The sequence below is a fragment of the Accumulibacter sp. genome, assembly GCF_031732815.1.
Lineage (GTDB): Bacteria > Pseudomonadota > Gammaproteobacteria > Burkholderiales > Rhodocyclaceae > Accumulibacter.
On record NZ_JAVMKF010000017.1, the window covers coordinates 1 to 51590 of the forward strand.

Sequence of the window (51590 nt, forward strand, 5' to 3'; positions counted from 1 at the left end):
TGGAGCGGGTGAAGGGAATCGAACCCTCGTATGCAGCTTGGGAAGCTGCCGTTCTGCCATTGAACTACACCCGCGGCGGCGCTGTGCCTGCGCCGATTGTACGATGATTGGACTCTTCGCGACAACGCTTGTCGTTTGCGGTGTCGGTGGATTGTTGCGCGACAGGCTGACAGCAGGGGGCGAGCGTGTCTATAATTCGCCGATGGATATCGTGACTGGTCTGTTGCATACGATTCTTGGCGGCATCGTCGAGGCGGTGCTTGATCCACCTGAAGCGCCGCCGCCGGTGCTGGTCGCTCCAGCGGCGCTGCGCGCGCTGCCGGCCGAGGCGAAGAAGGGTCGGATGTTGCCGCTGGCAGGCGACGGATTCGTCACCATCGGTCGGCAGGTGTGGCCGCTCGCCCCGGGTTTGCAGATTCGCAGCGAGCAAAACCTGATCATCATGCCAATGCAGGTGCGGCAAGCCGTTGACGTGGCCTACGTGATCGACAGTCTGGGCGCGGTCGATCGCGTCTGGCTGTTGGCTCCCGGCGAAGGCGCGGCGCTCGAGGCGCGCTGAGACCTTGTCGGGATGGCGGCGACAGCGCGATTGCTCGAGCGAGCTGCGCGTTCCGCAGGCCTTCCCCGCCTTTTCCTTTCCTGACCAACAGCGAGCCGACCGATGACCAAGAAGCTGTTCATCCGCACCTTTGGTTGCCAGATGAACGAGTACGACTCGGACAAGATGGCCGATGTGCTCGCCGCCGACGAAGATGTGGTGAGGACGGAGACGCCGGAAGACGCCGACATCATTCTGTTCAACACGTGTTCGGTACGCGAGAAGGCGCAGGAGCGCGTTTTTCACGACCTCGGGCGAGTCAGGCGGCTGAAACAGGCCCGACCTGATCTGGTAATCGGCGTTGGCGGTTGCGTGGCAAGCCAGGAAGGGGCGGCCATCGTCGCCCGTGCGCCCTACGTCGATGTCGTGTTCGGGCCGCAGACGCTGCATCGTCTGCCGGAACTGATCGCTCAGCGGCGTCGGCAGGGGCGACCGCAGGTCGACGTTTCGTTTCCGGAAATTGAAAAATTCGACCATCTGCCGCCGGCACGGGTCGACGGCGCCGCTGCCTTCGTTTCGATCATGGAGGGTTGCAGCAAGTTCTGCTCGTTCTGCATCGTTCCCTATACGCGCGGGGCAGAGGTGTCGCGCCCGTTCGACGACGTGCTTACCGAAGTCGCCGGGCTGGCTGCACAGGGCGTCAAGGAAGTGACCTTGCTCGGCCAGAACGTGAATGCCTACCGCGGCTCGCTGGGCAGCGATGGTGATTCAGGTGCGAGCGGCGAGACGGCCGATCTCGCCCTGCTGATCGAGTACGTCGCCGAGATTCCGGGAATCGAAAGGATCCGGTACACGACCTCGCATCCGCGCGAGGTGTCGCAGCGGCTGATCGAGGTCTATGCGCGCACGGCGAAGCTGGTCTCGCATCTGCACTTGCCGGTACAGTCGGGTTCCGACCGCGTGCTGGCCGCGATGAAGCGCGGGTACACGGTGCTGGAATACAAGAGCCTGGTTCGTCGTTTGCGCAGCGCGCGTGCGGACCTGTCGCTCTCGTCGGATTTCATCGTCGGCTTCCCGGGGGAGACGGAAGACGACTTTGCGAAGACGATGCGGCTGATCGACGAGGTAGGTTTCGATACTTCGTTCTCGTTCCTCTACAGCGCGCGTCCGGGGACGCCGGCGGCCGAGCTGGCCGACACGACGCCCCGGTCGGTCAAGCAGGAGAGGCTGTTGCGTCTGCAGAAGCGGATCGACGAGCAGGCGCAAGCCATTTCGGCGGCGATGGTCGGCAGCGTGCAACGCGTCCTCGTCGAGGGCGTGTCGCGCAAGGACGCGAGCGAACTCGCCGGACGGACGGACAACAACCGGGTGGTCAATTTTGCCGTTGACCGCGCCGTTGCCCAGGAGTGGCTGAATCGTTTCGTCGATGTCCGCATTACTGCTGCGTTGCCGCACTCGCTGCGCGGCGAACCGACAGGCTGTGCAAGATGACGGTGAAGAGCGCCGGTGTTCCCCGGCAGGCGATCGAGTTGCTGCTCTCGCCGGTCAACAACAGGCAACTGGCCAATCTCTGCGGTGCGCTCGACGAGAATCTGCGCCAGATCGAGACGGCGCTCGACGTGGCGATTGCTCGCCGTGGCGAGCGCTTCACGCTGCGCGGCGAGGCGGCGCAGACGGCGCTCGCCGCGGAGGCGCTGCAACGCTTCTACGCGCAGGCGAAGAACGCGCTGTCGATCGACGAGATTCAACTGGGTCTGATCGAGTTGCTCAACCGGCCGGTGCGCAGCATCAGCGCGAGCGGCGGCGCTGCGCCGGCGCTGCTCACGCGCAAGAGCGAACTGCACGGGCGCACGCCGCGTCAGGTCGAGTACCTGAAGCATATTCAGGAGTACGACATCACCTTTGGCACCGGTCCGGCCGGCACCGGCAAGACCTATCTGGCGGTGGCTTCGGCAGTCGATGCCTTCGAACGCGAGCTCGTGCAACGCATCGTTCTCACCCGGCCGGCCGTCGAGGCGGGCGAACGGCTGGGGTTTCTGCCTGGCGACCTGGCGCAAAAGGTCGATCCGTATCTGCGGCCGCTGTACGACGCGCTCTACGATCTGATGGGTTTCGAGCGCGTCGGCAAGCTGTTCGAGCGCGGAGCGATCGAGATTGCTCCGCTCGCCTATATGCGCGGGCGCACGCTCAATCATGCGTTCATCATTCTCGACGAAGCGCAGAATACGACGCCCGAGCAGATGAAGATGTTTCTGACGCGCATTGGCATCGGCGCCAAGGCGGTGGTGACCGGCGACGTGACGCAGATCGACCTGCAGCGCGGCCAGAAGAGCGGCCTGATCGAGGCCCGCGTGATTCTGCGCGAGGTGCGTGGGATCGCCTTCACCGAGTTCCAGAAGGAGGATGTCGTCCGCCACCCGCTGGTGGCGCGTATCGTTTCGGCCTACGAAGCGCACAGTGCGGCGCTCGCCGCGATGGACAGCGCAGGACAGCATGCGGAAAGCCGCTGAGCGTCGCCGGATCGGCGTGCGCTACGCCTGGCGCAACGAGGCCGTGCCGCGCAAAGCGCTGGTCAGGGATTGGCTGCTGGCCGCCTTGCGTAGCGAAGGTCGGCGGCCGGGAGCGATTGGCGTATGCTTTGTTGACCGCGCGGAGGGCGCTCGCCTGAACCGCGACTACCGGGGCAAGGACGACGCAACCAACGTCCTCTCTTTTCCTTACGCGCGCAAGCCGCTGGTGGAGGGCGACCTGGTTCTCTGCCCGGCGATCGTCGAAGTGGAGGCGGCCGAGCAGGGCAAGCCGCTGCTTGCGCATTATGCTCACCTGATCATCCATGGGTTGCTCCATCTGCTCGGCTACGACCACATCGGCGGCAAACGCGAGGCGGCGCGCATGCGCAGGCGGGAGCGGCAGATCCTGGCCGGGCTCGGTTTTCCCGATCCCTATCGCAAGCCAGGGTGATTGCTCGGCAAGCGGGCCCGCCCGCCCGGCTGGCGGTCGTGCGAGTGACGCCGAAGCCGGATTGCCGGGAACAAGGACCACGACATATTCATGGACATAACGACGCGAAACGCAGGTTTTTTTGAACGTCTTTCGGCGCTGTTGGTGCGCGAGCCGGAGGATCGCGAGCAGTTGATCAAGCTGCTGCGCTCGGCGCACCAGCGCAATCTGCTCGCCGCCGATGCGCTGGGTATTATCGAAGGTGCGCTCGCGGCTTCCGAGATGAGCGTGCGCGAGGTGATGGTGCCGCGCTTGCAGATGGAAGTGGTCGACATCGACGATTCGCTGAGCGAAATCGTCGCGCGTGTGAACACGACGGCGCATTCGCGCTTTCCGGTGATCGATGGCGACCGCGACAATGTGCTTGGCATCCTGCTCGCCAAGGATCTGCTGCGCGTCGAGCAAGCGGATCGCTTCAATGTGCGTGACTGGCTACGACCGGCGGTGTTCATTCCCGAGTTCAAACGCCTCGACGTACTGCTGCGCGAGTTTCGCGTTTCGCGTAACCACATGGCGATCGTCATCGACGAGTACGCCGGCATTGCCGGCCTGATCACCATCGAGGACGTGCTCGAACAGATCGTCGGGGACATCGAAGACGAATACGATTTCGACGAGACCGACGAAAACATCCAGGTGGACCACGCCGGAGGCCATCGCGTCAAGGCGCAGACGACGGTTGGCGAGTTCAACGAGGCGTTCGCGACCACTTTCAGCGACGACAAGTGTCAGACAGTTGGCGGTCTGGTGCTTCGCCATCTGGGGCGCGTGCCGCGCCACAACGAGACGGTAGACATCGAGGGGATCAGCTTCCAGGTACTGCGCGTCGACAGCCGGCGGATCTACACGCTGCTCGTCCATCAGCCGCCAGTCGCAGCGTGAGGAAAGCGCAGCGCTCAGTGCGGGAAAGGCGCTTTGTCCGCCCGGCGGCAGCCAGTTGGCGCAGCGGTGAGGCGGCTCGCGGCGCGCCTGGCGAAAGCCATTGCCCGGCGTGCGCGGCTTGATGCGCTTCAGGCAGGCGGCCTGGCGCCGCGTCGCTGCCTGCCTGCTCGGGGCTGGCGGAGTGCTTGCCTTTGCGCCTTGCGGCTGGTTCGCGCTCAACTGGCTGACGCTCGCCGGCCTTTTCGGCCTGCTCAGTGCGGAAGCTGACGGCGAGCGGCGAATGCGTGACGGCGCCTGGTTGACGGCAGCCTATTGTTTTGGGCTGTTTCTCGTTGGCGTGTCGTGGGTTTTCGTCAGCCTGAGCGTCTTCGGCGGTCTGCCGATCCCGCTTGCCGGATTGGCGACACTTCTCTTCTGCGCCTTGCTGGCGCTCTTCGGCGCGCCGATCGGCGCGCTTTTCGTCCGCCTGGCGCCGCTCGGCCGGCTGCGCCGTGGTTTGCTCTTCGCCGGTCTGTGGGCGCTTGCCGAGTGGCTGCGCGGCTGGCTGCTCACCGGCTTCCCATGGCTGGCCGCCGGCTATTCGCAGGTTCCGCCCAGCCCGCTTGCCGGTTACGCGCCGCTGCTCGGCGTTTTCGGCGTTTCTCTGGTGTCGGCTTTGAGTGGCGCGCTGATCCATGAAGTTGGCCGGCGCTGGCTGAACGCGGACCAGTGCAGCACGCGCGCCGTGTTGCGCTGGTGCCCGGCGCTGCCGCTGATCACCCTGGCGGTGCTGTTTGGTGCTGGCGAGTATCTGAGCGGGGTGCGCTGGACACAGCCGGTCGGCGACAAGCTGTCGGTTGCCTTGCTGCAGGGGAACGTCGCGCAGGAGATGAAATGGCGGCCGGAACGTCTGCTCGAGTCGCTGCAAACCTATTATCGTCTGGCCGAGGAGAATCCGGCGCGCCTGACCGTGATGCCCGAAACGGCTTTGCCGGCGTTCCTCGACCAGATCCCGCTCACCTATCTCGCGGCCTTGCGCGAACTGGCTTTGCGCCGGGACGGTGACGTCCTGTTCGGCGCCGTGGTCGCCGACGGCCGGCGCTATGCCAACTCGGCGCTCAGCCTGGGGGCGGCCGGCGAGCAACGTTACGACAAGGTCCACCTGGTTCCCTTCGGCGAGTTCGTGCCGCCGGGCTTCGCCTGGTTCATGGCGCTGGTCGACATTCCGCTGGCCGACTTCACGCCGGGCGCGCGGCAGCAGCCGCCACTGCTGCTTGCTGGCCAGCGCGTCGGCGTCAACATCTGCTACGAGGACGCTTTTGGCGAGGAGATCATCGACGCCTTGCCGATGGCCACACTGTTGGTTAATCTGTCGAACGTCGCCTGGTTCGGCGATTCGCTGGCGCCGGCGCAGCATCTGCAGATTGCCCAAATGCGCGCACTGGAGACCGGCCGCGTGATGCTGCGCGCGACGAACACCGGAATGACCGCCATTGTCGACGCCGACGGTCGGCGACAATCGGTTCTGCCGCCGTTCACGCGCGCCGCGCTGGTCGGCGAGGTACAGCCCTACGCTGGAGCAACGCCCTTCGTGCGCTGGGGAAACTGGCCGCTGGTCGCGCTGGCCGCCATTTTCGTGGGTCTTGCCGCGGGTCGCCGCCGGGTGCCTTAGCGCGGCGACGAATCTGCCGTTGGTGGCGGCTGGGCGAGGGCTTGCAGCGGCACGAGACGCCGCCCGTTCTGGAGGATACTGCTTTGCCAACCGAGTTGCTGTTTCGTGAAGACGCTTACCTGCGGCAGGCGAGCGCGCGCGTCAGCGCGGTGCACGCGGGGGGAATCGAGCTTGACCAGACGATCTTCTATCCGCTTGGCGGCGGGCAGCTTGGCGACACCGGCTGGCTGTTGCGCGCCAATGGCGAGCGCATCGCCATTGCCGATACGCGCAAGGAGCACGCGCGCGACGTCGTAGTGCACCTGCCGGCAGCCGGTCAGGCCGTGCCCGAGCCGGGCGAGACGTTGAGGCTGGAAATCGACTGGGCGCGCCGCTATCGTCTGATGCGCCTGCACACCGCCTTGCATGTGATGTCCTGCGTCGTCGTGGCGCCGGTGACCGGCGGCAACATCGCGCCCGACAAGGCTCGCCTGGACTTCAAGATCGAGATGAGCCAGCTCGACGGCGCACGCATCGAAAGCGAAATGAATGCGCTGATCGCGCGTGGCGTGGCGACCGAAACGGTGTGGATCAGCGACGAGGATCTGGCGGCGCGACCCGAACTCGTCAAGACGATGAGCGTGCAACCGCCCAGCGGCTGCGGACAGGTCCGCCTGCTGCGCATCGCCGGAATTGATCTGCAACCCTGCGGCGGCACGCACGTAGCGAACACCGCCGAAATCGGCGCCATCCGGGTGGTCAGAATCCGCAACGAGGGCAAACAGAACCGGCGGGTAGAGATCGTCCTCGCCGATTGAGCCGTGCTGGCGGCTAGCGCCGGGCGCGCGCGGCAAATCGAGCGCGAAGACTTACTGGCGTTCGCTGACGCCTGCCGCGGCGAAACTTGCCATTTCGCTGAGGAAGGCGGCAGCCGCGCGGACGAGTGGCCAGGCGAGCGCGGCGCCGGTTCCCTCGCCCAGGCGCAAGCCGAGATCCAGCAGCGGTTCGGCGCGCAGTGCGCGCAGTTGCGCGAGATGACCCGGCTCGGCCGATCTGTGGCTGAATATGCAGTAGTCGACGATCGCCGGTGCCATGCGCGCGGCGACGAGCAAGGCGGCGGTGACAATGAAGCCGTCGATCAGCAGAAGCATGCGCTGTTCGGCGGCGGCGAGCATGGCGCCGCTCAGCATGGCGATCTCCAGCCCGCCGAACTCGGCGAGGACGCTGGCCGCGTCGGCGGTCGATGACAGGCGCGCACGCTGCAGCGCGCGGGCCAGCAGTTCGCGTTTGCGCGCCAGCCCGGCGTCGTCGAGTCCGGTCCCACGGCCGACGCAATCGGCCAGCGGCGAACCGGTGAGCAGATGCGTGAGCAGCGCCGCCGAGGCGCTATTGCCGATCCCCATTTCGCCGAAAGCGACAACCCGGCAGCCTGCCTCGGCCAGGCTGCGCACGATGGCCGCGCCGCGCGCCAGGGCAGCGTCGCGCTGGTCGGCGCTCATCGCCGCTTCTTCGAGGTAGTTGCGCGTGCCAAAAGCGATCTTGGCGTCGAGCAGGTTCGGGCGTACGCCGAAATCGTGCGCGACGCCGGCGTCGACGACCAGCAACTGGAGATCGTTGTGGCGCGCGAAGACGTTGATCGCAGCACCACCGGCGAGGAAGTTCTCGACCATTTGCCACGTGACTTCCTGCGGGAAGGCGGAAACTCCGGCGCGTGCAGCACCATGGTCGCCGGCGAAAACCAGTACGCAGGGTCTACCGAGTTGCGGCTGCACGGTCTGCTGAACCTGGCCGATCTGGCGGGCAAGGCGCTCGAGTTCGCCGAGCGCGCCGAGCGGCTTGGTCTTGCCGTCGATCGCGGCCTGCAAGCCGGGAAGTTCTGCCGTAGGCGGAATGAAGAAGTGCATGACTGTCCTTGGCGAGCTGGGGTGTCGATTATACGCAGGCCTTCCCGCTGGCGACGAGGCGTGCGAAAAAGGCGCGGCGGTCGGCCTTTCCCGCAGCGCACCGGCGCCCGGCGGGCCGGCGGGGGATCGGCCGCTGCGGGTGTTCCCGGCCGGGCTGATCGGTGCTATGGTGCGGCTTGTCTGGGCATTTTGCGCAACGAGGAGTCGAACGAGATGTACAAACGAATCATGGTGGCCGTCGACGAGAGCTTCATGACCAGTCAGGTTCTGGGCGATGCGGTTGCGCTGGCAAAAGCGACCGGCGCCCGCCTGGCAATCTGCCATGCGATCGACGAAACGATTCTGTCGCATCGGGAAGTAGCAATGATGCTGCCGAACAGTGTCGGCAAGACGGAAGCCCGCCTGCGCATGGGCGCCCAGGGCTTCCTTGAACGGCTCGCTGGCGAGGCGCGTGCCGGTGGTGTAGATGCTGAAATCCGGCTGGTCGAATCGGAGGAGAAGCATGTTTCGGACATGCTGATCGCGGCGGCGGCGGATTGGCAGGCGGACTTGCTGGTGGTCGGCACACACGGCCGGCGCGGTATTGAGCGCTTCTTCGTCGGTAGCGTCGCCGAGCGGCTGGTGCGCAAGGGACAGACCTCGCTGCTGCTGGTGCGCGGCGACGATCCGGACGAGTAAGCGCAGCGGGGAGTGGCGGCCCGAGCGAGCGCCGGCGCAAAGCGACGGTCGGAGTGCTTGCCCGCTGCCGTTTGGCTCGGCTGGCCGACGAGCTGAGCGGCGCTTGCCGTGAGCTGCGCGCGCGTCAGCGCCGACGATCGCCTGCGCCGAGCAGCGCCAGCCGCGGCACGCCTGTTCCTTGCGCTGTGGCCGGATGAGGGCGAGCGTGCGGCGCTCGCTGCGTGGTGCGCACGCACGCAATGGCCGCCAACATGTTCGCCCGTGCGTAGCGAGCGGCTGCACCTGACCTTGCACTTCATCGGCGCGCTCGAACGCTCTCGCCTGAGCGAGCTGAGCGAGGCGCTCGAGGTAGCGTTCAGCCCCTTTCGTGTCGGCTTTTCAGGTGCCGAGCTCTGGCCGCGTGGCCTGCTCGTTCTTCCGGCGCGCGAGCTGCCGATCGAACTGGCGCGCTTGCATTCGTTCCTCGCCGATGCGCTGCGCCGTCTTGGCCTGCCGGTCGAGAAGCGGCGCTTTCGTCCGCACGTCACGCTCGCCCGGCACGCGCCGGCGGCGATCGCGGCGAAGCAGCCGGCGCCTGCCGACTGGCTGATCAACGACTATGTGCTGGTCGAGTCGCTGCTCGGCGGGGCCGGCGGCTACCAGATCGTTCGCCGTTACGCGGCGCGCCTGGCGAGGGCCGAGCAAGGCTGACGCGGGCTCGGTCTCAGCGCGGGTACAGGCATGCGGCGATTCCGGTCGCGATGGCGTCCGCCATGCGGGCCTGCTGCTCGGGGTCGCGCAGACGCAATTCTTCGCCGCGGTGCTTGATCACGCCAGCCTCGAAAAGCAATGCCGGCAGCGTGCTGCGATAAAGGACGACAAGGTTGTCGTAGTAATGCACGGCGTTCGTTTCATCGGCGGCCGGCCGCGCTGGTCCGGCGAGTGGCCGGGCATGATGCGTCGCGGCGGCAAAGCCCATGCGGCGCAGGCGCGCGCCAATCGCCGAAGCGCAGCGCAGGCTCAGTGCCAGACCGGCATTGCGGCGCGAAACGAAAAGGGCAAAGCCGCTGTGCAGGTCGCTGTAGGTGTGCGTCGCTCCCTGCCAATCCCATTCCTGCAGCAGGTCGGCATGCACCGAGTCGTGGTGAATCGAGATCAGCAAGTCGGCGCCGGTTGCCTCTTCGGCGCGCGCCGCGAGGCTGCCGATGCGGCCGTCGAAGTTGATCGGCCGGGTGAGCAGCCGGCGCCCCTGCAACTCGCCGACCAGACGCTCGGCAAGGACCCGATTGAAGTCGAATTCGCTGCGTCCGCGTGCGCTCGTCGCACCGCCTTCGCTCAGCGTATGGCCGACGTCGACCGCGACTTCGGGTGTAGCCAGCGCGGTGCCAGCGGCAAATGCGCCGGCTGCGGCCAGCGCACCAACCCGGCGGCGACGTGCTTCAGTCAGAAATCCTTGGCTGCCTGCCAAAGGATGAAGCCCTCGCGCTCGCGCGTCCATTCGAGCAGCTCGATCAGCGGGTGGGCGCGCTGCGCCAGGCCGACATGCTGGCCTTCAGCCGCTTCGTCATCATCCGCCGGGGCACTGGCGGCCGCTTCTGCCGCCGGGGGAGCGGCGGCCTCGCGTACCGCCTGGCGCAGGCGACGGATGGCCTCGGGCAACTGCTCGGTGGTGATCACGCCACGCGCGGAGCACTCCTTGCCGAGGATTTCGAGGAGTTGGCGGGCGATCGGGGCAAACATCATGATTTCCCCGGAGGTGCTCGAAGTAAAGGTGACCAGCATGGCAAGTGCCTCACGGACTCGTGGCGGAACTGCCATTGTCTTCCTTGCATCGGCGCGCGGCAAGCATTGCCGGTGGATGTCCTGTCCTTGGCCGGCGATCAGCCGTAAACTGTCGCCTTTGGCTTAGGCGGGTGACTGGTCATGACCCTTACCGAGTTGCGCTATATCGTCGCGTTGGCGCATGAGAGGCACTTCGGGCGCGCGGCTGAACGTTGCCATGTCACGCAGCCGACGCTCTCGGTGGCGCTGAAGAAGGTCGAGCAGCGTGACGGTGTGGTTCTTTTCGAACGTTCGTCGGCTGATGTGCGCCTGACGGCGATTGGCGAACGAATTGCCGAGCAGGCCTTGCGCGTGCTCGAAGAAGCCGAACGCCTGAAAGAAATCGTCGTGCAGGGCAAGGACCCGCTGCAGGGTCCGCTGCGCCTCGGGGTAATCTATACCATCGCGCCTTACCTGCTGCCCCGCCTGATTCCCGCCGTCAGCCGGCGCGCACCGCAAATGCCCTTGTATCTGCAGGAAAACTTCACCGTCAATCTGGCGACGCAGTTGCGCCGCGGTGACCTCGACGTGATCATCGTCGCGCTGCCTTTTGGCGAAAGCGGGGTCGTCTCGCGCGTCGTGTACGAGGAGCCGTTCTGCGTTCTGCTGCCCGGCGGCCACCCGCTGACGCACGAGAGCAGGATTGATCCGGCCGTGGTCGACGGCGAGAAACTGCTCTTGCTCGGACGCGGCAACTGCTTTCGTGAACAGGTCGTGCAGGCGTGCCCGCAACTGATGCAGGCGGGCGGTACCGAAGGTGCGCTGGAAGGTAGTTCGCTGGAAACGGTGCGCTACATGGTGGCGAGCGGCGCCGGGATTTCGGTGGTTCCGGCGTCGGCCGCCGCATCGTGGCCGCAGGACGATCCGCTGCTGCACTTCCGCGCGTTCACCGATCCTGCGCCGGCGCGCCGGGTGGTCATCGCCTGGCGTGCGAGTTTTCCGCGTCCGCAGGCGATCGACGTCCTGCGCCGGGCGATCGTCGATTCGCCGCCGCCCGGCGTGTCGATCATTTGAGCCTGGCCAGACGCCTGGCGATGGGCTGGCCGTTCACTCGGCTGGCGCCTTGGCCGTCGTCTTGCGCGTGGCACCCTTGGCCGGCCGTGGCTCGAATTCGAAGCCGACCTTGCCGTCGGCAGCGCGCACCAGGAAGGCGGCAAACTTGCGTCGGGTGCGGGCTGAAACGAAGTCGCGCAGGAGGTCGGTCCGTCCGCTGCTGAGCAGCTTCTTCATCTGCGCGTGGTCGATCGTCTGCTGCAGGATGATCGTGCCCGAACGGAAGTCGCAGTTGCGCGCAGCGCCTACCGATTTCTCGCAGACATAGGACAGGCCGTGCTCGAAGACGCGCGCGCCACATTTTGGGCAAGCTCCGAGTGACTCGCTGAGCGAGAAATCGACTTCGTCGGCACTACCGTCGCCGCTCGCCGACGATTGCCCGAAGTCGAATTCCGGCGCATGTTCGTCGTTCAATTGGACAACCGCGTTGAAGGGACGGCCCATCTTGTTGCGGAAACCGCTGAGCGGCCCGATCTTCCGCCGGCTGAGCAGTTCCTCGATTTCTGCCGCCTCGAACTGACGGCCGGCGACGATCTTCCACAGACCGTAGTCGCAAGACTGGCACTGGAAACGCTTGTAGGTTTCCTTGATCCGGCCGTCGCATTTCGGGCAGCGCGCCGCCAGTTCGCCGAAGTCGCCGGGGATCGTATCGCTGTCGTAACTCTTGGCGCGAGCGACGATATCCTGCGTCATCGTGGCGATCTCTTTCATGAACTCGTCGCGCGAGAGTTCGCCGCGCTCCATGCGGGCGAGTTTCCACTCCCATTCGCCGGTCAGTTCGGGTGCCGTGAGCTCCGGAATGCCAAGTCCGTTGAGCAGCGTCATGAGCGAGAATGCTTTCGCCGTCGGCATCAGTTCGCGCCCTTCGCGATGCAGATACTGTTCGCTGAGCAGGTTCTCGATGATCTGCGCGCGCGTCGCGGGGGTTCCCAGACCACGCCCGGCCATTGCTGCGCGCAGTTCCTCGTCGTCCATCGACTTGCCGGCGCCTTCCATGGCGCTGAGCAGCGTCGCTTCCGAGTAGCGTGGCGGCGGCTTGGTGCGCTGCGCGGCGAGCAGCACATCGGTGGCGAGAACCCGCTCGCCCGGCTGCACGGCGACCAGATTGCCCTCGTCGCCTGCCTGCGCCTCGCGTCCATAGACGGCAAGCCAGCCGGCGTTGACCAGAACCTTGCCCTCGGTCTTGAACGGCTCGTCGAGCACACGCGTGATGCGCGTCGTGATCAGATACTCGGCCGGCGGGAAGAAGACGGCGAGAAAACGCTTGACGACCATGTCGTAGAGCTTGGTCTCGGGCTCGGACAGGTGGCGTGGTGCCTGCAGCGTCGGGATGATGGCAAAGTGGTCGGAAACCTTGGCGTTGTTGAACACGCGCTTGTTCGGCACGACCCAGCGACGGTCGAGGATCTGCTGCGCGAAAGGCGCGTAGCGCACGAGCGCGGCTTCGTCGTGCCCCTTGCCCAGCCCCTCGCCGGTGAGCATGCCGAGCGTGCTGATCACCGTCTGCAGATAGTCCTCGGGCAGGGCGCGCGACTCGGTACGTGGATAGGTGAGAACCTTGTGCTTTTCGTACAGTGCCTGGGCCAGCGCGAGCGTCGCCTTGGCCGAGAAACCGAAGCGGCTGTTGGCTTCGCGCTGCAGGCTGGTGAGGTCGTAAAGCAAGGGAGAGATCTGCGTCGAAGGCTTTGCCTCCTCGCTGACTTCGCCTTCCTGCCCGCGGCACTTCTGCTGCAGGCTTCTGGCCTTCTCTTCGTCCCACAGCCGGTCGGCGCGGGCGTGCTCGTCGTCGTCCTTGCCAGCAAACTTTTCGTCGAACCACTTGCCGTGATACTCGCCGGCAGCGCAGGCAAAGGCGGCCTCGAGTTCCCAGTAGGTGCGTGGCTTGAACTTGCGTATGCGGTCCTCGCGCTCGACCATCAGCGCCAGCGTCGGCGTCTGGACGCGGCCGACCGTCGTCAGGTGAAAGCCCCCCGTTTTCGAGTTGAACGCAGTCATCGCGCGCGTGCCGTTGATGCCGACGAGCCAGTCCGATTCTGAGCGGCAGAGTGCAGCATCGGCCAGCCCCTGCATTTCGCTGCCCCGGCGCAGGCGCAGGAAGCCGTCCCGGATCGCCTGAGGAGTCATCGACTGCAGCCACAGACGCTCGACCGGCTTGCGACTTGCCGCGTGCTGCACGATGTAGTTGAAGATCAGTTCGCCCTCACGTCCGGCGTCGCAGGCGTTCACCAGACTGGCGACGTCCTTGCGCTTGATCAGCCGGACGAGCAGCTTCAGGCGGGGCTCGGTCTTGGTAATCGGTTGCAGGGCAAAATGCGGTGGAATGACCGGAAGATGGGCAAACGACCACTTGCCGCGTTTGACTTCGTACTCCTCCGGGCACGCCAGTTCGAGCAGGTGCCCGATTGCCGAGGCCAGGACGTAGTCGTCGTTCTCGTAGTAGTCCTCGTGACGGGTGAAGCCGCCGAGTGCGCGGGCGAGGTCGGTGGCCACGGAGGGTTTCTCGGTGATGATCAGTTTCTTGCTCATGGGAAGGATTTCATCAGCCGGGCAACAGGGTGATCCAGAAGGGTGGTGGAAGGCGATGATCGCGCGACGCCGCGCTCAGCCCGGGGGAAGCTGCTGGTAGTGACCGCCAGGCAGCGTGGCAACACGACCATCCAGCTCCAGGTGCAGGAGCATCACCGAAACGACGTCCGCCGTCAAGCCGCTGCGCTTGGCCAGGTCGTCCAGCGTGCAGGGCTCGAAGCCCATCGCCTGCAGCAGGCCGTCGGCCGGTGCCGGGGCGCGCACGTCGTCCAGGGCGATTGGCGGGCTGTTCGTCCAGCCGATCTCGTCGAGCACATCCTGCGCCGTCTCGACCAGCTTGGCGCCTTGCTTGATCAGCTTGTGACAGCCACGCGACTGCGGCGAGTGGATCGAGCCTGGAATCGCGAGGACCTCGCGTCCCTGTTCGGCGGCAAGCCGGGCGGTGATCAGCGAGCCGCTCTCGGTGGTTGCCTCGACCACCAGGACGCCGCGCGAAAAACCGGAAATCAGGCGGTTGCGGCGGGGAAAATTGGCCGCTGCGGGGGGCGTTCCGAGCGGAAACTCGGAGACCAGCGTTCCCGCCTGGGCGATGGCGAGCGCCAGTTGCTGGTTGCGCGCCGGATAGACCCGGTCGATACCGGTGCCAATGAAGGCGACGGTGCTCGCGGCAGCCGAGAGGGCGCCGCGGTGAGCGGCCGCGTCGATGCCGAGCGCGAGGCCGCTGGTGATGGTCAGGCCGGCGGCCGAGAGCGCGGCGGCAAAGTGTTCGGCATTGGCCGCGCCTTGTGGCGTTGGATTGCGGCTGCCGACGATGGCACAAGCCGGGCGATTGAGCAGATCGAGGCGGCCGCGAACGTAGAGCACGGTCGGCGGGTCGGCGACCTGCAGCAAGCTTTGCGGATAGTCGGCGTCGGCCAGACAAAGCAGGTGATTCTCTGCCTTCTCGCACCAGGCGATGGCCTGCGCGACCGCCGCGCGGTTGTCGGTACTGAGCAGCAGATCGGCCCGCTTCTCGCCGATCACCGCCGCGAGGGCGCTGCGGCTCGCCTTGAAAGCGGCGTCAGGCAGTCCGAAGGCGGCCAGCAGCTTGCGCTGTGTTTCGCCACCCAGGCCCGGAATCAGCGTCAGTCGCAGCCAGTCGGTCAGCGACTCGGCGAAGGTCATCGTCAGGGCGTGCGTGCGAAATCGTTGACGTCGATCGTGTTTTCGGCCTGGACGACGAGCGCATACGCCAGGCGATCGAAGGTGCGGAAGACGAAGAGCAGGCCGACGCGTTGATCGGGGATGGTCACCTGGATCGGGCGATCGTTCTCGTCGCGCTGCGTCACGGCGCGGTTGCGCTCAGCCGCGAGGACGTGACCGATTTCGATTCCGTCGGCGGCACCGCGATTGAGCGCAACGACCGAGCCCTGGCCAGCCGTGTCTACGCCACCATAGACCGAGATGACGCGCGCTTCGACGAGGAAGTCGGGCTTGTGCGGTACGTAGGCGAGCAGCGGCTGCCGGCTCGACGGGAGCAGGCGGTCGCCACGGCCGATTTCCTGCTTCGCGGTGAGAATGGCGAAGGTGGCCGGTGCGCCCGGGCGAAGCTGTTCGGCCGTACCGAGGTGAAACGCTTCATAGCCTATGATCGCGGCGCTGTCCGGGTCGCGCAGCGGTCGATCCTTGCGGAAGATGTTCCACGTGCGCTGTTTCGGGTCGGCATTGTCGACGTAGGCGAGGTCGCCGTTGCTCAGGTGCACCCTGTCCTCGGGTGTCGCGATGATCAGCGCCGCCTTGTCCAGGCTGCTCTGCTCGAAAAGTAGCGCATCGGTCAGGAACGGCCGAATGACGTTTGGCGGGATCGACGGAATGTGTTCCTGGGTCGGTTCGGAATAGACTTGCGGACGCAGCTTGCTGCTTTGCAGGCGCAGGCGCGGGTTGCCGCGGGCGTCGCGCTCGAGCACGATGACGTCACCCGGATAGATGCGGTGCGGGTTGCGCACCTGTTCGCGGTTCATGCGCCAGACCTCCGGCCAGCGCCAGGGCTCGCGCAGGAAGGTGGCGGAGATTCCCCACAAGGTATCGCCGGGGACGACGATGTGGCGGTTCGGCGCACCCTGGGCCAGTTGAAGTTCCTGACCGGCGGCGGCGCAGAGCGCGCTGGCCAGCGCGACAAGCAAGGCGGATAGAATGCGGATCATCGTGTTATCCTCGTACGAGCGGTCAGCACGGCGGGCTAGCAAGCCCGGCGTGCGGCCCTGTCCCAGAGCGGCGTCAGCCTGTCCGTGCGTGGCGCCCGGCACGCCGGTCGGCTCAAGGCATGGCTCTGGATTCTGCACGCAGTTATTTTTTCGAGCAAGCTTTTTATGGCGCTATTACCGATACTCCGTTTTCCCGATGCGCGCCTGCGCAAAGTCGCCGAACCGGTGGCGCGGATTGACGAGGCGATTCGTCGTCTGGCGCGCGACATGGCCGAGACCATGTATGAGGCGCCTGGAATTGGTCTGGCGGCAACCCAGGTGGACGTACACAAGAGGCTGATCGTCATCGACGCGTCGGAGACCCGGGACGAGTTGCTGACGCTGATCAATCCGGAGATCGTCGAACTGTCGGGCAAACAGCGCGGCGAGGAAGGATGTCTGTCGGTGCCGGGGATCTACGACAAGGTCGAGCGTGCGCAACGCGTCGTCGTCCGCTACCTGGATCTTGAAGGTCAGGAACAGACGGTCGAGGCGGAAGGCCTTCTCGCGGTGTGTCTGCAGCACGAGATAGACCATCTGCAGGGGCGCGTTTTCGTCGAACACCTGTCGCAACTCAAGCAACAGCGGATCCGGAACAAGCTCAGCAAGCAGGCGCGCATCACGGCATGAGGCTGATCTTTGCCGGCACACCGGAGTTTGCTGCGCTCGCGCTGCGCGCGATCGTCGCCGCCGGGCATGATGTGGCGCTGGTCCTGACGCAGCCCGACCGTGCGGCCGGGCGCGGGATGAAGCTGCGACCATCGCCGGTGAAGATCTTTGCGCAGACGATAGGCAGAGAGGTCTTTCAGCCGCCGAGCCTGAGGGACGCGCTGGCGCAGGAGCGCGTTGGCCAGGCGGCGGCGGAAGTCATGGTCGTGGCGGCGTATGGATTGATTCTGCCGCAGGCCGTTCTCGACCTGCCGGCGCTCGGCTGCATCAACATTCACGCATCGCTGCTGCCTCGCTGGCGCGGCGCGGCGCCGATCCAGCGGGCGATTCTCGCCGGCGATCGGCAGACGGGAATCAGCATCATGCAAATGGAGGCCGGTCTGGACAGCGGCCCGGTCTTGCTCAGCGAGGCCGTGGCGATCGACGACGAGGATACTGCGGCGACTTTGCACGACCGGCTGGCGGCGGTTGGCGCGCGCCTGGTGGTCGACACGCTGGCTCGTCTGCCACTGGTGGGGCAGGTTCAGGCGGCAAGCGGCGTGAGCTACGCGAAGAAGATAGAAAAGGCGGAAGCAGTACTCGACTGGGATCAGCCAGCGGCGCAACTCGCTCGCCAGGTCCGTGCTTTCGATCCATTCCCGGGGGCGGTGTGCGAGATTGGCGGGCACGTGTTGAAGGTCTGGTGCGCGCGGGCCGATGCCGGCAGCGGCGTTCCCGGGGTGGTCTTGGCGGCTGGCCGGGAAGGAATCAGCGTCGCCTGTGGTGAGGGCGTGCTCCGCATATTGGAGGTGCAGAAGGCGGGCGGCCGCCGCCTGTCGGTGGGCGAGTTTCTCGTCGGAAGCGGGCTCGCGCCGGGAACGGAGTGCGCGCGCCTGGCCGGCTGAGGCGGTTGGGGTAAGGCGCTGCACCGGCCGCGGGCAGGCTGATCGCTGTGCGCCGACGACGTTTCACGTGAAACATTCTCGTCCCACGATCAGCCAGCGCCAGTCTGCTGCCTTCGCCATTACGGCCGCGGACGAGATCGCCGGTCGCTGTCGCCGAGCAGGCCTTGCAGCAGACTGGCCAGACGATGACCCGCGTCGACGATGCGCTGCCTTGCCACTGCCAGCGCGTTCTCGTGAAACTGGTTGTCGATCGTCGGTACTTCGTCGCGTCCCGGTGGGTAAGCCGATTCATCGGCCAGCCGCCGGCTTTCTTCGATCCATTGGCCAAAGCTGCCGGCTACCCGCGGCTGGCGGAAGCGCTCGCTGAGCGCGCTCACTGCACGCTCCAGTCGACTGCCGCGCAACCAGGGCGGCGCCGGCAGGTCATCCCAGTAGCGGTGGAGGTTGGTCGACGGGTGGCGTGGGTCGAAGGGATTGACGATCGGCTGCTCGTTGCCGCCGTTATCGCTCCGCCCGTCCGGCCTTGCGCGACTCGCCGTGTGCAGTGGCTGGTGCGCGTCGCCGACCAGATGAATCAGCCAGGGCAGCGCGTAGGCGCGCGCCGCGATGCTTTCCTGCCGGCTGCCGACCGTTGCCGAGAGTGCGGCCAGTTGCCGGTCGAGTTCGCCGTCAGCGCCTGCCTTGCTTGCCTTCGAGCCGACCGGCAGGTCGACGTAATGCCAGCTCAGTCGTCGCTCCATATCGGGAAACCCCGGCAGTGTCGGCGTCGGGGTTTCCAGCTCGGCGGTATAGAAGCGTGTGTCCCGGCGGATGTCGTCGGGCCAGGTCGAGGCTTCGAGGAACGCCGTCAGGTCGCTATCGGCGTCGCCGCCGCGCTCCTGCCAACGCGCAAAATCCGGGTGCGCTCTGAGCAGCGCTGCTGCCGCCGACCGCGTCTGGGTGTCCATCGCCTCCCAGGCGATCATCGCGACGATCCGGTGGCCGCCCGCGTTCCACGCCAGCGCCGCCGGAGCTGCCGCCAGCGTGAGCAACAGCCCGCAGGCGGCGCGCCCAAGGCTTAGTCGCCGGCTAACGGTCAAGGTGAATGTCCGCCAGCGAGGAAGGATCGTCAAGCGGTTCGAGATGCGTGAATACCGAGGTCTGCGGCAGAGCGCAGCGAATCTCGTGCTCGATCTCCTCGGCAAGTTGATGCGCGCGCCCGATCGTCCACGCGCCGGGAACCAGAACGTGCAGCGAGATGAAGCGCCGGGCTCCCGATTCGCGCCCACGCACCGCGTGAAAATCGATCCCCTGCGCCCGGTACCGTTCGAGGACGCCGAACAGCAGCGCCTGGTCGCCGGCCGGCAGGCTGCTGTCCATCAGACCGGCAGCCGAGCGCTGCAGCAGCCGCCAGCCGGTCCATACGATGTTGGCGGCGACCAGCAGGGCGAGCGTCGGGTCGAGCCAGAGCCAGCCGGTGAGCGCAACAGCGCCAAGTCCGAGGAGAACGCCGAGCGAGGTCCACACGTCGGTCAGCAGGTGATGCGCGTCGGCTTCCAGCGTGATCGAGCGGTAGCGTCGGCCGGCGACGAGCAGGATGCGGCCGACGGTGAGATTGATCAGCGAGGCGGCGAGCGAGATCGCCAGGCCGACCCCGAGCTGTTCGAGTGGCTGCGGGTCAAGCAATCGGTCGATCGCGGCGAACGCGATTGCCGCCGCAGCAGCGAGAATCAGCAGGCCTTCGAAAGCGCTGGAAAAGTATTCCGCCTTGCCGTGCCCGAAAGCGTGCCGCTCGTCCTCCGGCCGCTCGGCAATCGACAGCATGGCCAGTGCCATCAAAGCCCCGGCCAGATTGACCAGCGACTCGAGCGCATCCGAGAGCAGTCCGACCGAGCCGGTCAGTCGCCAGGCAATGCCTTTCAGGGCGATGGTGGCGAGCGCCGCGCCGATCGACAGGTAGGCGTAGCCTCTGAGCGAAATCGGTTTCATCGGGGGATTATCGCCCGTCCGCGATGATCACGCCATCGCCGGGCATCGTGCTAAACTCCGCGCCAACTCGACAGCCGTCAGGCCTGACCGTGTCTTCCACCCGATCTCTACCGTCGTCTCCCCGCGGCGCGCTGCGCGTAGTGAAGGTGGCGCGCCCGGCGGGGCGCTGCGCGGGGCCGGATGTCGCTGCCCGCCTGCCCCGCCTGGCGGTTGATTCGCTGGCCTACAGCTTCTGCCTGGCGGCGACGACGATTGCCGCGGTACGCTCCGGCGAGAGCCTTACGCAGGCGCTTGCCGGCCTCGCCGGCGAACCGTCCGGCGCGCGGGCTGCGGCTCAGGAAATCGCCTACGGAACCTTGCGCTGTCACGGTCGCGGCGATTTCATTCTGGCTCGTCTGCTGCAACGCGCGTTGCCGCATGCGCAAACCGAGGCACTCTTGCTCGCTGCGATCTATCGCCTGCAGACGCGCCCCGAGGCGGAACACACGGTCGTCGATCAGGCGGTCGCCGCTGCCGGCGAAATGGTCGGCGGCGCATTCCGCGGCCTGGTCAATGGCGTCCTGCGCAACTACCTGCGCCGCCGCGACGAACTGCACGCGGCCCTCGCCGAGGATGAACCAGCAGCCTGTCAGCATCCCCGCTGGTGGCTCGACCGCCTGCGCCAGGCCTACCCGCAGCGCTGGCGCGAGATCGTTGCGATCAACAATGGCCAGCCGCCGATGAGCCTGCGGGTTAACCGGCGGCGCAGCACGCCAACGGCGTATCGCGAACTGCTGCGGGCCGCCGGTCTATCGGCGCGCCAGATCGGCAGTCATGCGCTGATCCTGGCGCGCGCCGTTCCGGTCGAGGCCCTGCCCGGATTTGCCGAGGGTCTGGTGACGATCCAGGATATCGGCGCACAGCGCGCCGCCGAGCTGATCGCACCGATCGCCGGCGAACGCATCCTCGATGCCTGTGCGGCCCCGGGCGGCAAGGCGACCCACCTGCTCGAAGCGGCCGACCTCGACCTGCTCGCCCTGGACATCGACGAAGTCAGAACTCGGCGCATTGCGCAGAACCTCGATCGTCTGGGACTCTCCGCTACGGTGCTGACTGGCGATTGTCTCTCACCCGCGACCTGGTGGGATGGCCGCCCGTTCGACGCCATCCTGGCCGACGTGCCGTGCTCGGCTTCCGGCGTTGTGCGCCGCCATCCGGACATCAAGCTGTTGCGGCGCGCCTCCGACCTCCGACTTTTCGCCCACCGGCAGGCGGCCATCCTCGACCGCCTGTGGCCGTTGTTGAAGGCAGGCGGGCGTTTGCTATACACCACGTGTTCGCTTTTTCCCGAAGAGAATGGAGCGCAGATCGACGCTTTTCTGGTGCGCCAGCCGGGCGCGCGAAGACTCTGCGAAGAGCTGCTCCTGCCGTGCGATGAACATGACGGTTTCTACCATGCGCTGCTGCAGAAATCGGCTTAGAGCGCTGCTCGTCGGTCTGCTCCTGTCGTTTGCCCCTTTCCTCGCCTGGGCGGCCGACATTTCGGTACGCCATCCGCAGCTTGCGATCAGCGACGAGGGTTACGTCCTGGCAGCCGATTTCAACCTCAGTCTGAACCCCCGTCTGGAGGATGCGGTAGCGCGCGGCGTTGCGCTCTACTTTGTCGTCGAATTTGAACTGAGCCGTTCGCGCTGGTATTGGCTCGACGAGCAAGTAGCTGCGCGAACGCAGTCCTTCCAGCTTTCGTATCACGCACTGACCCGTCAGTACCGCTTGTCCAGCGGCGCCCTGCACCAGAGTTTTCCATCGCTTGACGACGCCTTGCGCATCCTCGCCCGGCTGCGCAACTGGCAGGTGGTCGAAAAGGGCGGCCTGCGTGCCGACCAGACTTACTTCGCGTCCTTGCGCATGCGCCTCGACCTGACGCAGATGCCGAAGACGTTTCAGGTCAGCGCGCTGGCCAATCGCGACTGGAACCTGTCCGCCGAGTGGGCGCGTTGGCAATTTACCGCCGGCGACCTGCCCGTCGCTGGCGCCTCCGGTGGATCCGTCGCTTCGCCGGCGGGTGGCGACGGGCGATGAAGAGCCTGATCGTCGCGGCAGCATCGTTCGGCGGCATCCTGCTCTTCCTGCTCGCCTCGGCGAGCGCCAACACTGCGCTGTTCGCCCGTCACTATCCCTGGCTGCTGGCGCTCAACTCGATCGTCGCGCTTTCGCTGCTGGCGCTGATTGGCTGGCAATTGCTTGCGCTGTGGCGCGAACACCGGAGCAAGGTCTTCGGCTCACGCCTGAAGCTGCGCCTGATGCTGATGTTCGGTCTGATGGCTGTCCTGCCTGGGGTCCTGATCTACGCGGTATCGGTGCAGTTCGTCACCAAGAGCATCGATACCTGGTTCGACGTGCGTATCGAGAAAGCGCTCGAAGCCGGGCTCAACCTCGGGCGCAGCGTGCTCGACTCGCTGCTCGCCGATCTGACGAGCAAAGCGCAGGCGATGGCGCTCGAACTCGGCGAGCGCAGCGACGCACAACGACGACTCGAACTCAATCGCCTGCGCGAGCAGGCCGGCATCCAGTCGGCCGCACTCTTTTCGATCAAAGGCGCTCTGCTCGTTACGGCGACCGGCGATCTGGCGACGCTGGTGCCGTCGCAGCCGACGACCGAGCTTCTCCGCCGCGTTCTCCTCGAGCGCCGGGTCTCGCTGATCGAGAGCAACGGCGACAAGGATCTCACGCTGCGCGCCCTGGTTGCCGTCACCCCGCATGGGCTGGGTGCCGAGACGCGCGTTCTGCAGCTCATGGACCCGGTGCCGGCCAGCCTGGCGGTCAATGCCGAGAGCGTGCAGACGGTCTATGCCGACTACCAGGAACTGTCGCTCGGGCGCGAGGGCCTGACCCGGATCTACGCGATGACGCTGACGCTGACCGTTCTCCTCGCCCTGTTCACCGCCATCGCGCTGGCCTTTGTTCTGGCGCGCCGCCTGTCGGCGCCGTTGTCGATCCTTGCCGCCGGAACGCAGGCGGTCGCTGCCGGTGATTACACACCGCGCCAGGCGATCTACAGCCGCGACGAACTCGGCGTGCTTACCCGCTCGTTCAAACAGATGACCAGCCAGCTCGACGAGGCCCGGCGCGACAACGAGCGTCACCGCGCCGAGCTGGAGTCGGCGCGCGCCTACCTCGAATCGATCCTGGCCAATCTGTCGGCGGGAGTGCTGGTCTTCGACCGGCGCTTCGTTCTGCGCACGGTCAACGAAGGCGCTTTGACCATCCTGCGCGACGACTTCGACGGCCTGCTCGGTCACGCGGCCGAAGTCTGGCCGCGCCAGCAGGCACTCGGTGAGGTCATTCGCCGGGCCTTTGCCGACCCCGAGCGCAACGAGTGGCAGGAGCAGATCGAACTCGAGCATCCTGGTGAGCTGCCGCAGATCCTCCTCCTGCGCGGTACCCAGCTCCCCGCCGGATCGCACGGCGGCTATGTCGTGGTCTTCGACGACGTGACCCGACTGATTGCCGCGCAGCGCAGCGCCGCCTGGGGCGAGGTGGCAAGGCGGCTGGCGCACGAAATCAAGAACCCGCTGACGCCGATCCAGCTTTCCGCCGAGCGCCTGCAGATGAAACTGGCCGATCACCTGAGCAAGAGCGACGCCGAGATGCTCTGGCGCGCCACGCAGACGATCATCACGCAGGTACAGGCGATGAAACACATGGTCAACGATTTCAGCGACTATGCCCGCCTGCCGACTCCCAAGCTGATGCCGGTGGATCTCAACGCCCTGATCAGGGAAGTGCTGGGTCTCTACGAAACTTCGCGCGCGCAAGTCAGGTTGAAGCTTGCCGGCAAGCTGCCGCCGGTGCTCGGCGACGCGACGCAGCTTCGTCAGATCATCCACAATCTGCTGCGCAACGCCGAGGACGCGCAGGAAGCGGTGGACTCGCCGACGATCACGATTGCCACCCGCCAGGTGGATGCAATGAGCGAGATGAGCGTCGCCGACGAAGGACCGGGTTTCCCACCCGAGATTCTCGCCCGCGTCTGCGAACCCTATGTAACGACCAAGGCGCGCGGCACCGGTCTTGGTCTGGCGATCGTCAAGAAAATCGTCGACGAGCATCACGGTCGGATCAGAATCAACAACCTGCAGCCGACCGGCGCGGAAGTCAGCGTCGTCCTGCCGTTGGCGGTACCGGCGAACTCCAAGCGCGAGCAGAGCAACAAACTTCCTTCCGGGGCATGACCATGGCGCAGATACTGATCGTCGACGACGAAGTAGGAATCCGTGAACTTCTGTCCGAAATTCTCGCTGATGAAGGGCATTCCATCTGGCTGGCAGAAAACGCTGCGACGGCGCGCCGACTACGCGCCGACAAGCGGCCCGACCTCGTCCTGCTCGACATCTGGATGCCGGATACCGACGGCATTTCGCTGCTCAAGGAATGGTCGGCAAACGGCCAGTTGACGATGCCGGTGGTGATGATGTCCGGACACGGCACGATCGATTCGGCGGTCGAAGCGACACGCATTGGCGCCACCGATTTTCTCGAGAAACCGATTGCCTTGCAGAAGCTGCTGGCGACCGTGAAGAAGGCCTTGAAGCACGAGGCGGTCCTCCAGAAGAAGCCCCTGACGCTCGACGCCTTCGCGCGCTCACCTCTCCTGAAAGACCTCAAGCGGCGGCTTGAGCAGGCTGCCGCGAAGACCTCGGTCCTTCTCTTGAAGAGCACTTCCGGCGGGATCGCCGAGATCTGTGCGCGCACGCTGCAGTCGCACCGGACGCCCTGGCTCGATCTCTCGAATCTGAGCTCGCCGCTGACGCAGGAGATGCTGCACAACAGCAGCGGTGGAATTGTCTTCGTCGCCGACCTCGCCCAGTCTGGCAAGCTGCAACAGATGAACCTGGTCTTTGCCCTGGAGCGCCTTGAGCGACACAGTCTGCAGATGATCGCGGCGTCTTCACGTTCGCCGACGGCGCTCATCGAAAGCGGTTGGGATCCGGTGCTGGTCAATCGGCTGGCCGAAGTCTGGGTGACGCTACCGCAGCTTTCGGGGCACGCCGACGACGTTCCGGAGATCGCCACGATGTTGCTGGCGCATCTCGCCGAACGTGGCGAAGTTCCCCTCCGACATCTGTCGAGCGGTGCGCTGAATCTTCTCCGCCTGCACCGTTGGCAGGGCGAGTGGGCCGAACTGCTCAGCGTCGTGAAAAACCTGGCGCTTTCTGCGCTCGAAGAGGAAATCACCAGCGAAGACGTACAACGCGTGCTGCATCGCGAAGCCGATGACGCTGGCTCGCCGCTCGCCGCCACGTTCTTCGAACAGCCTCTGCGCGACGCACGCGAAGGCTTCGAGCGCCTCTACTTTGAGTACCACTTGCGCAGCGAGCGCGGTAACATGACGCGTTTGGCCGAAAAAACCGGATTGGAACGGACGCATCTTTATCGCAAGCTGCGGCAGCTCGGCTTGAACATCGGTCGGCGTAGCGACGAGCGCGACTGACCGGCCGTCATCAGTTCCACAGGGGGAGCCAGGAAATGCGCATCGTCATTCTCGGCGCTGGCCAGGTTGGTGCCAGCGTTGCCGAAAGTCTTTCGTCCGAGAACAACGACATTACCGTCGTTGACAACAACCACGATCGCCTGGCCAACCTGCAGGACAGGCTCGACCTGCGGACAGTGATCGGCAACGCCGCCTATCCCTCGGTTCTTGCCAGCGCCGGCCTGGAAGACGCCGACCTGCTGATTGCCGTGACGCAAAGCGACCAGACCAATCTGGTCGCCTGCAAGGTCGCGCAGAGCGTATTCAACGTTCCGGCGCGCATCGCCCGTCTGCGCGCGCACGACTTTCTGGACAGCGAAACGCTGCTTTCGCCGGCGAATTTTGCTGTCGACTACGCGCTTTGCCCGGAGCAGGTCATTACCGAATACATCACGCGGCTGATCGATTTTCCCGAAGCGCTGCAGGTGCTCAGCTTCGGCGCCGGGCGGCTGGTGCTCGTCGCGGTGCGCGCGTTTGCCGGCGGTTTGCTCGTCGGCAGTCCGATACGCGAGATGCGCAACCATCTGTCGCCGGAGGTTGACGGAAGGATCGCCGCGATTTATCGGCGCGACCGCGCAATCACACCCACCGGCGACACGATGATCGAAGACGGCGACGAAGTCTTCGTGCTGGCCGCCGAGGAGCACATCCGCCCGGTGATGCGCGAGCTGCGCGGTTCGGTCGAACCGGTTCGCCGGGTGATGATCGCCGGTGGCGGGAACATCGGTCTGCGCGTCGCGCAGTCGCTGGAGAACAAGTGCGAGGTCAAGGTGATCGAGATCGACCGGCGGCGCTCGGAACTGGTCGCCACCTCATTGCAGTCGGTGCTGGTCCTGCATGGCGACGCCACTGACGAGGACCTGCTGCAACAGGAGGCCATCGACGAGATGGACCTGTTCCTCGCCCTGACCAACGACGACGAAGACAACATCATGGCGGCGTCGCTGGCCAAGCGGATGGCGTGCAAGCGCGTCGTCGCGCTGATCAATCGGCGAGCCTACGCCGAACTCGTCCAGGGTGGGCCGATCGACATCGCGATTTCCCCGGCGCAGGTATCGATCGGCCGCCTGCTGACCTATGTCCGGCATGGCGACGTGGCGCAGGTGCACAGCCTGCGGCGCGGCGCGGCCGAGGCGCTCGAAGTCGTTGCGCACGGTGATCGCAAGAACTCGAAGGTGGTTGGTCGACGGGTCAGCGAACTGCCGACGATCCCGGGCGCATTCATCGCCGCGATCGTGCGTGACCTCGACAAGAGCCGCGATGTCGGCTTCCTCGGTCTGGCCAAGAAGAAGGTCGCGGGACGCGTGCTGATCGCGCACAGCGATGTCGTCATCGAGACCGACGATCACGTCATCGTCTTCTGTCTGGACAAGAAGGTCGTCAAACAGGTGGAGAAGCTGTTTGCCGTCGGCTTCCACTTCTTCTGAGTCAAGGCTGCCATGAAACGCTACTATCCGGTCATCCGGGTTCTCTCTCTGGTCATCTTCATGTTTGGCCTGACGATGCTCGTCCCCTGGGCGCTTTCCTGGGCATTGCACGACGGTGCCGAAAGCGCTTTCGACGAAGCCGTCCTGCTCACCCTGGGCAGCGGTCTCGGCCTCTGGTACGCAACCCGGCGCGAAAAGCGCGACCTGACGATCCGCGACGGTTTCCTGATGGTCGCACTGGTGTGGACGGTGCTGCCGGTGTATGCCTCGCTGCCGCTGATCATCCAACTCAATGCGAGCTTTACCGACGCGTATTTCGAGGCGGTGTCGGGCTTGACGACGACCGGCGCAACGGTTTTCGAGGGACTCGACAAGCTGCCGGTCTCGCTCAACTTCTGGCGCACTCAACTGGTCTGGCTGGGCGGCATGGGTCTGATCGTTCTCGCCGTCGCCGTCCTCCCCTTGCTCGGCATCGGCGGCCGCCAGATGTTCAAGGCGGAAACCCCCGGACCGATGAAGGATTCCAAGATGACGCCGCGCATTGCCGAGACGGCGAAAGGGCTGTGGGTCGTCTATACGCTGATCTCGATTGCCTGCGTGCTGGGCTACCAATGGGCCGGGATGACCTGGCTCGACGCGATCATGCACATGTTCGCGACCATGGGACTGGGTGGCTTCTCCAGCCACGACGCGAGTTTCGGCTACTTCGACTCGCCGGCGATCGAGGCGGTCAGCATCGCCTTCATGCTGATCGCCGGCTGCAACTTCGCGACGCATTACATCGCGCTCTCCGGGCGCTCGCTGCGGCCGTACGCCAGCGATCCGGAAGCCGGCATGTTCATCCTGGTGACGGTCGGCAGCGTCATCGGAATTGCCATCTATCTCGACGTGCACGCGGTCTACCCGACCTTCGTCGAAGCCTTGCGCTTTTCCGCGTTCAACGTCGTGTCGATCGCGACGACGACCGGCTTTGCCAACACCGACTACGCCCTGTGGCCGTTTTTCGCACCGCTCTGGATGCTCTTTCTGTGCAGCTTCGCGACCAGCGCCGGTTCCACCGGCGGCGGCATCAAGATGATCCGGGCGATCGTCCTCTACAAGCAGGTCTACCGCGAACTGCTGCGCGCGATGCACCCCAACGCTGTCCATCCGATACGAATCGGCAAGGAAGTCGTTCCCCCGAACATTCTCTTCGCCGTGCTCGCCTTCGGCTTCGTCTATATGGTCTGCATCGTCTCGATGACGCTGCTCCTGTCGTTTTCCGGACTGGAGATCATTACCGCGCTTTCGGCGGTCATCGCCAGCATCAACAATACCGGACCGGGCTTGGGCCAGGTCGGGCCGGCGACCAATTTCGCCGTGCTCACCGATTTCCAGACCTGGGTGTGTACCGCCGCGATGCTCCTCGGCCGCCTCGAGATCTTCACCCTGCTCGTCGTCCTGACTCCGGCGTTCTGGCGCAGGTAGCGTGGCCGGCGTGTGCGACTCAGCCGGCCGCCTGCCCGCTCACCTGCAGACTCAGCCGCACCAGATCGGCAATGCTGCCCACCTGCAACTTGGCCAGCAGGCGGGCCTTGTGCACTTCCACCGTGCGCGGACTGATATCGAGCGCCTGCGCGATCTCCCGGTTGTGCCGGCCGGCGACGACCAGGGCCATCACTTCGCGCTCGCGCGGCGTCAGGCCTGCGAGGAGGGCAGCGGCACTGGCGTGGCGATCGTGGTCGTCGCGCCGCTGGTGCTGGCGGGCGAACGCTTCCGCGATCGCCGCCAGCAGGCGGTCGTGATCGATCGGCTTTTCGAGAAAATCGACCGCGTCGCTGCGAAAGGCCTGGCGCGCCGATTCGACGTCGCCATGGCCGGTCATCACGATCACCGGCAACAGGCAGCCACTTTCGGCCAAGCGCTTCTGCAGGCTGAGTCCGTCCATTCCAGGCATGCGGATGTCGAGCAGCAGGCAGCCGTACCAGTCCGCCCGGCGCGCCGCCAGGAAGCTCTCGGCGTCGGCAAACAGCGTCACGGCAAGACCCTGCAGACCAAGCAATAGGCCGAGCGCATCGCGTACGGACTGATCGTCCTCGACGATAAACACCGTATTGGTACTAGGCGGCATGCGCGCTGCCCTCCTCGACGGGAAGAAGCAGCCTGAACACGCCGCGATCGCCCACCTCAGCCCACAGGCTGCCGCCGTGCGCCTCGACGATTGCGCGGCTGATCGCCAGTCCGAGGCCGAGCCCGCTCGCCTTGGATGAATGAAACGCTTCGAACAGATGTTCCACCATTTCCTCCGAAACGCCGGGTCCGCTGTCTTCGACCGTGATACAGACGCGTCCGGCGCTATCGTGTTCTGCTGAAACGCGTACCTGCCGCGCCGCCAGCGGTCGTTCGGCGGTTGCCTCCAAGGCGTTGGCCAGCAGGTTGCGCAGTACCACTTCCAACTGCAGGCGATCGGCCCACAGCGCACAGGCAGGCGTCGCAAGCAGCCGGAGCTCGACGCCCTGCTGCCTGGCCTGTGTCGAAAAACGAGTGACTGCCGAGGCAAGCAATTCGCGCAGCCCGATGCGTTCGAGCCGGGTCGTCCCGGTACGAAAGAAATCGCGCAGTCGGCTGACCACATCGGCCGCGCGCTGCGATTCGGCAACCACGCGATCGATCACGTCGAACAGCCTTTGGCCGTTCTCCCCCTGGGCGAGCAACTGCTGGCAAGCGCGCGTGTAGGCGAGCAGCGCGGTCAGCGGCTGGTGCAGTTCGTGCGACAAGGCCCCGGCCATTTCGCCGGCCGCGGCCAGGCGCAGCGTCTGCTGCAGTTCGGCGCTCAAGCGCTGCTTCTCGTCGACGACAATGCCGATGAAGTAACCCGCCAGCGCGAGAACGAGCACCAGGACTTCCAGTTCGAACTGGATGAACCAGGAGAAGCCGAGCAGGCGCGAGGCGAGGACGATGCCTACCTGCGTCAGGCCGACGGTCAGCACGGCACCGGCCAGCCCTTGCCGGGCGGCGGCCCAGGCGATCGGCAGGAAGAGCACCGGGAAGTACTTGAACTCGGTCATCTCGCCGGCGACGAAGGTGAAGGAGAGGGCGCCGCCGGTAGTCAGCAGACTGAGCGATTCGCGGCCAAGCAGCAGGCGGCGCAAGCGCGCTCGACCGCGCGTGTCGAGCAGCATGGCGAGCAGCGGCATCGAGATCAGGACGCCCACTACGTCACCGAGCAGGTGGGGCAGCAGCGCCTTGCTTGCCGCTGCGAGTGGCAGATATCCGCCGAGAGTCAGGCCGGCGACGAACAAGAGACCGTTGATGAGGGTACCGACGACGGCGATCATCACCCAGTCGATCAGACCCCGACGATCGACGAAGAAGCCCTTGCTGCCCAATCGGCGCCGAAGAATGTGTGCGGTCAGCCAGTATCCGGCAGTCAGTTGGAGCGCCAGGCCGACGGCAAGCAGCCCGGGCAGCGCAAGCTCGCGCGTCCAGGCGTCGGCGGCGAGAATCGCCAGGGCCAGTGGTGGCGCGGCCTGCTTGCCGTGGCGAACCAGGAAAAGCAGGCCCAATGCCGGGGCCGGACTCCATGGCGTGACATCGAGTCCGTGCAGGAAGTGGATGTGGCTTGCCCAGTCGAGCGCGAGATAGCCGAAAACGAGCAGAAAAGCGTCGCGCCAACCGAGAGGCCGAATCGCTGATCTTGGCACAGTGAGCCCTGGCGAGTTGATCGAGCGCCTATTGTGCCTGCCCGGCAAGGCTTTGGGTATGCGGAGAAAGACGTAAGGTAATCCCTTACGTCGGCCCTGCGATGCGCGTCATCGCGCGCTTCGCGCAGCCCGCCGGCGTCTTTCGCGGGTGTGCGTATCGCTTACGTTGTTGCCCGAATTTTCAGCGCTGCCGGAAGCTGCCATGATCGTCCCGCATGTCACCACCAGACGAATCAGACGACGACCGATTACCCACCCGGAGAGACCAGAGATGACCCTTCATCCGAAGCTGCGCAAGATTGTTGTCCTCACGCTCGGCGCGCTCGCCACGACCAGCGCGTCCGCCAGAACCGAGATCCAGAACAAGGGTTCGGACACTCTGGTCAACGCGGCACAATCCCTCGCCGAACAGTACGGCAAGCTGAATCCCAAGGTGGCCGTGGCCGTTTCCGGCGGCGGTTCCGGCACCGGCATTGCCGCGATGATCAATGGCACGGTCGACATCGCCAACTCCAGCCGCAAGATGTCGGAGAAGGAGATCAAGGAAGCGCAGGCCAAGGGACGGCAACCGGTCGAGCACATCATCGGTTATGACGCCCTGGCCATTTTCGTGCACAAGAACTTCCCCGGCAACTCGATCACGCTGAGCGATCTGGCACGCATCTATGGGCGCGACGGTGGGGCCGGCAAGTGGAGTGACCTGGGGATCACGATACCCGGGTGCAAAGGCGACATCGTCGTCGTCAGCCGACAGAACAACTCCGGTACCTACGCCTACTTCCGTGAGGCGGTGCTCGGCGAGAAGGGCAAGTTCCGCCAGGGCACGCTCGACATGCACGGCTCGAAGGACGTCGCCGACCTGGTCGAGAAGACGCCTTGCGCGATTGGCTACAGCGGGCTGGCCTACGTCACCGACCACATGAAGGCGCTCTGCGTCGCCTCGGCGGCCGGCAAGCCCTGCATCAAACCGACCGAACAGACCGCTTTCGACGGCACGTATCCGATCGCCCGTCCCCTCTTCATGTACACCAATGGCGAACCAGCCGGCGAGGTCAAGAAGTACCTGGACTGGATCAAGAGCAATACCGGTCAGTGCATCATCGAGAAGGAAGGCTACGCACCGATCAAGAAGACCACTTGCAAGTAGTCCCCTGGCCGGCGGCTGCCGGCCGTCCACTCCTGTCCGCGGCAAGCCCGAGTTTCTGCGCCTGAGGAAAAAGTCGCAATGAGTCATTACGAAGAACGTATCGAGAAAGACCTGTCGAAGATCCGCCAGCAACTGGCCTTGCTTGCCAGCCAGGTGGCAAGCGCACTGACCGACGCGGTGCATGCCTTGCTCGCCGACGACGACCCGCTGGCCTACGCAACCATCCTCGCCGACAACCGGGTCAACGCGGTAAGCAACGAGCTCGACCGGATGTGCAACGCGTTCATCGGCGTGCACCTGCCGAGTGGTGGGCACCTGCGCCTGATGTCGGCGGTCATTCACGCCAATGTCGCGCTCGAGCGGGTCGGCGACTACGCGGTCACCATCTGTCGCGAAGCCGTCCGCCTGGCCCGCCCGCAGGGAACGATGGCGCGTGAGATCGAGCTGATGGCGGGTGAATCGCGCCAGATGCTGCAGCAGGCCGTCACCGCGTTCGTCGAGGGCAACGCCGATCAGGCGAGGGCGACGATGAACATCGCCGATCAGGTCGAAAGAACCTTCGACATGGCCTTCGTCGATCTGCTCGCCGCGCGCGACGACTTCAAGGTCCAGGATCTATTCGCCTACCTGACCGTATTCAATTCGCTGGAAAGGGTTTCCGATCAGGCGAAAAACATCTGCGAGGACGCAGTCTATGCGGTGACCGGCGAGGGCCGCGGCCCCAAGTTCCATCGTATCCTCTTTCTGGATGAGGATAACAGCCTGCTCGGCCCGCTCGCCGAAGCGATCGCGCGCAAGAACTTTGCCCAGTTTGGCGAGTACCACAGCCGCGGGCGTCGCGCCGGGGTGTGTACGCCACACACCTTGGCCGCCTTGCAGGAAGTGGGCATAGACCTCGCCCGCCACCAGCCGCAGGCGCTGGGCCGCCATCATCAGGAGCTCGCCAGCTACCAGCTCATCGTCAGCCTGCAGGGGCCGGTGAGTTCGTACGTCGAGCAGATTCCCTTCCATACGGTGGCGCTCGAGTGGCGGCTCGCGCAGAGTCCCGGCGAGGACGCCGACCTGCGACCGCTGACGCGCGAAGTCTCGGCGCTGGTCAACCGGCTGATGGCGACGCTGCGCGGCGAGGAGAGCGACTGACATGACGACTCGCTCACCGACGCTGGCGCACCGTGCTGCTGCCCGTCCCCTCGCCGGCTTCGATCGCCGCGACGCGGACTGGTACATCGACAAACTGGTTGCCGCCGTCGTCTTCGTCTGCGGCATATCGGCCATCCTTTTCGTCCTGGGCATCTTCTTCTTCGTCACCAAGGAAGGCATCGGCTTCATCTTTACCAAGCTGGATTTCCGCGAGTTCTTTCTTACCCCGTACTGGTCGCCGAGCGACGCCGAGGATCCGGAGTACGGCATCCTGGCGCTGATCGCCGGCACGGCCAGCGTCACCGGGCTGGCCATGCTCGTCGCCGTACCCTTCTCGCTCGGCGCGGCGATCTTTATCGCCGAGTTCGCCAGCGGCAAGACACGCGAGGCCTTGAAGGTGCTCGTCGAACTCCTCGCCGCCATCCCGTCGGTGGTCTGGGGTTTCATCGGCCTGGTCATCATGAATCCGCTGCTGATCAAGTGGTTCGATATCCCGGTCGGTCTCTGTGTGCTCAACGCCGGAATCATTCTCGGCCTGATGGCGGCGCCGATCATGACCTCGATCGCCGAGGATGCGCTCAAGGCTGTTCCCGACCGCTACCGCGAGGCGGCCGAGGCAATGGGCGCGACACGTTGGCAGGTGGTCTACAAGGTCGTCCTGCCGGCGGCCAGGAACGGTCTGCTGGGCGGCGTCCTGCTCGGTGTCGGTCGCGGCTTTGGCGAAACGATGGCCGTCCTGATGGCCACCGGTCACGCGGTCAACATCCCGGACAGTCTGTTCGATTCGGTGCGCGCGCTGACCGCGACGATCGCCGCCGAGCTGGGTGAAGCCGTCGTCGGCGGCGAGCACTATCAGGTGCTGTTCACGATTGGAATCTTTCTCTTCCTGATCACCTTCATCATCAACCTGAGCGCCGATCTGATCGTGCGCGGCATACGCAAGGGCTAAGCCATGACCACTGCCAACCCAGCGCTCTTTCAGGCGAGCGACCTGAACCAGCGCAACGCCCGCGTCCAGCAGCGCTTCCGGCTGCTCTTCGGGCTCATGACGCTGCTTCTCATCACGCCCGTCCTGCTCATCCTCGCGACACTGCTCGTCAAGGGGGGCGGCGCGATCTCCTGGGAGTTCCTATTTACCGCGCCGACCGACGGCATGCGCAGCGGCGGCCTGTTCCCGGCGCTGCTCGGCACTGTCTGGCTGGTCACCGTCGCCCTCCTGCTCTCGGTGCCCATCGGCGTTTTCGCGGCCATCTACCTGAGCGAGTACGCCGGCGACAACTGGTTCACGCGGATCATCAACCTGGCGATCATCAACCTGGCTGGTGTCCCGTCGATCGTTCACGCGCTTTTCGGCCTCGGCGCCTTCGTCCTCTTCTTCAAGTTCGGCACCAGCATCCTGGCCGCCAGCCTGACGCTGGCGGTGATGACGATGCCGGTGGTCATCGTCGCCACGCGCGAGTCGCTGCAGGCTGTCCCGCCCGCCTTCCGCGAGGCTTGCTGGAATATGGGAGCGACACGCTGGCAGACGATCCGCCGCGTCGTTCTGCCCAACTCGATCACCGGCATACTCACCGGCGTCATCCTAGAAGTGTCGCGCACCGCCGGCGAAACCGCGCCGATCATGTTCACCGGTGCCGTCTTCTTCACGCCCTTCCTGCCGCACAGCGTCCTTGACCAGACGATGGCGCTCTCGCTTCACCTGTTCGTCGTGGCCACGCAGGTTCCCGGGATTGCCGAAGAGCTTCCCTTCGGCGTCGCCCTGGTCCTCATCGGGCTCGTTCTGACCATGAACAGCGTTTCGATCGCATTCCGCATGTGGCTGAGGGGGAAAAAGAAATGGTAGAACTCGCGGGGCCGGCAGCGGCCACCGACGGCGCCCTGGCGGCGGTTGCCAGAGCGCCGAACAAGCTCGAAGTGAACGACCTGACGATCCGCTACGGCAGCACGGTGGCGCTGCGCAAGGTCAAGCTGTCGATCCGTGAGCACGAGATCTTCGGCATCATCGGCCCGGCCAACGCCGGCAAGACCTCGTTCCTCAAGGCGATCAACCGCATGGACGTGTTTACCACGGGGATGCAGGTCGACGGCGAGATCCGTTTCAATGGTCTGGACACCCGCCACCTGAAGAACGTCTACGCGCTGCGCAGCCGGATCGGGGTCGTCTTTCCGCTGCCGGTCGGTCTGCCGATGACCGTATACGACAACGTTGCCCTTTCGCCTCGCCTGCGCGGCATCCGCGAGAAGGCCGAGCTCGACGTGATCGTCCAGCGCTGCCTGACGCGCGCGGCGCTCTGGGACGAGGTGAAAGATCGCCTGCACGCACTCGGCAGCCTGCTCTCGGGCGGTCAGCAACAGCGCCTGACGATCGCCCGCGCGCTCTCGCAGGAGCCCGATCTGCTGATGCTCGACGAGTTCTCGATTGCTGTCGATCCGGTAACGACGATGCGCATCGAGGACGTTCTGAAGGATTTGCGTCGGGAAGTGACGATCATCCTGGTCACCAACCTGGTGCAGCAGGCGCGCCGCCTGGGCGATCGCACGGCGTTCTTCCTCGCTGGCGAGTGCGTCGAAATCGGCATCACCGAAGATCTCTTCACCGGCGAGGTAAAGGACCAGCGTACCCGCGACTATGTCGAGGGGCGCTTTGGCTAGCCAACCCACACCGCCCGCCACCGCGCACGGCATTGCTCCGCAAGGACCCGATCGACGATGAACACTGAACCGAATGCTGCCCTGCTGCAGCCCCTTCCCTCGCATGGCCGCCATGCTATCGCCAGCGAAAAGCTTAACCTGTGGTACGGCACCTTTCAGGCGCTGTACGACGTTGATCTGCGCATCCGGGAAGGCCTGATCACCTCGATGATCGGCCCTTCCGGTTGCGGCAAGAGCACCTTCCTGCGCAGCGTCAACCGGATCAACGAGCGCCTGGGCTACGTGCGCATCGAAGGCAGCGTGCACGTAATGAACGAAAACATCTACGCTCCGCAGGTCGAACTCGTGCAGGTTCGCAAGCAGGTCGGCATGGTCTTCCAGCGACCGAATCCCCTGCCCATTTCGATTCGCGACAACATCCTCTTCAGCCACCGATTGCACGCCAAGGGCGGCGGAGACGTGGTGCAGGGAACGGCGGACGAAATCGTCGAGCAGTCGCTGCGCCAGGTCCTTCTCTGGGATCAGGTGAAGGACCGCCTGCGGCGCAGGGCGACCGAGCTTTCGCTGGAGGAACAGCAGAAGCTGTGCATTGCTCGCCTGCTGCCGGTGAAGCCGAAAATCCTCCTGATGGACGAGCCCTGCTCGGCGCTCGACCCCAAGGGCACCGAGGCGGTCGAGGAGCTGCTCTGGGAACTGCGCGGCGAGTATACGATCCTGATCGTCACGCACAACATGGCGCAGGCACGGCGGGCCAGCGAGGAGTGCGTATTCATGCTGATGGGCCGGGTGGTCGAGCACGCGCCCACCGAACAGGTCTTCGTTACCCCGCAGCATCGGGAGACCGCCGACTACATCGAAGGGCGTTACGGTTAGGCAGGGCTCGTCCAGCGCTTCCGCCCGGCGCACTCGGGCTGTTGCCGGGCCGGCTTACGCCTGCGCGCGATCCGCCGGTGGCAGCGGGCGATCGCCGACGATGCTGACCAGTACCCGGCGGTCGTGCCGTGGACCGTCGAACTCGCAGAAGAAGATGTTCTGCCAGCGCGACAGGCCGAGGCGTCCATCGATCAGCGGGATGGTCACCGACGGACCGACCAGCCCCGCCTTGAGATGAGCGTCGCCGTTGCCGTCCTGCTGATCGTGCCGCCAGACGCCGCGCGGAATCAGCTTGGCAAGCAGATCGACGACATCGGTCTGCACCGATTCATCCCAGTTTTCCTGGATCATCATCGCCGCCGTGGCGCCCTGCGCATAGACGCAAACGAGACCGTCGACGACGCCGCTGGCGCGTACGGCGGCGCGCACCTGGTCGCTCAGGTCGATCAGCTCCTCACGCCGACGGGTGGCTAATTCGAGTCGATGGTGCGTCGTGTTCATCGCTTCCTCCGCGCCTGTGGGTCCGCCGGGCTAGCGCCGCAGGTAGGCGAGCGCGCTCGGCAAGGTGACATTGTTGCCGAAAGCGTCTTCGCCATAGCCGTGTCGGGCGAGCAGGTCGAGGTCAGCCAGGACGCGCCGGTCGCCGATGAAAGTTACCGTCAGATCGGTCCTGATGTCGAGCTGGCCGGTCGCCTGCAGGTGGGCGATCTCGGCCGTTGCATTCTCCAGCACGCCGCCCGCGCGCTGACCAATCCCGGGCGAAAACTGCAGCGGCTGACGGTAGAGCACGACCCTTCCCTCGCCGGCCAGTTGCTGAATCACTGTGCGCACGGCATCGGCCGTGTCCGCCGGCTTGCTCGCCTCGCCGGGAGGGCGAACGCGGGCGATCTCCCCGGCCAGCCAGCGGCGCTTGCCGGCGTTGATCGTCTCGTTGGCGCGAAAGAGCTCAAAAGGCGAAGCGGCATCGAAGCGTGTACCGCCAAGATCCATCACGACCTCGCTTCCGTAGTGCGCGACGATACGCGCGACAAGATTGGACGGACGCACATGGAAGCCACGGTAGGTCGGTACCGGCACCTGCAGCTCGGCCAACTCGGCGTAGCGGCGCAGGATGTCCCGGCAGATGCTTTGCCCGCCCGCCAGGTAGTCGCTGGCGAAGGCCAGCGCGTAGCCGAACAGCGTCGCCATGATCAGTTCGGGATCGACGAGCGGGGCTTGCCTTGCCGCTGCTTCGCGGCAAGGCGGGCCGATGTGCCGCTCGTAGTAATGGGCGAGGTCGGTGGCGAGGTCGAGCAGGTGGTAGACGACCGTCGCGTGGCCGCGCAGGATCGGCAGTTCGGCGTCGGAGGTCTCGATTCCCGTCGCTGCGACGTGCGTGTCGTAGAGCGACTGCAGACTGTGGAAGCGGAAGGTGAGCTGACGCAGGCGCTCCTCGCTGACCGGGTCGGGGAAACAACTGCCGTACTCCGCCGGTGCAAGTTGCGCGGCACTGCTCAGCCAGTCGGCCTCGGCCGCCAGATTGAGGAACTCGGTGGCCAGATGGGTGACCGTGCTCGCCGGATCGCCGCCCGTACGCTCGGCGCAGGTGCGCGCCAGCCGACCAGGTGGCAGGCGTTCCGCAAAGTCCGTCAGCAGCGACGCGTTTTCGTCCGGCGCCATGCCGAGTTGCCGCGCTTCGTCGAGCAGGCGGGCGGCGATCCAGGCAATCGCCGCGCTCACCAGCCGTAGCCGCTCGTCGCTCGCCGCAGCAAAATCGCTGTGCACCTGCAGCAGGCGGTAGGCTGGCAGACGCCGTCGAATGTAGGCCAGCACCTCGCCGATGCGAGCCATGTTCTTCAGCGCCGCGATCAGCGAACGAAAGCGGCTCCATTGGCGATTCTGGCACGCCCCGTACTCGTCCAGCAGCGCCTCGATCTGTCTCGACTCCAGCAGCAGTCGGCCGATCAGCGGGCGCGTCAGCATCGGTTCGGCCGGCTGCGTGTTCGTCAGTCCGTCGGCGAGCTCGAGCAGCGGCCGGCCGATCCGGCCGATCAGACCGGCAAACTCCCGGTCGGAGATCGGCGTTTCCTCCGATCGTTCGGTCTCCCGCACGAGCGCGTTCAAGTCGTTCATCCTTTCATGCTGGTGTCGTTGCCGCTTCGTCGTCGTCGGGCGTTGGCAGATTTTCGAGTTCGAGTGCCGCGCGCGCCACCAGTTGCTCCGGCAAGGCGGCCTGCACCGAAACGCCCAGCCGCTCGAAGTCCTTTGCCTGACTGATCAGATTGCCCTTGCCGGTGACCAGTTGGCCCATCGCCTTCTGGTACGAATCCTTGGCCTTGTCGAGCTGGCTGCCGACTGCTTCCATGCTGGCCAGGAATCCGGTCAGCTTGCGGTAGACCTTGCCGGCCCGGTCGGCCAGTTCGGCCGTATGCGCATTCTGTTCCTCGAAACGCCATAGCTGGCGCACGATGTTCAGGCTGGTGAGCAGCGTCGTCGGTGTAGCCACCAGCACGTTGCGTTCGATCGCCTTCTGGAAAAGGCTTTCATCCCCGCGCAGCGCATCGACGAAAGCAGATTCTATCGGAACGAACATGAAAACCATTTCCGGCGTGTTCAGTCCGGGCAGATCGAAGTAGGTCCGCTGTGCCAGTTCCTCGATGCGGCTGGCTATGGCGTCGATATGCTCGCGCAAAGCGCGTTGACGCTCGTTTTCCTCATCCGCATTGACGTAGCGGGTATAGGCGTTCAGCGAAACCTTGGCGTCGATCACCAGGTGCTTGCCCTGCGGCAGATAGACGACGACGTCCGGGCGCCTGCGGCCGGTTTCGGTCGCAAAACTCAGCTCGCGCCGGAAGTCCCTGCCTTCGCGCAGACCCGAACGTTCGAGCACGTTGCCGAGGACAAGTTCGCCCCAGTTGCCCTGCTTCTTCGCCTGTCCTTTGAGCGCCGTGGCCAGGCCGTGTGCTTCCTCGGTGATCTGGCGGTTGAGGTCCTTCAATTGCGCCAGCTCGGCGCGCAGTGTGGCTCTCTGCTCTGTATCCTGGCTGTGAATCTCCTCTACCTTGGCCTTGAATTCGCTCAGGCGCTCCTTCAGCGGGTCCAGGATCTGCCCGAGGTTGCTCTGATTCTGTTCGGCGAAGCGCCTTGCCTTCTCTTCCAGGATATCGTTGGCGAGCGCCTTGAACTGATTCGAAAGTTCGTCCCGGGCCGCGACGAGCAGGGCAAGCTTTTCTTCCGCCTGACTACGCTCGGCGGCCAGGCGGGTATTCAGTTCGGCCAACGCCGTGCTCAGTTCGCTGACCCGGGTTTCCGCCTGGCCGCGTAGTGCGTGCTCGCTCTGCCAGTCGTCGCGCAGGCGGGCGAGCGTCTCGCGCTCGGCCTTCAGCTCGGCGCTCAGGCGCCCGTTCAGTTCGCGCAACTCACCAGCGTGCAGTTGCGCTGCCGCCAGCCCTTCCTCGACTCCGGCCAGCCTGCTCTCCAGCCCCGGAATCCGGCTGGCGCGTTCGGTCAGCATGGCCAGATCGTCACGCGCCAGGTCGAGCGAATTTCGCCAGTCGGCAGCCTGAGCGCTCACTGCCGCGTGCGCCGCGGTCAGCCGGGCAAGCTCCGCCTCGCTGGCCCGTGCCCGCTCGCTGGCCGTGGCCAAGTCTATCGTCACTTCGGCCCGACCCTGTTCGGCGGCCGCGGCAATGCGTCCGTGCAAGAGAAGCCAGGCGATCACGATGCCGAGGGCAAGACCGGTGGCGGCGCTGATCAGGTAAAGGTATTGGCTGTCCATGAGTCTGAGCTATCGGTCGCCTGCGCCCATCTGCGGGCAAAAAAAACCCGCCAAAGGCGGGTCCCTGATTGCGTGCCTGAGAGGTTCAGGCGCGTGAGATATTCGAAGCTTGCTTGCCCTTCGGGCCCTGCGTCACGTCGAAGGAAACCTTTTCGCCCTCTTTGAGGGTCTTGAATCCACCCATGGCGATCGCGGAGAAATGCGCAAAGAGATCTTCGCTGCCATCATCTGGGGTGATGAAGCCGAAGCCCTTGGCGTCATTAAACCACTTCACTGTACCTGTTGCCATATTACTACTTCCTTGAAAAAAGACTGAACCCGGGCGGTGCCCGACATGCATGCTTTCAATCCGGAGGCGTTTGCTGCCGAAATTCACGCTCGGTGAAGGGGCCACGGGCGCCACGATCAAAAACATACGGTCTTTGTACGCTAAGTGAGGGTAATGCGTCAAGCTTTTTTGCGCTCTGCGCCCGGCGCGCAGGCGCGAGGGACAAGAAAGCGGTATTGCGCATCCGCCAGGACTGGTTAGAATTAGCTCATGGCAACGAAGCATCAGGACGGCTCCCTACTCGAAGCAAAACGTACAAGACTGACGCCACCTCCCCTCTACCGGGTCGTGCTGCTGAATGACGATTTCACCCCGATGGACTTTGTCGTCACGGTTCTGCAAAGGTTCTTTGCCATGAACCGCGAACAGGCGACGCGAATCATGCTCAAAGTACACACCGAGGGGCGGGGGGTATGCGGAACGTATCCACGTGATGTCGCAGCGACGAAAGTCGAGCAGGTCACGGCCTTCGCACGGAGCAACCAGCATCCGCTGGCGTGCGTCATGGAGGAGAACTGAAAATGATTGCGCAAGAACTTGAAGTCAGCCTGCACATGGCCTTCGTCGAGGCGCGGCAGAAGCGGCATGAGTTCATCACGGTCGAACATCTCCTGCTTGCCCTGCTCGACAATCCGTCGGCGGCGGAAGCCATCCGTGCCTGTGGCGCCAGCATCGACCAGTTGCGCAAGGATCTCGTTCGTTTCGTCGGCGAGCACACGCCGACGGTGGCCGGTGACGACGACATCGACACGCAGCCGACGCTCGGTTTTCAGCGCGTCATTCAGCGCGCCATCCTGCACGTGCAGTCTTCCGGCCGCAAGGAGGTCAACGGGGCGAACGTGCTGGTCGCGATCTTCGGCGAAAAGGATTCGCACGCGGTCTATTATCTGCAGAAGCAGGGGGTGACCCGCCTTGACGTGGTCAACTTCATTTCGCACGGGATCAGCAAGGTACCGCAGAACGCACCGCGCAACGAACAGGAGGTCGAAAGCGAGGCCGAGCAGCCGGGTTCGGCCGGTCCGCTCGAAACCTATACGATCAACCTCAACGCGCTCGCCCTGCAGGGGAAGATCGACCCCCTGATCGGGCGCGATCAGGAACTCGAGCGCGTAATCCAGACGCTCTGTCGGCGGCGCAAGAACAATCCCTTGCTGGTCGGCGAAGCGGGTGTCGGCAAGACGGCGATTGCCGAAGGACTGGCGCGTCGCATCGTCGAATGCGAGATCCCCGAGATTCTCGCCAAGGCCAACGTCTACTGCCTCGACATGGGCTCGCTGCTCGCCGGAACCAAATACCGCGGCGACTTCGAGCAGCGCCTGAAAGCCGTCCTCAAGCAGCTCACCGAAAATCCCCAGGCGATCCTGTTCATCGACGAGATTCACACGCTGATCGGCGCCGGTTCGGCTTCCGGCGGCACGCTCGACGCGTCCAATCTGCTCAAGCCAGCGCTGTCGACCGGCCAGTTGAAGTGTATCGGCGCGACCACTTACAACGAGTATCGCGGCATCTTCGAAAAGGACCACGCGCTGTCGCGCCGTTTTCAGAAGATCGACGTCAACGAGCCGTCGAGTGCCGAGGCGATTGAAATCCTGCGTGGACTGAAATCGCGCTTCGAGACGCACCACGGGATCAAGTACTCGAACGCCGCGCTGGCCTCGGCCGTCGAGCTCTCGGTGCGCTTCATCACCGACCGCCACCTGCCCGACAAGGCGATCGACGTCATCGACGAGGCGGGCGCCGCGCAGCGCATCCTGCCCAAGTCGAAGCAGAAGAAGCTGATTGGCAAGATCGATATCGAAGAAATCGTCGCCAAGATCGCGCGCATCCCGTCGACGCACGTCTCGAGCGATGACCGCAACAATCTGCGCAACCTTGAGCGCGACTTGCGTGCGGTGGTTTTTGGCCAGGATGCGGCGATCGACGCTTTGGCCAGGGCGATCAAGATGGCGCGCTCCGGCCTTGGCAACCCGACCCGACCGATCGGCTGCTTCCTGTTTTCCGGCCCGACCGGCGTCGGCAAGACGGAAGTCGCCAAACAGCTCGCGTACTGCCTGGGCAACGAACTGGTGCGGTTCGACATGTCGGAGTACATGGAACGGCATGCGGTTTCCCGTCTGATCGGTGCCCCGCCGGGCTACGTCGGTTTCGACCAGGGCGGGCTGCTCACCGAGGCGATCACCAAGAAGCCGTACAGCGTCCTTCTGCTCGACGAAATCGAAAAGGCGCATCCGGACATCTACAACATCCTGCTGCAGGTGATGGATCACGGCACGCTTACCGACAACAATGGGCGCAAGGCCGATTTCCGCAACGTGATCATCATCATGACGACGAATGCCGGACAGGACGCCATCCAGCGTGCAACGATGGGCTTCGCCGTGACCCGCCAGGCGGGCGACGAAATGGCCGAGATCAAGCGCATCTTCAGCCCCGAATTCCGCAATCGACTGGACGCGACGATCTCCTTCCGCGCGCTCGACCACGAGGTCATCCTGCGCGTCGTAGACAAGTTCCTGATGCAGCTTGAAGCCCAACTGCACGAAAAGAAGGTCGAGGCCGTGTTTACGCCCCAGCTCAAGGAACATCTGGCGGCGCGTGGCTTCGACCCCTTGCTCGGCGCGAGACCGATGGCCAGGCTGATCCAGGATACGATCCGCGCTTCGCTCGCCGACGAACTGCTGTTCGGGCGCCTGGCCAACGGCGGACACGTGACCGTGACGCTCGGCGAGGACAACATGGTCAAGCTGATCTTCGAAGAGCAGGCGGAGGTGATCAGTTGAACGCGTTTGCCATTCCGTTTGCGCACGGTGAACCCGCCTGCTGCGCTGCGTCGCCTCATCGATGGACATTCCGGCAGGAGGAAGCGAGATGACTTTCAAGACCCCTGACCTGCTCGACGAGCACGAAGACAAGCTGGCGGCCGGCAGCGTCCGCGTCGTCGCCCCGATGTTCCGCTCGTATGGCGGCCGGCGCTCGTTCGCCGGGCGGATCGTCACGCTCAAACTGTTCGAGGACAACTCCCTGGTGCGCGAGGCGCTGGCCGAGAATGGCCAGGGCAAGGTACTGGTGATCGACGGCGGCGGTTCGCTGCGCTGCGCGCTGGTGGGCGATCAGCTGGCGCTGCTGGCGCACAAGAACGCGTGGGAAGGAATCGTCGTCTATGGCTGCATTCGCGATTCCGACGACATCGGCGGCATCGATCTTGGCGTCTTCGCACTCGCCACGCATCCCTTGAAAAGCATCAAGAAGGGCGTTGGCGAACGCAATCTGGCGCTGAGTTTCGGCGGCGTCGTCTTCCGGCCTGACGACTGGCTCTACGCTGACGCCGATGGCGTGATCGTCAGCGCTGCCCGGCTGGCGGTTTAGCAGGAGGATCGCTGGTGAACGCTGGCATCGAACTGCTGCGGGCCATTCGTAGTGGCCGTCTGGGCGATGTTCGCCGCGTGCTCGACGCCGGCGCGCCGGTCGAACTCGACGATGGGCGGGGCGACCCCGGTTTGCCGCTCGGCGTCGCGTGTTTCATGGGTTACGTCGATATCGTCCGCGAACTGGTCAGCCGCGGTGCGCGCGTCAATGTGGGAAACAACTCGCAGCCGACTTCTCCGCTCTCAATGGCCATCCGCGGCAACCGAACCGATGTCGTCAAGGCATTGATCGAATTGGGCGCGGTCGTACCGCCCGGAATGAAGACCGGGCTGAGCGAACAGGACTTGATGATCGCTCGCTGGCGCGGCCAGCAGTACGGCTCGGTGGCGGGCACGACGACCAGTCCGAGCGCGACGGACGCCGATCAGCCGGTTTTCGAGGAAATCGAAATGCCTCGCTGTTACGGTACCGACACTGCTGTGCTCGACGCGGACATGGTGCGCGCGGCACGCGAGATGGACAAGAAGCACCGCTAGCGACGGCTGCTCCGTGCTGCTGGCGGCGCCGACCGCCGCTGGGTGGGTGCTCGCGGCAAGCTGCCGGCGTATCGCGCTGGAGGCCTTGATGAGGAAAACCACGTTTCTGGCTGGCACGCTGTTCGCCCTCGCGTGCGCCGTGCCCGCTCTTGCTGCCACGCTGCGCGTCGGGCCGGCTGAGGAGATCCGGACGCTGAGCGAAGCGGCCATGCGCGCGCAAGACGGCGACACGGTCGAAGTCGTCGCCGGCGAGTATCGCGGCGATGTTGCCGTGTGGAAGCAGAAGCGCATCACGATTCGCGGCGTCGGCGGGCGGCCGCGTCTCCTGGCCATGGGCTTTGCCGCCGAGAACAAGGCGATATTCGTCGTGCGCGGTGAGCAGGCGCACATCGAGAACATCGAGTTCGTCGGCACCCGCGTGCCGGACCGCAATGGTGCCGGAATCAGGCTCGAGGCCGGCGCGCTGGTCGTCGTCGATTGTCGTTTCATCGACAATGAAAACGGCATTCTGACCGCCAACGACGAACGGATATCGCTGACCGTGCGCGGCAGCGAGTTCGGCCACAATGGAGCGGGAGACGGGCAAAGTCACAACCTCTACGCTGGTGCCATCGGACTGCTCGAGGTGCGCGGCAGCTACTTCCACCACGCACGCGTCGGACACCTGCTCAAGTCGCGCGCGAAAGAAAGCCGGATCTACTACAACCGCCTGACCGACGAGACGGGCGGCCAGGCGAGCTATGAACTCGAATTCCCCTCCGGCGGCCGCGCGATCGTCGTCGGCAACCTGATCCAGCAGGCCGGTTCGAGCGAGAACTCGACGATCGTCAGCATCGGTGCCGAAGGCCCACGCTGGCCGGTCAACCGGCTGTTTCTCGCGCACAACACGCTGGTCAACGACCGGCCGCAAGGCGTCCGCACGCTCGACTTGCGCAAAGGCGTGAGCGGCGTATTGATCAACAACCTGCTGCTCGGACCCGGCATGACGCTGGATTCAGTCGAGGCCATCCGCCGCGGCAACGCAAGCGGCACTTCGGCCGACCTCGCTGCATCCCGCGGTGATGAGCTCTATCACCTGCGTGAAGGCTCGCCGCTGCGCGGCGCGGCGGCGCCGGCCGGTCGTATCGACGAGGTCGAGCTCACACCGGATGCCGAATACGTGCATCCGCTGCAGACGCGGACGATTGCCCCGGACGTATGGTCGCCCGGCGCCTACCAGACCACGCCTGGCGCACGGACCAGATAGCGGGCGGCCGCCTGCCTGCTCGCGTATAGCGTACAGCTTGCGGCAGCGTCGCCGAATCTGCGCGGGCGTTCAGCGCAGGGGAGGCGGACTGGCGTCCGCCCGATGACTCTCCCTCGGCAGATCAAGCGCGACGAGTAGCGCGAGATAAAACAGAAACGCCACGCGCGGTACATCGAGCAGGCTGTCGAACAGACCCACGACCAGGAAGCCGAGGATCGCCGCGACGAGCGCGGCCGACATGCTGTGGTCGCGCGCGCTGCCCACGGACACCCGCCACAGCCCCGCCAGGACAAGCGCGGAGAAGAGGACGAGCCCGACCCAGCCCTGCTCGAAGAGCACGTGCAAGAATATGTTCTTCATATGCCAGGGCAGGTGGTGCCGGTCACTGGACGAAAACCAACGCGCCATTCCGCGCGCAAAGTCACCATTGGCCAACAACTCGCGTCCCCCCGCGTCGCGCGCGCTGAGGTTGTCAAGTTCAACGAGGCCGCCGCTGGTAGTGACGCCGACCGAGAAGGTGATGAAATGCGGCGCAAAGAAATCGCCACTCGACAAGCCCGCACCTGGCAACTGCAGCTCCACCGGCTGCCATTTCCCGGCTTGCGCGCTCACCGGTCGCACGCCGATCATGCACGCACCGTCGTCGTAAAGCAGATGCTTGCGGCAGATCTCGAAGTGCAGACCGGTCGTCGTCGCCGAGCGAACGTCCGCGCGTACGCTGACCGGACCGACGAAGGGAGCCACCCGCTGCGAAATGCGGAACAACTCGCCCCAATCGATCGGGTGCTTGCCACCGGTCAGCACCAGAGAGCGCTCGCTGCCCTCCTCGCGCAGACGGTAGTCGCCGACCTGATCCTTGAGCTTGCCGGAGAGGAAATGGTTTGCCGGGTAGCGGCCCGTGCCCTTGCCGAAGGCCCAGGTCAGCGGGTCGTCGAGCAAGGCCAATCCGGCCGACCAGTGCTCCAGGCGGCCGTCGAAATCACGCGCACCGGTGGCGAAACGCTCGCTCATGTACGCGCCGCCGAAGACGACGCTGACCGTCGTTGCCAGCGCGGCCAGTGCACCGAGCAGGCTTCCCTGCCAGCGCAACGACTCAGGCCAACGCGCGGCCTTGCTGCGACCCGCCAGCACGACCGCCGCCAGCAGCAAGACGACGACCAGCGCCATCGGCGCGACAGCCGACGCGCCGCCCCAGTGCCAGGCGACGAGCAGCATCGCGGCAAGCAAGCTGAACCAGGCTGCCAGGAGCAGCGCTGCCGACCGCGACAGGCGCGTCGCCGCTGATCGCCGCAGTGCGCCGAGCAGCGCCAGCGCTCCAGCGAGCCAGGCCAGCGCATACGCCACGTACGGCCCCTTGGGCAGCAGGTAGGCGAGCAGCACGAGTGACAGCGACAACACCAGGCCGGCCAGCACGCCGACCACCCAGCCACTTGTCGGCATACGGCGCAGCGGTGTGACCATCGGCAGCAGCAAGGCGACTGCGCCGAACAGTGCCAGCATGCCGCGGTAGCCGCTGGTTGGGAAGATGGCGACGGCGGCAGCGCCAAAGCCTGCGCCGATCAGCCAGGCCGCGCCAGCACCGCCGGCCGGGCTTGCCGTGCTGCTGCGAATCCTCAGCCGGCGCGCCGATTGCGCACGCAAGACAGCGAGCGCGAGCAAGCTGATTGGTACCGCCAGGTAGACTGCGCGCGAAAACGTGGTCAGACAGGCATACGCGCCGAGCACGACGGCCGCCGCGGCGAGCGACCATCGCCACACGCCAATCGGCCGCAGCAGTTCGCGTACGGCGAAGGGCATCGTCAGCACCAGGAACCCGTCGAAGGCCGCTCCGCCGACGTGCATCTCCCAGAACAGCGCCGTCCCCCGGTAGTCGCGCGAGAAGTCGGCCAGGCCGGTGTAGGCCCACCGTTCCCAGAGCGCCAGCAGCGCGACGACCAGCAGCCCGCCAGCCAGCCCGCTCCCCAGCCACTGCGCCGCGCGGTCCGGGCTGGCCCGCAACTGGATGCGCCACAAAGGCGCGAGCAGCATGGCGAGGAAAAAGCTCTTCGCCACGCGCAGGCTGTTCATCGGCTCGTGGTAGCCCTGCCACCACCCCCAGATGAATCCGCCCGCGTCGGCAAAGCCGCGCGTCATGCTGACGATCAGCGCCGCGGCAAAGCTCGCCACGAGCAATCGCTTGAGCGCGGTTGCGCCGCCGGCCGCCGTCAGCGACGCTGCCCGATCACCGCGCGCATAGGCACCGGCGGCGACCGCGAGCACCGCCAGATCGAGTTCTTCGAAAGTCAGCCAGCCGGTCCACGGCATCAGCCCGATCGCCGGCAGCGCCACTGGCAGAAGGACCAATCCGGCCAGCGGCCGCCAGGCGGAGAGCAGCGCCAGGGCGCCGCAGATGCCCAAGGCGAGCGCGCCCGACAGCGGGTGATGCCAGGCGAGCGCAGCACAGAGTGCCAGACAGATCAGCGCCAGAGCGGCGTGCATCAAGCGTGTAAAGCCGCCGCCCGGGGCTGAGGTCCGGCGCCGGCGTGGAGCTCGCGACGAGGCGCGCTGCGCCGCTGGGGCGGGCGGACTCGGCGAGGCGGGGGCGATTGCAGGTGGCGCGGCCGGCTCAGCCATGACGCCTTGACCGGGAAGGCCCGCGTCTGGCGCCGACCGGCGTCGGCTCGCTGGCCAAGGTGGTCCAATGTGTGTCGCTGCTCAAGTATTCACTCCTTGCCAACCGGCGAAGCTCATCGTCCGGGCTGCACCCATGGCCAGCTTGTCTTTTCCCGCAATCCTAGGAGCTTTGACCGGTCGCTGCAAGCGTGCCGGACAGGCCGATCACCCCCTGGCCAAGTCCCTCGACCGGCAGCGCAGGGCTTGCGCTGCCGCTTCGGACCAGCGGCGTCATGCGCTGCACACGTACGCCACGCGCGTGTCGGCCACCAGCGGCGCGTGAAAGTTGAATTGTATTGGGCTATAGATCGTGCTTGGCACACAGCCTTGTCCTGTGCCAGGATAAACGCAGCATGACCGAATGGCAGATGCTTCCGGTTTTGGTAAGGCGCTGTCGAAAGTGGTGTGGCGAGTCGGCGGCCGGTCTTTTCCGGATGGCGTCCAGGCCGCGCCCCGGTCGGAGGCGCGGACCGCATCCGCCGTCTGTGCGAAGCAAGAGTCATAGCGAGGGCAAGCAAGATGACCGGCCTGGGCGTGCACGATGATCGACGCCAGCTTGCTGCACGTCGGGCGAAGCCACAGCCGGCGCCGTCGGCGAAGGTTTCGCCGTCTGCCCGGCCGGGCCGGCGCACGGCAACCGACGGGCTGGCCCGCGTTGGCGACCGGAGCGCCTGATGGCGACTCACCGGGCTGTCCTCGGCGTGCTGCAGGCCTTGAAGGATCGCCCCGATCTGCGCCTGCCGGCGCTCGCCGGCGGCAACCCGAAAGCGCTCATCCTTGGCGCGCAGGCGCTGGCGACGGCGCCTGCCGGCGAGAACCTCGGCATCTACCTGCACCGCATCGCGGTCGACCCCTTCGCCCGCAACCGCTACCTGGCGCCGGCCGAAAACCGCCGCCAGCGGCGCCCGGAACTCCCGGTCAACCTGCACGTCCTGCTCATCGGCTGGAGCACGAAGAACGACAGCGAAGTCGGCTATCTGGCGGTGGCGATGCAGATCATCGGTGTCCTTTCGGCAATGCTGCGTGAACTCCCGGCGCCGTGCTGGTACCTTGGCAGGCCCGTAAGGACCGTTCGAGAGGCCTGCCGATGTCACCGTCCTTACCTGCAACCGCCCCGGAACTGGCCGAAGCCGCAACGGCGCTTGCCCAATGGAGGAGCACCCGCCGGCGGAGTTCGCGTATCCCGGAGGCGCTGTGGTCGCAAGCGACCGAACTCGCCGAACGGTACGGCATCGCCCCCGTTGCCGTCGCGCTGAAGCTCCACTACAAGAGCCTGAAGCACCGCCTGACCGCCAGGAACGCCGGCGAAGACGCGCGCAGCGCGCCCGCGTCATCGAGTTTCGTCGAACTCGATCTCGGCCTGCCGCTGGCGCCACCCGTTTGCGTCCTGGTTCTCAGCGACCGGTCGGGCCGCGCGCTGCGCATCGAACTGCCGCCAGCGGCCAGTAGCCATCTCGTCGAGGTCGCGCGTAGCCTCTGGCAGGTCCAACCATGCTCGCACTGAACGCGCGCCTGCGTGTCTGGGTCGCTGCCGAGCCAGCGGATTTTCGCTGCGGCATCGACGGTCTCGCCCGACGTGCGCGGCAGAAACGGGCCCAAGACCCGTTCAGCGGCGGCGTGTTCGTTTTCTGCAATCGCCGGCGCACGGGGGTCAAACTCCTGATCTACGACGGGCAAGGCTTCTGGCTCTGTCAAAAGCGACTATCGACCGGGCGCTTCGCCTTCTGGCCGCAGGCCTCACCGGGGACGCTCCTCGCGCCGCACGCCTTGGCGCTCCTGCTCGCGGGAGGCGACTACGCCGCGGCCGACGGAATCCCGGAGTGGCGAGCGGTCGCCTGACCTTGGCGAGGGCAGCCGGCAAACCGAACTTCCGAAAGCCGGTCGCCACCCAGCGCAACGGGGATACCGAAGACGAGCTTTTGCGAAAGGGCCAGACATCGTCGCCCGTCTTTGGCAGAACACCTTGGGTGAAAGGGTCACTGCTGGAGGACTGAGAATGGCGCTTGCGAGTTCGCCAGGCCAGGCTGGGCTGGCAGACCGGAGTTTTGCGCCGCGGAGGTGGCGAGCGCCGGCGCGCCCAGTGGGAGCGAGGACCACTGGCATCACTCGAAGCGTTCCCGGAAGCGGTTGCGGGGGGACTTCGGCCAGTTCGTTGGCGTAGGGCCATGAGCCGGAGCCGAGAGCGGGCATCCCACCGGAAGCGGCCGGCACACAACCCGCTGCAGCGGATGGCCATCCCGGTGCAGGAGATCGAGGCCATCGTCGAGCGCAGTGGAGCCAGACCGCCGAGGCCGAACAGGCGACGCTGAAGGCAGCGGTGGGCACGCTTGCGCGGATCACCGCCGAACGCGAGACCAAGGAAACCACGCTGGCACGGCTACGGCGGATTCTCTTCGGCGCGCCGACCGAGAGCACGGTCAATGTACTCGGGGAAGCGGAGAAGGGCGACACGCCGCCAGCGGACACGGCGGCCCGTCCGGCGGAAGGCGACGACGAGAAAGCCGCCGGCGAGGCGACTTCGGACGCCACGCTAGCCGAGCCCAGCAAGAAGCGCCCAGGGCACGGAAGGAATGGGGCGGCCGATTATCCGCAAGCGCCGTATATTGCCGTACCGCATGCGACCTTACGGCACGGCGATCCGTGTCCCGTCGCCGGGTGTGCCGGCCGGGTGTATGGGCAACGAGGAGAGCCGGCGGTCCTGGTTCGTATCTCCGGCGTCGCGCCGCTACTCGCGAAGGTCTACGAACTCGAACGGCTGCGTTGCGGCTTGTGTGGCACCTTGTTTACCGCCGACCCCCCGCTCGGCGTCGGCAAGGTAAAGTACGACGACAGCGCCGCGGCGATGATCGCGCTTCTCAAATACGGCTGCGGTCTGCCGTTCCACCGCATTGAGCGGCTGGAACAGGGTTTGGCCATCCCGATGCCGGTCGGCACGCAATGGGGAGTCGTCGCCGCCGCTGCCGTCCCCCTCATCCCGGTCTTCGACGAACTGCTACGGCAGGCAGCCCAATGAACCGTGGTGTACAACGATGACACGACGCGCATCCTGAGCTTGACGCAAGAGGCGCGCGCCGAAGCGCTGCCGGCAGGCGCCTCTGCCGATCGCACTGGCGTGTTCACTTCCGGTGTCGTCGCCGAGACACCCCATGGTCTGATCGCCTTGTTCAAAACCGGGCCCTGTCATGCGCTTACCCTTTCCCACAACCCGTCAGCAGACGGTAGCGCTATGGTTTGTTCCTGCAGGAAGAAGGGCACGATGTGCGTTGGCCAAGCTCAAGGCGCTTGCGGTGGGGGCGTGGCGAAGACGCGGTACATGTTGGTGATGTCGTCGAGTCGCTGGATGCCGATCCAGAGAGCTTGAGCGCCGGGTTCGCCGTCGCTTTTGCGGCCGAGGAAGCCGCCGAGGCGAGCGACCATGTGGGCCGCTTGATGGAGAGTCGGTGGCGTTTCAGGGACGATGGGCGGTGTCCTTTCGGCAACCCTGCGTGAAATCCCTGACGGCGTCTGGTAGCGTAGG

48 protein-coding genes and 1 tRNA gene are annotated in these 51590 nt (G+C 65.5%); 32 read left to right on the forward strand and 17 right to left on the reverse strand.

Annotation, left to right across the window (positions count from 1 at the left end):
- Positions 1 to 74: transfer RNA gene (locus tag RKP46_RS01190), tRNA-Gly, on the reverse strand.
- Positions 75 to 103: 29 nt separating this feature from the next.
- Between RKP46_RS01190 and RKP46_RS01195 the strand changes: the two genes are divergently transcribed.
- The 7 genes from RKP46_RS01195 to RKP46_RS01225 all read left to right on the forward strand — a co-directional run bounded on the left by RKP46_RS01195 (position 104) and on the right by RKP46_RS01225 (position 6868).
- Positions 104 to 559 carry a hypothetical protein gene (locus tag RKP46_RS01195; RefSeq protein WP_311104935.1) on the forward strand — a complete coding sequence of 152 codons (456 nt, stop codon included), beginning with the start codon at positions 104 to 106 and terminating at the stop codon, positions 557 to 559.
- A gap of 102 nt (positions 560 to 661) precedes the next feature.
- Positions 662 to 2029, forward strand: a complete 1368-nt coding sequence (gene miaB / locus RKP46_RS01200) for a tRNA (N6-isopentenyl adenosine(37)-C2)-methylthiotransferase MiaB (RefSeq protein WP_311104936.1) — start codon at positions 662 to 664, stop codon at positions 2027 to 2029.
- Positions 2026 to 3048 carry a PhoH family protein gene (locus RKP46_RS01205; protein WP_311104937.1) on the forward strand — a complete coding sequence of 341 codons (1023 nt, stop codon included), beginning with the start codon at positions 2026 to 2028 and terminating at the stop codon, positions 3046 to 3048. The genes miaB and RKP46_RS01205 overlap by 4 nt, the downstream gene beginning before the upstream one ends.
- Positions 3032 to 3499, forward strand: coding sequence for an rRNA maturation RNase YbeY (gene ybeY, locus RKP46_RS01210; RefSeq protein ID WP_311104938.1), 468 nt, complete (start codon positions 3032 to 3034; stop codon positions 3497 to 3499). Before RKP46_RS01205 ends, ybeY begins: the two co-directional genes overlap by 17 nt.
- A gap of 90 nt (positions 3500 to 3589) precedes the next feature.
- Positions 3590 to 4420: a transporter associated domain-containing protein gene (locus RKP46_RS01215; protein ID WP_311104939.1), complete on the forward strand. Its 831-nt coding sequence runs from the start codon at positions 3590 to 3592 to the stop codon at positions 4418 to 4420.
- Positions 4421 to 4529: 109 nt separating this feature from the next.
- Positions 4530 to 6071 carry an apolipoprotein N-acyltransferase gene (gene lnt, locus RKP46_RS01220; RefSeq protein ID WP_311104978.1) on the forward strand — a complete coding sequence of 514 codons (1542 nt, stop codon included), beginning with the start codon at positions 4530 to 4532 and terminating at the stop codon, positions 6069 to 6071.
- Between the two features lie 83 nt (positions 6072 to 6154).
- Positions 6155 to 6868: an alanyl-tRNA editing protein gene (locus RKP46_RS01225; RefSeq protein ID WP_311104940.1), complete on the forward strand. Its 714-nt coding sequence runs from the start codon at positions 6155 to 6157 to the stop codon at positions 6866 to 6868.
- Between the two features lie 51 nt (positions 6869 to 6919).
- On the opposite strand, the gene cobT is transcribed toward RKP46_RS01225, so the two are convergent.
- Positions 6920 to 7954, reverse strand: a complete 1035-nt coding sequence (gene cobT / locus RKP46_RS01230) for a nicotinate-nucleotide--dimethylbenzimidazole phosphoribosyltransferase (RefSeq protein WP_311104941.1) — start codon at positions 7952 to 7954, stop codon at positions 6920 to 6922.
- Between the two features lie 213 nt (positions 7955 to 8167).
- Between cobT and RKP46_RS01235 the strand changes: the two genes are divergently transcribed.
- Both RKP46_RS01235 and thpR read left to right on the forward strand, forming a co-directional pair.
- Positions 8168 to 8632, forward strand: a complete 465-nt coding sequence (locus RKP46_RS01235) for a universal stress protein (RefSeq protein WP_311104942.1) — start codon at positions 8168 to 8170, stop codon at positions 8630 to 8632.
- 108 nt (positions 8633 to 8740) lie between these two features.
- Positions 8741 to 9322 carry an RNA 2',3'-cyclic phosphodiesterase gene (gene thpR, locus RKP46_RS01240; RefSeq protein WP_311104943.1) on the forward strand — a complete coding sequence of 194 codons (582 nt, stop codon included), beginning with the start codon at positions 8741 to 8743 and terminating at the stop codon, positions 9320 to 9322.
- A 13-nt stretch (positions 9323 to 9335) separates the two neighbouring features.
- Here thpR and RKP46_RS01245 read toward each other — a convergent pair whose 3' ends face one another.
- On the reverse strand, positions 9336 to 10079 hold the full coding sequence (locus tag RKP46_RS01245; RefSeq protein ID WP_311104944.1) for an N-acetylmuramoyl-L-alanine amidase: 744 nt from the start codon (positions 10077 to 10079) through the stop codon (positions 9336 to 9338).
- Positions 10055 to 10429, reverse strand: coding sequence for a DUF1840 domain-containing protein (locus RKP46_RS01250; protein ID WP_311104945.1), 375 nt, complete (start codon positions 10427 to 10429; stop codon positions 10055 to 10057). Before RKP46_RS01250 ends, RKP46_RS01245 begins: the two co-directional genes overlap by 25 nt.
- A gap of 105 nt (positions 10430 to 10534) precedes the next feature.
- On the opposite strand from RKP46_RS01250, the gene RKP46_RS01255 reads away from it, so the two are divergent.
- Positions 10535 to 11446: a hydrogen peroxide-inducible genes activator gene (locus RKP46_RS01255; RefSeq protein WP_311104946.1), complete on the forward strand. Its 912-nt coding sequence runs from the start codon at positions 10535 to 10537 to the stop codon at positions 11444 to 11446.
- A 33-nt stretch (positions 11447 to 11479) separates the two neighbouring features.
- Here the strand turns inward: RKP46_RS01255 and RKP46_RS01260 are convergent, their stop codons facing one another.
- From RKP46_RS01260 to RKP46_RS01270, 3 genes are all read right to left on the reverse strand, one after another.
- Entirely contained in the window at positions 11480 to 14011 is a 2532-nt protein-coding gene (locus RKP46_RS01260) for a DNA topoisomerase III (protein ID WP_311104947.1), read from the reverse strand.
- A 75-nt stretch (positions 14012 to 14086) separates the two neighbouring features.
- Positions 14087 to 15175: a DNA-processing protein DprA gene (dprA, locus tag RKP46_RS01265; protein ID WP_311104948.1), complete on the reverse strand. Its 1089-nt coding sequence runs from the start codon at positions 15173 to 15175 to the stop codon at positions 14087 to 14089.
- 2 nt (positions 15176 to 15177) lie between these two features.
- Entirely contained in the window at positions 15178 to 16194 is a 1017-nt protein-coding gene (locus tag RKP46_RS01270; RefSeq protein ID WP_311104949.1) for a LysM domain-containing protein, read from the reverse strand.
- A gap of 165 nt (positions 16195 to 16359) precedes the next feature.
- On the opposite strand from RKP46_RS01270, the gene def reads away from it, so the two are divergent.
- Complete coding sequence (gene def, locus RKP46_RS01275) at positions 16360 to 16863, forward strand: peptide deformylase (RefSeq protein WP_311104950.1); 504 nt, start codon at positions 16360 to 16362, stop codon at positions 16861 to 16863.
- Positions 16860 to 17786, forward strand: coding sequence for a methionyl-tRNA formyltransferase (fmt, locus tag RKP46_RS01280; protein WP_311104951.1), 927 nt, complete (start codon positions 16860 to 16862; stop codon positions 17784 to 17786). The genes def and fmt overlap by 4 nt, the downstream gene beginning before the upstream one ends.
- A gap of 119 nt (positions 17787 to 17905) precedes the next feature.
- On the opposite strand, the gene RKP46_RS01285 is transcribed toward fmt, so the two are convergent.
- Both RKP46_RS01285 and RKP46_RS01290 read right to left on the reverse strand, forming a co-directional pair.
- Positions 17906 to 18865 (reverse strand): S1/P1 nuclease, encoded by a 960-nt coding sequence (locus RKP46_RS01285; RefSeq protein WP_311104952.1) that lies wholly within the window; start codon positions 18863 to 18865, stop codon positions 17906 to 17908.
- On the reverse strand, positions 18855 to 19754 hold the full coding sequence (locus RKP46_RS01290) for a cation diffusion facilitator family transporter (RefSeq protein WP_311104953.1): 900 nt from the start codon (positions 19752 to 19754) through the stop codon (positions 18855 to 18857). The genes RKP46_RS01285 and RKP46_RS01290 overlap by 11 nt, the downstream gene beginning before the upstream one ends.
- Positions 19755 to 19894: 140 nt before the next feature.
- Here RKP46_RS01290 and rsmB point away from each other — a divergent pair, with 140 nt between their 5' ends.
- From rsmB to RKP46_RS01320, 6 genes are read left to right on the forward strand one after another with little or no spacing between them, the layout of a single operon-like run.
- The gene (gene rsmB / locus RKP46_RS01295; RefSeq protein ID WP_311104954.1) at positions 19895 to 21214 is read left to right on the forward strand and encodes a 16S rRNA (cytosine(967)-C(5))-methyltransferase RsmB; all 1320 of its coding nucleotides are present in this window, start codon (positions 19895 to 19897) and stop codon (positions 21212 to 21214) included.
- Complete coding sequence (locus tag RKP46_RS01300; RefSeq protein WP_311104955.1) at positions 21189 to 21815, forward strand: DUF4390 domain-containing protein; 627 nt, start codon at positions 21189 to 21191, stop codon at positions 21813 to 21815. Before rsmB ends, RKP46_RS01300 begins: the two co-directional genes overlap by 26 nt.
- The gene (locus RKP46_RS01305) at positions 21812 to 23968 is read left to right on the forward strand and encodes an ATP-binding protein (protein ID WP_311104956.1); all 2157 of its coding nucleotides are present in this window, start codon (positions 21812 to 21814) and stop codon (positions 23966 to 23968) included. Before RKP46_RS01300 ends, RKP46_RS01305 begins: the two co-directional genes overlap by 4 nt.
- Before the next feature lie 2 nt (positions 23969 to 23970).
- Positions 23971 to 25227, forward strand: a complete 1257-nt coding sequence (locus RKP46_RS01310; protein ID WP_311104957.1) for a response regulator — start codon at positions 23971 to 23973, stop codon at positions 25225 to 25227.
- A gap of 35 nt (positions 25228 to 25262) precedes the next feature.
- On the forward strand, positions 25263 to 26693 hold the full coding sequence (gene trkA / locus RKP46_RS01315) for a Trk system potassium transporter TrkA (RefSeq protein ID WP_311098348.1): 1431 nt from the start codon (positions 25263 to 25265) through the stop codon (positions 26691 to 26693).
- Positions 26694 to 26705: 12 nt separating this feature from the next.
- Entirely contained in the window at positions 26706 to 28160 is a 1455-nt protein-coding gene (locus RKP46_RS01320) for a potassium transporter TrkG (protein ID WP_311104958.1), read from the forward strand.
- Between the two features lie 19 nt (positions 28161 to 28179).
- Here RKP46_RS01320 and RKP46_RS01325 read toward each other — a convergent pair whose 3' ends face one another.
- Together RKP46_RS01325 and RKP46_RS01330 are read right to left on the reverse strand one after the other, a co-directional pair.
- The gene (locus tag RKP46_RS01325; protein WP_311104959.1) at positions 28180 to 28803 is read right to left on the reverse strand and encodes a response regulator; all 624 of its coding nucleotides are present in this window, start codon (positions 28801 to 28803) and stop codon (positions 28180 to 28182) included.
- On the reverse strand, positions 28793 to 30376 hold the full coding sequence (locus RKP46_RS01330) for an ATP-binding protein (protein ID WP_311104960.1): 1584 nt from the start codon (positions 30374 to 30376) through the stop codon (positions 28793 to 28795). Before RKP46_RS01330 ends, RKP46_RS01325 begins: the two co-directional genes overlap by 11 nt.
- A gap of 271 nt (positions 30377 to 30647) precedes the next feature.
- On the opposite strand from RKP46_RS01330, the gene RKP46_RS01335 reads away from it, so the two are divergent.
- The 6 genes from RKP46_RS01335 to RKP46_RS01360 all read left to right on the forward strand — a co-directional run bounded on the left by RKP46_RS01335 (position 30648) and on the right by RKP46_RS01360 (position 36188).
- Entirely contained in the window at positions 30648 to 31523 is an 876-nt protein-coding gene (locus tag RKP46_RS01335) for a phosphate ABC transporter substrate-binding protein (protein WP_311104961.1), read from the forward strand.
- 78 nt (positions 31524 to 31601) lie between these two features.
- Positions 31602 to 32663: a PhoU domain-containing protein gene (locus RKP46_RS01340; RefSeq protein ID WP_311104962.1), complete on the forward strand. Its 1062-nt coding sequence runs from the start codon at positions 31602 to 31604 to the stop codon at positions 32661 to 32663.
- A gap of 1 nt (position 32664) precedes the next feature.
- Complete coding sequence (gene pstC, locus RKP46_RS01345) at positions 32665 to 33612, forward strand: phosphate ABC transporter permease subunit PstC (RefSeq protein WP_311104963.1); 948 nt, start codon at positions 32665 to 32667, stop codon at positions 33610 to 33612.
- Positions 33613 to 33615: 3 nt separating this feature from the next.
- A complete protein-coding gene (gene pstA / locus RKP46_RS01350) occupies positions 33616 to 34506 on the forward strand; it encodes a phosphate ABC transporter permease PstA (protein ID WP_300333170.1) in 891 nt (296 codons plus the stop codon).
- Positions 34500 to 35315 (forward strand): ATP-binding cassette domain-containing protein, encoded by an 816-nt coding sequence (locus RKP46_RS01355; RefSeq protein WP_311104964.1) that lies wholly within the window; start codon positions 34500 to 34502, stop codon positions 35313 to 35315. Before pstA ends, RKP46_RS01355 begins: the two co-directional genes overlap by 7 nt.
- A gap of 57 nt (positions 35316 to 35372) precedes the next feature.
- Positions 35373 to 36188, forward strand: coding sequence for a phosphate ABC transporter ATP-binding protein (locus tag RKP46_RS01360; RefSeq protein ID WP_300333175.1), 816 nt, complete (start codon positions 35373 to 35375; stop codon positions 36186 to 36188).
- 54 nt (positions 36189 to 36242) lie between these two features.
- On the opposite strand, the gene RKP46_RS01365 is transcribed toward RKP46_RS01360, so the two are convergent.
- The 4 genes from RKP46_RS01365 to RKP46_RS01380 form a co-directional block, all read right to left on the reverse strand.
- Positions 36243 to 36689, reverse strand: a complete 447-nt coding sequence (locus RKP46_RS01365) for a secondary thiamine-phosphate synthase enzyme YjbQ (RefSeq protein ID WP_311104965.1) — start codon at positions 36687 to 36689, stop codon at positions 36243 to 36245.
- Between the two features lie 30 nt (positions 36690 to 36719).
- Positions 36720 to 38300, reverse strand: coding sequence for a hypothetical protein (locus tag RKP46_RS01370; RefSeq protein WP_311104966.1), 1581 nt, complete (start codon positions 38298 to 38300; stop codon positions 36720 to 36722).
- Positions 38301 to 38304: 4 nt separating this feature from the next.
- Entirely contained in the window at positions 38305 to 39945 is a 1641-nt protein-coding gene (gene rmuC, locus RKP46_RS01375; RefSeq protein ID WP_311104967.1) for a DNA recombination protein RmuC, read from the reverse strand.
- 85 nt (positions 39946 to 40030) lie between these two features.
- Positions 40031 to 40234, reverse strand: a complete 204-nt coding sequence (locus RKP46_RS01380) for a cold-shock protein (protein ID WP_300333183.1) — start codon at positions 40232 to 40234, stop codon at positions 40031 to 40033.
- A gap of 249 nt (positions 40235 to 40483) precedes the next feature.
- On the opposite strand from RKP46_RS01380, the gene clpS reads away from it, so the two are divergent.
- From clpS to RKP46_RS01405, 5 genes are all read left to right on the forward strand, one after another.
- Positions 40484 to 40792, forward strand: a complete 309-nt coding sequence (clpS, locus tag RKP46_RS01385; RefSeq protein ID WP_311104968.1) for an ATP-dependent Clp protease adapter ClpS — start codon at positions 40484 to 40486, stop codon at positions 40790 to 40792.
- 2 nt (positions 40793 to 40794) lie between these two features.
- Positions 40795 to 43053 carry an ATP-dependent Clp protease ATP-binding subunit ClpA gene (gene clpA / locus RKP46_RS01390; protein WP_311104969.1) on the forward strand — a complete coding sequence of 753 codons (2259 nt, stop codon included), beginning with the start codon at positions 40795 to 40797 and terminating at the stop codon, positions 43051 to 43053.
- A gap of 88 nt (positions 43054 to 43141) precedes the next feature.
- The gene (gene rraA, locus RKP46_RS01395; protein ID WP_311104970.1) at positions 43142 to 43639 is read left to right on the forward strand and encodes a ribonuclease E activity regulator RraA; all 498 of its coding nucleotides are present in this window, start codon (positions 43142 to 43144) and stop codon (positions 43637 to 43639) included.
- A 14-nt stretch (positions 43640 to 43653) separates the two neighbouring features.
- Positions 43654 to 44175 (forward strand): ankyrin repeat domain-containing protein, encoded by a 522-nt coding sequence (locus tag RKP46_RS01400; protein ID WP_311104971.1) that lies wholly within the window; start codon positions 43654 to 43656, stop codon positions 44173 to 44175.
- 88 nt (positions 44176 to 44263) lie between these two features.
- Positions 44264 to 45421: a hypothetical protein gene (locus tag RKP46_RS01405; RefSeq protein WP_311104972.1), complete on the forward strand. Its 1158-nt coding sequence runs from the start codon at positions 44264 to 44266 to the stop codon at positions 45419 to 45421.
- Positions 45422 to 45490: 69 nt separating this feature from the next.
- Here the strand turns inward: RKP46_RS01405 and RKP46_RS01410 are convergent, their stop codons facing one another.
- Positions 45491 to 47902 carry a hypothetical protein gene (locus RKP46_RS01410; RefSeq protein WP_311104973.1) on the reverse strand — a complete coding sequence of 804 codons (2412 nt, stop codon included), beginning with the start codon at positions 47900 to 47902 and terminating at the stop codon, positions 45491 to 45493.
- An 845-nt stretch (positions 47903 to 48747) separates the two neighbouring features.
- On the opposite strand from RKP46_RS01410, the gene RKP46_RS01415 reads away from it, so the two are divergent.
- From RKP46_RS01415 to RKP46_RS01425, 3 genes are all read left to right on the forward strand, one after another.
- Complete coding sequence (locus tag RKP46_RS01415) at positions 48748 to 49329, forward strand: Pvc16 family protein (RefSeq protein WP_311104974.1); 582 nt, start codon at positions 48748 to 48750, stop codon at positions 49327 to 49329.
- Positions 49330 to 49564: 235 nt separating this feature from the next.
- Positions 49565 to 49912 carry an IS66 family insertion sequence element accessory protein TnpB gene (gene tnpB, locus RKP46_RS01420; protein WP_311104975.1) on the forward strand — a complete coding sequence of 116 codons (348 nt, stop codon included), beginning with the start codon at positions 49565 to 49567 and terminating at the stop codon, positions 49910 to 49912.
- 478 nt (positions 49913 to 50390) lie between these two features.
- Positions 50391 to 51086: a hypothetical protein gene (locus RKP46_RS01425; RefSeq protein ID WP_311104976.1), complete on the forward strand. Its 696-nt coding sequence runs from the start codon at positions 50391 to 50393 to the stop codon at positions 51084 to 51086.
- A 260-nt stretch (positions 51087 to 51346) separates the two neighbouring features.
- On the opposite strand, the gene RKP46_RS01430 is transcribed toward RKP46_RS01425, so the two are convergent.
- On the reverse strand, positions 51347 to 51590 hold a 244-nt coding region (locus tag RKP46_RS01430; RefSeq protein ID WP_311104977.1), incomplete at its 5' end, for an IS4 family transposase.

Bases quoted from the DNA above. Each gene is read 5' to 3' on its own strand.
- RKP46_RS01320 (WP_311104958.1), top strand. From the start codon at position 26,706: ATGAAACGCTACTATCCGGTCATCCGGGTTCTCTCTCTGGTCATCTTC.
- def (WP_311104950.1), top strand. From the start codon at position 16,360: ATGGCGCTATTACCGATACTCCGTTTTCCCGATGCGCGCCTGCGCAAA.
- RKP46_RS01260 (WP_311104947.1), bottom strand. From the start codon at position 14,011: ATGAGCAAGAAACTGATCATCACCGAGAAACCCTCCGTGGCCACCGAC.
- RKP46_RS01235 (WP_311104942.1), top strand. From the start codon at position 8,168: ATGTACAAACGAATCATGGTGGCCGTCGACGAGAGCTTCATGACCAGT.
- RKP46_RS01255 (WP_311104946.1), top strand. From the start codon at position 10,535: ATGACCCTTACCGAGTTGCGCTATATCGTCGCGTTGGCGCATGAGAGG.
- clpS (WP_311104968.1), top strand. From the start codon at position 40,484: ATGGCAACGAAGCATCAGGACGGCTCCCTACTCGAAGCAAAACGTACA.
- RKP46_RS01355 (WP_311104964.1), top strand. From the start codon at position 34,500: ATGGTAGAACTCGCGGGGCCGGCAGCGGCCACCGACGGCGCCCTGGCG.
- RKP46_RS01215 (WP_311104939.1), top strand. From the start codon at position 3,590: ATGGACATAACGACGCGAAACGCAGGTTTTTTTGAACGTCTTTCGGCG.
- RKP46_RS01405 (WP_311104972.1), top strand. From the start codon at position 44,264: ATGAGGAAAACCACGTTTCTGGCTGGCACGCTGTTCGCCCTCGCGTGC.
- RKP46_RS01300 (WP_311104955.1), top strand. From the start codon at position 21,189: ATGCGCTGCTGCAGAAATCGGCTTAGAGCGCTGCTCGTCGGTCTGCTC.
- fmt (WP_311104951.1), top strand. From the start codon at position 16,860: ATGAGGCTGATCTTTGCCGGCACACCGGAGTTTGCTGCGCTCGCGCTG.
- cobT (WP_311104941.1), bottom strand. From the start codon at position 7,954: ATGCACTTCTTCATTCCGCCTACGGCAGAACTTCCCGGCTTGCAGGCC.
- pstC (WP_311104963.1), top strand. From the start codon at position 32,665: ATGACGACTCGCTCACCGACGCTGGCGCACCGTGCTGCTGCCCGTCCC.
- dprA (WP_311104948.1), bottom strand. From the start codon at position 15,175: ATGACCTTCGCCGAGTCGCTGACCGACTGGCTGCGACTGACGCTGATT.
- RKP46_RS01335 (WP_311104961.1), top strand. From the start codon at position 30,648: ATGACCCTTCATCCGAAGCTGCGCAAGATTGTTGTCCTCACGCTCGGC.
- RKP46_RS01360 (WP_300333175.1), top strand. From the start codon at position 35,373: ATGAACACTGAACCGAATGCTGCCCTGCTGCAGCCCCTTCCCTCGCAT.
- RKP46_RS01325 (WP_311104959.1), bottom strand. From the start codon at position 28,803: ATGCCGCCTAGTACCAATACGGTGTTTATCGTCGAGGACGATCAGTCC.
- rmuC (WP_311104967.1), bottom strand. From the start codon at position 39,945: ATGGACAGCCAATACCTTTACCTGATCAGCGCCGCCACCGGTCTTGCC.
- RKP46_RS01415 (WP_311104974.1), top strand. From the start codon at position 48,748: ATGGCGACTCACCGGGCTGTCCTCGGCGTGCTGCAGGCCTTGAAGGAT.
- RKP46_RS01380 (WP_300333183.1), bottom strand. From the start codon at position 40,234: ATGGCAACAGGTACAGTGAAGTGGTTTAATGACGCCAAGGGCTTCGGC.
- RKP46_RS01195 (WP_311104935.1), top strand. From the start codon at position 104: ATGATTGGACTCTTCGCGACAACGCTTGTCGTTTGCGGTGTCGGTGGA.
- miaB (WP_311104936.1), top strand. From the start codon at position 662: ATGACCAAGAAGCTGTTCATCCGCACCTTTGGTTGCCAGATGAACGAG.
- RKP46_RS01310 (WP_311104957.1), top strand. From the start codon at position 23,971: ATGGCGCAGATACTGATCGTCGACGACGAAGTAGGAATCCGTGAACTT.
- RKP46_RS01290 (WP_311104953.1), bottom strand. From the start codon at position 19,754: ATGAAACCGATTTCGCTCAGAGGCTACGCCTACCTGTCGATCGGCGCG.
- RKP46_RS01340 (WP_311104962.1), top strand. From the start codon at position 31,602: ATGAGTCATTACGAAGAACGTATCGAGAAAGACCTGTCGAAGATCCGC.
- clpA (WP_311104969.1), top strand. From the start codon at position 40,795: ATGATTGCGCAAGAACTTGAAGTCAGCCTGCACATGGCCTTCGTCGAG.
- rraA (WP_311104970.1), top strand. From the start codon at position 43,142: ATGACTTTCAAGACCCCTGACCTGCTCGACGAGCACGAAGACAAGCTG.
- RKP46_RS01250 (WP_311104945.1), bottom strand. From the start codon at position 10,429: ATGGCAGTTCCGCCACGAGTCCGTGAGGCACTTGCCATGCTGGTCACC.
- RKP46_RS01305 (WP_311104956.1), top strand. From the start codon at position 21,812: ATGAAGAGCCTGATCGTCGCGGCAGCATCGTTCGGCGGCATCCTGCTC.
- ybeY (WP_311104938.1), top strand. From the start codon at position 3,032: ATGCGGAAAGCCGCTGAGCGTCGCCGGATCGGCGTGCGCTACGCCTGG.
- pstA (WP_300333170.1), top strand. From the start codon at position 33,616: ATGACCACTGCCAACCCAGCGCTCTTTCAGGCGAGCGACCTGAACCAG.
- tnpB (WP_311104975.1), top strand. From the start codon at position 49,565: ATGCTCGCACTGAACGCGCGCCTGCGTGTCTGGGTCGCTGCCGAGCCA.
- RKP46_RS01205 (WP_311104937.1), top strand. From the start codon at position 2,026: ATGACGGTGAAGAGCGCCGGTGTTCCCCGGCAGGCGATCGAGTTGCTG.
- RKP46_RS01370 (WP_311104966.1), bottom strand. From the start codon at position 38,300: ATGAACGACTTGAACGCGCTCGTGCGGGAGACCGAACGATCGGAGGAA.
- trkA (WP_311098348.1), top strand. From the start codon at position 25,263: ATGCGCATCGTCATTCTCGGCGCTGGCCAGGTTGGTGCCAGCGTTGCC.
- RKP46_RS01270 (WP_311104949.1), bottom strand. From the start codon at position 16,194: ATGATCCGCATTCTATCCGCCTTGCTTGTCGCGCTGGCCAGCGCGCTC.
- RKP46_RS01365 (WP_311104965.1), bottom strand. From the start codon at position 36,689: ATGAACACGACGCACCATCGACTCGAATTAGCCACCCGTCGGCGTGAG.